Origin of the sequence: Caballeronia sp. AZ1_KS37 (assembly GCF_023631165.1) — a bacterium.
GTDB classification, from domain to species: Bacteria; Pseudomonadota; Gammaproteobacteria; order Burkholderiales; family Burkholderiaceae; genus Caballeronia; species Caballeronia zhejiangensis.
Genome location: NZ_JALQDP010000043.1, coordinates 230,209 through 286,101 on the forward strand (window position 1 = coordinate 230,209; position 55,893 = coordinate 286,101).

Annotated in this window: 60 protein-coding genes (2 of these 60 cut by a window edge); 24 read left to right on the forward strand and 36 right to left on the reverse strand. The window is 61.8% G+C overall.

From position 1 onward, the window contains the following. From NCS00_RS30155 to NCS00_RS30190, 8 genes are all read right to left on the reverse strand, one after another. Positions 1-393: the 5' portion of a DUF4286 family protein gene (locus tag NCS00_RS30155; protein WP_250441879.1), read on the reverse strand. Its footprint begins 207 nt before the window's first position; 393 of the gene's 600 nt are visible here — the first part of the coding sequence; the start codon lies at positions 391-393; its stop codon lies beyond the left edge, outside the window. Next, on the reverse strand, positions 390-1,211 hold the full coding sequence (locus NCS00_RS30160) for an alpha/beta fold hydrolase (RefSeq protein ID WP_250441880.1): 822 nt from the start codon (positions 1,209-1,211) through the stop codon (positions 390-392). Before NCS00_RS30160 ends, NCS00_RS30155 begins: the two co-directional genes overlap by 4 nt. A gap of 116 nt (positions 1,212-1,327) precedes the next feature. Next, a complete protein-coding gene (locus tag NCS00_RS30165) occupies positions 1,328-2,290 on the reverse strand; it encodes a LysR family transcriptional regulator (protein WP_250441881.1) in 963 nt (320 codons plus the stop codon). 106 nt (positions 2,291-2,396) lie between these two features. Continuing rightward, positions 2,397-3,629, reverse strand: coding sequence for an amidohydrolase family protein (locus tag NCS00_RS30170; protein ID WP_250441882.1), 1,233 nt, complete (start codon positions 3,627-3,629; stop codon positions 2,397-2,399). Between the two features lie 156 nt (positions 3,630-3,785). Then, the gene (locus NCS00_RS30175; protein WP_250441883.1) at positions 3,786-5,471 is read right to left on the reverse strand and encodes a GMC family oxidoreductase; all 1,686 of its coding nucleotides are present in this window, start codon (positions 5,469-5,471) and stop codon (positions 3,786-3,788) included. After that, the gene (locus tag NCS00_RS30180; protein WP_250441884.1) at positions 5,471-6,832 is read right to left on the reverse strand and encodes an FAD-binding oxidoreductase; all 1,362 of its coding nucleotides are present in this window, start codon (positions 6,830-6,832) and stop codon (positions 5,471-5,473) included. Before NCS00_RS30180 ends, NCS00_RS30175 begins: the two co-directional genes overlap by 1 nt. A gap of 47 nt (positions 6,833-6,879) precedes the next feature. Next, the gene (locus tag NCS00_RS30185; protein ID WP_250441885.1) at positions 6,880-8,160 is read right to left on the reverse strand and encodes an MFS transporter; all 1,281 of its coding nucleotides are present in this window, start codon (positions 8,158-8,160) and stop codon (positions 6,880-6,882) included. An 88-nt stretch (positions 8,161-8,248) separates the two neighbouring features. Beyond that, positions 8,249-9,019 (reverse strand): SDR family NAD(P)-dependent oxidoreductase, encoded by a 771-nt coding sequence (locus tag NCS00_RS30190; RefSeq protein WP_250441886.1) that lies wholly within the window; start codon positions 9,017-9,019, stop codon positions 8,249-8,251. Positions 9,020-9,333: 314 nt separating this feature from the next. On the opposite strand from NCS00_RS30190, the gene NCS00_RS30195 reads away from it, so the two are divergent. From NCS00_RS30195 to NCS00_RS30215, 5 genes are all read left to right on the forward strand, one after another. Continuing rightward, on the forward strand, positions 9,334-10,380 hold the full coding sequence (locus NCS00_RS30195; protein ID WP_250441887.1) for a porin: 1,047 nt from the start codon (positions 9,334-9,336) through the stop codon (positions 10,378-10,380). A 171-nt stretch (positions 10,381-10,551) separates the two neighbouring features. Further along, positions 10,552-11,346, forward strand: coding sequence for an SDR family NAD(P)-dependent oxidoreductase (locus NCS00_RS30200; RefSeq protein ID WP_250441888.1), 795 nt, complete (start codon positions 10,552-10,554; stop codon positions 11,344-11,346). 32 nt (positions 11,347-11,378) lie between these two features. After that, entirely contained in the window at positions 11,379-12,968 is a 1,590-nt protein-coding gene (locus tag NCS00_RS30205; protein WP_250441889.1) for a phytoene desaturase family protein, read from the forward strand. Positions 12,969-12,994: 26 nt separating this feature from the next. Next, positions 12,995-13,210, forward strand: a complete 216-nt coding sequence (locus NCS00_RS30210; protein WP_250441890.1) for a hypothetical protein — start codon at positions 12,995-12,997, stop codon at positions 13,208-13,210. Between the two features lie 267 nt (positions 13,211-13,477). After that, positions 13,478-13,936 carry a TetR family transcriptional regulator C-terminal domain-containing protein gene (locus NCS00_RS30215; RefSeq protein ID WP_250441891.1) on the forward strand — a complete coding sequence of 153 codons (459 nt, stop codon included), beginning with the start codon at positions 13,478-13,480 and terminating at the stop codon, positions 13,934-13,936. 392 nt (positions 13,937-14,328) lie between these two features. Here the strand turns inward: NCS00_RS30215 and NCS00_RS30220 are convergent, their stop codons facing one another. Beyond that, complete coding sequence (locus NCS00_RS30220; protein WP_250441892.1) at positions 14,329-14,676, reverse strand: hypothetical protein; 348 nt, start codon at positions 14,674-14,676, stop codon at positions 14,329-14,331. A gap of 344 nt (positions 14,677-15,020) precedes the next feature. Continuing rightward, positions 15,021-15,434: a hypothetical protein gene (locus NCS00_RS30225; protein ID WP_250441893.1), complete on the reverse strand. Its 414-nt coding sequence runs from the start codon at positions 15,432-15,434 to the stop codon at positions 15,021-15,023. Between the two features lie 366 nt (positions 15,435-15,800). On the opposite strand from NCS00_RS30225, the gene NCS00_RS30230 reads away from it, so the two are divergent. From NCS00_RS30230 to NCS00_RS30255, 6 genes are all read left to right on the forward strand, one after another. Continuing rightward, complete coding sequence (locus NCS00_RS30230; protein WP_250441894.1) at positions 15,801-16,913, forward strand: CAP domain-containing protein; 1,113 nt, start codon at positions 15,801-15,803, stop codon at positions 16,911-16,913. A 93-nt stretch (positions 16,914-17,006) separates the two neighbouring features. After that, on the forward strand, positions 17,007-17,507 hold the full coding sequence (locus NCS00_RS30235) for a DUF2726 domain-containing protein (RefSeq protein ID WP_250441896.1): 501 nt from the start codon (positions 17,007-17,009) through the stop codon (positions 17,505-17,507). 95 nt (positions 17,508-17,602) lie between these two features. After that, the gene (locus NCS00_RS30240; RefSeq protein WP_250441898.1) at positions 17,603-18,547 is read left to right on the forward strand and encodes a hypothetical protein; all 945 of its coding nucleotides are present in this window, start codon (positions 17,603-17,605) and stop codon (positions 18,545-18,547) included. Next, entirely contained in the window at positions 18,544-18,726 is a 183-nt protein-coding gene (locus NCS00_RS30245; RefSeq protein WP_244808741.1) for a hypothetical protein, read from the forward strand. Before NCS00_RS30240 ends, NCS00_RS30245 begins: the two co-directional genes overlap by 4 nt. Before the next feature lie 377 nt (positions 18,727-19,103). Beyond that, a complete protein-coding gene (locus tag NCS00_RS30250; RefSeq protein WP_250441899.1) occupies positions 19,104-19,925 on the forward strand; it encodes a CsgG/HfaB family protein in 822 nt (273 codons plus the stop codon). Between the two features lie 98 nt (positions 19,926-20,023). After that, complete coding sequence (locus NCS00_RS30255; RefSeq protein ID WP_035510755.1) at positions 20,024-20,218, forward strand: hypothetical protein; 195 nt, start codon at positions 20,024-20,026, stop codon at positions 20,216-20,218. 61 nt (positions 20,219-20,279) lie between these two features. Here NCS00_RS30255 and NCS00_RS30260 read toward each other — a convergent pair whose 3' ends face one another. Continuing rightward, positions 20,280-20,990 (reverse strand): SOS response-associated peptidase, encoded by a 711-nt coding sequence (locus NCS00_RS30260; RefSeq protein WP_244808857.1) that lies wholly within the window; start codon positions 20,988-20,990, stop codon positions 20,280-20,282. A 195-nt stretch (positions 20,991-21,185) separates the two neighbouring features. Between NCS00_RS30260 and ku the strand changes: the two genes are divergently transcribed. From ku to NCS00_RS30285, 5 genes are read left to right on the forward strand one after another with little or no spacing between them, the layout of a single operon-like run. Continuing rightward, positions 21,186-22,130, forward strand: a complete 945-nt coding sequence (gene ku / locus NCS00_RS30265) for a non-homologous end joining protein Ku (protein WP_250441901.1) — start codon at positions 21,186-21,188, stop codon at positions 22,128-22,130. Position 22,131: 1 nt separating this feature from the next. Next, positions 22,132-22,956: a tetratricopeptide repeat protein gene (locus NCS00_RS30270; protein WP_250441902.1), complete on the forward strand. Its 825-nt coding sequence runs from the start codon at positions 22,132-22,134 to the stop codon at positions 22,954-22,956. Positions 22,957-22,965: 9 nt separating this feature from the next. Continuing rightward, positions 22,966-24,270: a cation:proton antiporter gene (locus tag NCS00_RS30275; RefSeq protein ID WP_250441903.1), complete on the forward strand. Its 1,305-nt coding sequence runs from the start codon at positions 22,966-22,968 to the stop codon at positions 24,268-24,270. Positions 24,271-24,327: 57 nt separating this feature from the next. Continuing rightward, positions 24,328-24,537, forward strand: coding sequence for a hypothetical protein (locus NCS00_RS30280; RefSeq protein WP_008343290.1), 210 nt, complete (start codon positions 24,328-24,330; stop codon positions 24,535-24,537). 15 nt (positions 24,538-24,552) lie between these two features. After that, on the forward strand, positions 24,553-24,867 hold the full coding sequence (locus NCS00_RS30285; protein WP_250441904.1) for a DUF4148 domain-containing protein: 315 nt from the start codon (positions 24,553-24,555) through the stop codon (positions 24,865-24,867). Positions 24,868-25,471: 604 nt separating this feature from the next. Here NCS00_RS30285 and NCS00_RS30290 read toward each other — a convergent pair. Continuing rightward, on the reverse strand, positions 25,472-25,699 hold the full coding sequence (locus NCS00_RS30290) for a hypothetical protein (protein ID WP_250441905.1): 228 nt from the start codon (positions 25,697-25,699) through the stop codon (positions 25,472-25,474). 272 nt (positions 25,700-25,971) lie between these two features. On the opposite strand from NCS00_RS30290, the gene NCS00_RS30295 reads away from it, so the two are divergent. Beyond that, positions 25,972-26,241 carry a type II toxin-antitoxin system ParD family antitoxin gene (locus NCS00_RS30295; RefSeq protein ID WP_250441906.1) on the forward strand — a complete coding sequence of 90 codons (270 nt, stop codon included), beginning with the start codon at positions 25,972-25,974 and terminating at the stop codon, positions 26,239-26,241. Continuing rightward, positions 26,228-26,530 (forward strand): type II toxin-antitoxin system RelE/ParE family toxin, encoded by a 303-nt coding sequence (locus NCS00_RS30300; RefSeq protein ID WP_250441908.1) that lies wholly within the window; start codon positions 26,228-26,230, stop codon positions 26,528-26,530. The genes NCS00_RS30295 and NCS00_RS30300 overlap by 14 nt, the downstream gene beginning before the upstream one ends. Positions 26,531-26,563: 33 nt before the next feature. Here the strand turns inward: NCS00_RS30300 and ligD are convergent, their stop codons facing one another. From ligD to NCS00_RS30315, 3 genes are all read right to left on the reverse strand, one after another. Further along, positions 26,564-28,513, reverse strand: a complete 1,950-nt coding sequence (gene ligD, locus NCS00_RS30305) for a DNA ligase D (protein ID WP_250441909.1) — start codon at positions 28,511-28,513, stop codon at positions 26,564-26,566. Continuing rightward, a complete protein-coding gene (locus NCS00_RS30310; RefSeq protein ID WP_250441910.1) occupies positions 28,510-28,713 on the reverse strand; it encodes a hypothetical protein in 204 nt (67 codons plus the stop codon). Before NCS00_RS30310 ends, ligD begins: the two co-directional genes overlap by 4 nt. A 260-nt stretch (positions 28,714-28,973) precedes the next feature. After that, entirely contained in the window at positions 28,974-29,300 is a 327-nt protein-coding gene (locus NCS00_RS30315) for a hypothetical protein (protein WP_250441911.1), read from the reverse strand. 153 nt (positions 29,301-29,453) lie between these two features. On the opposite strand from NCS00_RS30315, the gene NCS00_RS30320 reads away from it, so the two are divergent. Beyond that, the gene (locus tag NCS00_RS30320) at positions 29,454-31,778 is read left to right on the forward strand and encodes a sensor domain-containing diguanylate cyclase (RefSeq protein ID WP_250441912.1); all 2,325 of its coding nucleotides are present in this window, start codon (positions 29,454-29,456) and stop codon (positions 31,776-31,778) included. Positions 31,779-32,005: 227 nt separating this feature from the next. Continuing rightward, positions 32,006-32,158 carry a hypothetical protein gene (locus NCS00_RS30325; protein WP_250441913.1) on the forward strand — a complete coding sequence of 51 codons (153 nt, stop codon included), beginning with the start codon at positions 32,006-32,008 and terminating at the stop codon, positions 32,156-32,158. 30 nt (positions 32,159-32,188) lie between these two features. On the opposite strand, the gene NCS00_RS30330 is transcribed toward NCS00_RS30325, so the two are convergent. From NCS00_RS30330 to NCS00_RS30380, 11 genes are all read right to left on the reverse strand, one after another. Next, positions 32,189-33,994 carry a phosphoadenosine phosphosulfate reductase domain-containing protein gene (locus tag NCS00_RS30330; protein WP_250441914.1) on the reverse strand — a complete coding sequence of 602 codons (1,806 nt, stop codon included), beginning with the start codon at positions 33,992-33,994 and terminating at the stop codon, positions 32,189-32,191. 64 nt (positions 33,995-34,058) lie between these two features. Next, positions 34,059-34,874: a hypothetical protein gene (locus NCS00_RS30335; RefSeq protein WP_250441916.1), complete on the reverse strand. Its 816-nt coding sequence runs from the start codon at positions 34,872-34,874 to the stop codon at positions 34,059-34,061. Continuing rightward, the gene (locus tag NCS00_RS30340; protein ID WP_250441917.1) at positions 34,871-35,056 is read right to left on the reverse strand and encodes a hypothetical protein; all 186 of its coding nucleotides are present in this window, start codon (positions 35,054-35,056) and stop codon (positions 34,871-34,873) included. The genes NCS00_RS30335 and NCS00_RS30340 overlap by 4 nt, the downstream gene beginning before the upstream one ends. 92 nt (positions 35,057-35,148) lie before the next feature. Beyond that, positions 35,149-35,535 (reverse strand): hypothetical protein, encoded by a 387-nt coding sequence (locus NCS00_RS30345; protein WP_250441918.1) that lies wholly within the window; start codon positions 35,533-35,535, stop codon positions 35,149-35,151. A 40-nt stretch (positions 35,536-35,575) separates the two neighbouring features. Continuing rightward, positions 35,576-35,755, reverse strand: coding sequence for a hypothetical protein (locus NCS00_RS30350; RefSeq protein WP_250441919.1), 180 nt, complete (start codon positions 35,753-35,755; stop codon positions 35,576-35,578). Positions 35,756-35,843: 88 nt separating this feature from the next. Continuing rightward, positions 35,844-38,165: a sbcc family protein gene (locus tag NCS00_RS30355; protein WP_250441920.1), complete on the reverse strand. Its 2,322-nt coding sequence runs from the start codon at positions 38,163-38,165 to the stop codon at positions 35,844-35,846. Beyond that, positions 38,153-38,701, reverse strand: coding sequence for a hypothetical protein (locus NCS00_RS30360; protein WP_250441921.1), 549 nt, complete (start codon positions 38,699-38,701; stop codon positions 38,153-38,155). The genes NCS00_RS30355 and NCS00_RS30360 overlap by 13 nt, the downstream gene beginning before the upstream one ends. A gap of 228 nt (positions 38,702-38,929) precedes the next feature. Then, positions 38,930-40,324 (reverse strand): metallophosphoesterase family protein, encoded by a 1,395-nt coding sequence (locus tag NCS00_RS30365; protein ID WP_250441922.1) that lies wholly within the window; start codon positions 40,322-40,324, stop codon positions 38,930-38,932. A gap of 69 nt (positions 40,325-40,393) precedes the next feature. Beyond that, a complete protein-coding gene (ybiA, locus tag NCS00_RS30370; protein ID WP_250441923.1) occupies positions 40,394-40,888 on the reverse strand; it encodes a riboflavin biosynthesis intermediates N-glycosidase in 495 nt (164 codons plus the stop codon). 166 nt (positions 40,889-41,054) lie between these two features. After that, the gene (locus tag NCS00_RS30375; RefSeq protein ID WP_250441924.1) at positions 41,055-42,383 is read right to left on the reverse strand and encodes a recombination directionality factor; all 1,329 of its coding nucleotides are present in this window, start codon (positions 42,381-42,383) and stop codon (positions 41,055-41,057) included. Continuing rightward, entirely contained in the window at positions 42,380-42,646 is a 267-nt protein-coding gene (locus tag NCS00_RS30380) for a DUF7696 family protein (protein WP_061168064.1), read from the reverse strand. Before NCS00_RS30380 ends, NCS00_RS30375 begins: the two co-directional genes overlap by 4 nt. 676 nt (positions 42,647-43,322) lie before the next feature. Here NCS00_RS30380 and NCS00_RS30385 point away from each other — a divergent pair. From NCS00_RS30385 to NCS00_RS30400, 4 genes are all read left to right on the forward strand, one after another. Next, positions 43,323-43,922, forward strand: coding sequence for a hypothetical protein (locus tag NCS00_RS30385; RefSeq protein WP_025495929.1), 600 nt, complete (start codon positions 43,323-43,325; stop codon positions 43,920-43,922). 86 nt (positions 43,923-44,008) lie between these two features. Continuing rightward, positions 44,009-44,827 carry a hypothetical protein gene (locus NCS00_RS30390; RefSeq protein ID WP_250441925.1) on the forward strand — a complete coding sequence of 273 codons (819 nt, stop codon included), beginning with the start codon at positions 44,009-44,011 and terminating at the stop codon, positions 44,825-44,827. A 12-nt stretch (positions 44,828-44,839) separates the two neighbouring features. Beyond that, on the forward strand, positions 44,840-45,292 hold the full coding sequence (locus tag NCS00_RS30395; RefSeq protein WP_250441926.1) for a bactofilin family protein: 453 nt from the start codon (positions 44,840-44,842) through the stop codon (positions 45,290-45,292). A 57-nt stretch (positions 45,293-45,349) separates the two neighbouring features. Then, the gene (locus NCS00_RS30400) at positions 45,350-45,559 is read left to right on the forward strand and encodes a hypothetical protein (protein ID WP_250441927.1); all 210 of its coding nucleotides are present in this window, start codon (positions 45,350-45,352) and stop codon (positions 45,557-45,559) included. A gap of 394 nt (positions 45,560-45,953) precedes the next feature. Here the strand turns inward: NCS00_RS30400 and NCS00_RS30405 are convergent, their stop codons facing one another. The 10 genes from NCS00_RS30405 to NCS00_RS30450 all read right to left on the reverse strand — a co-directional run. Then, positions 45,954-47,678 (reverse strand): ATP-dependent helicase, encoded by a 1,725-nt coding sequence (locus NCS00_RS30405; protein ID WP_250441928.1) that lies wholly within the window; start codon positions 47,676-47,678, stop codon positions 45,954-45,956. 10 nt (positions 47,679-47,688) lie between these two features. Then, positions 47,689-48,525, reverse strand: coding sequence for an ATPase (locus NCS00_RS30410; protein WP_250441929.1), 837 nt, complete (start codon positions 48,523-48,525; stop codon positions 47,689-47,691). A gap of 283 nt (positions 48,526-48,808) precedes the next feature. Further along, positions 48,809-49,423 (reverse strand): IncC plasmid conjugative DNA transfer DtrJ family protein, encoded by a 615-nt coding sequence (locus NCS00_RS30415; protein WP_250441930.1) that lies wholly within the window; start codon positions 49,421-49,423, stop codon positions 48,809-48,811. Beyond that, positions 49,416-49,670, reverse strand: coding sequence for a hypothetical protein (locus NCS00_RS30420; RefSeq protein ID WP_250441932.1), 255 nt, complete (start codon positions 49,668-49,670; stop codon positions 49,416-49,418). Before NCS00_RS30420 ends, NCS00_RS30415 begins: the two co-directional genes overlap by 8 nt. Further along, entirely contained in the window at positions 49,627-50,145 is a 519-nt protein-coding gene (locus NCS00_RS30425; protein ID WP_035967784.1) for a hypothetical protein, read from the reverse strand. The genes NCS00_RS30420 and NCS00_RS30425 overlap by 44 nt, the downstream gene beginning before the upstream one ends. A gap of 10 nt (positions 50,146-50,155) precedes the next feature. Beyond that, the gene (traD, locus tag NCS00_RS30430) at positions 50,156-52,027 is read right to left on the reverse strand and encodes a conjugative transfer system coupling protein TraD (protein WP_159838916.1); all 1,872 of its coding nucleotides are present in this window, start codon (positions 52,025-52,027) and stop codon (positions 50,156-50,158) included. Beyond that, positions 52,024-53,406 (reverse strand): TraI domain-containing protein, encoded by a 1,383-nt coding sequence (locus tag NCS00_RS30435; protein ID WP_250441934.1) that lies wholly within the window; start codon positions 53,404-53,406, stop codon positions 52,024-52,026. The genes traD and NCS00_RS30435 overlap by 4 nt, the downstream gene beginning before the upstream one ends. Continuing rightward, on the reverse strand, positions 53,403-54,425 hold the full coding sequence (locus NCS00_RS30440) for a type IV secretion system protein (RefSeq protein ID WP_250441935.1): 1,023 nt from the start codon (positions 54,423-54,425) through the stop codon (positions 53,403-53,405). The genes NCS00_RS30435 and NCS00_RS30440 overlap by 4 nt, the downstream gene beginning before the upstream one ends. Beyond that, entirely contained in the window at positions 54,422-55,189 is a 768-nt protein-coding gene (locus NCS00_RS30445; protein WP_250441936.1) for a TrbJ/VirB5 family protein, read from the reverse strand. Before NCS00_RS30445 ends, NCS00_RS30440 begins: the two co-directional genes overlap by 4 nt. A gap of 23 nt (positions 55,190-55,212) precedes the next feature. Beyond that, positions 55,213-55,893 carry the final stretch of a VirB4 family type IV secretion system protein gene (locus NCS00_RS30450; protein WP_502801611.1) on the reverse strand. The gene runs 1,782 nt beyond the window's last position, so the window shows 681 of its 2,463 coding nt (coding positions 1,783-2,463); its start codon lies beyond the right edge, outside the window; the stop codon is at positions 55,213-55,215.

Sequence of the window (55,893 nt, forward strand, 5' to 3'; positions counted from 1 at the left end):
GAGCAGCGCGTGCGACTCCTTCACGCGCGGATAACACGCGATGAGCAGACGGGATACCGGACGGTCATGGCGGTGCGGCGTATCTGCGCTCAAAGCCGTCGCGATGATCCTGCGACGTCCACATGTGCGCGGCAGCATGCGCTTGCTCCACGGCGTGGACTGCGCGCCGGATGCGGCGAGATAGGCGTCGCTGCGCAGCGCATCGGGCGATTCGAGATCGTAGAGCGCGCCATAGCGCGGCCAGCCATCCACGCACACCCAGCGCGATGCCGACTCGAAGCCCGGCATCGCGCGGCGCTGCGGAAAATGCTCGGTGTCGTACCAGTCGTTGAACTCTTCTTCGAGGGCCGCGGGCGGCTCCATCAAAACGAGCAAGAGAGCGTTTGACGTCATGCGTGTACTCCGGGATGCGCGCGGCAGTCACGCGTGAAGTCGAGAATGTGCCGGGTGAGTTCATCGGGCGCCTGGACCGGCATCACATGAGCGCAATCGAGTTCGGCGTAGCGCGCATCCGCGAAGAGCGGCACCAGCGACCGCACGTAGGAAGGCGGACGCAGCGGATCTCGCCTGCCCGCCAGCAGCAGACAAGGACAGTCGATCGATGAAAGCCGATCATCGAGTGTGAAGTCGATCAGCGCGCCATTGGCGAGACCATAGGACACGGGATCGTTGGCGAGCCAGCGCGCGCGATAGGTGTCGAAGCGGGTGTCCGCGCGTTGATCGGCGGGATAAGAACGGTCCAGCGATGCATCGGCGATGGCACGCATGCCGGATTGCTCCACTTGCTGCATGCGCGCTTCGAGATATGAACGGCGCGCGGCATCCGTCGAAAGCGCGGGCGCGCAGAGCACGATCCCCGCGACGCGATCCGCGAAGCGCGCGGCGAATGCCAGCGCGGCGGCGGCGCCCGCCGCGACGCCGACGAGCCACAGCTGCCCATCGAACGCGAGATGCCGCGCGAGCTGCATCGCATCGTTCGCATGATCCGTCATGCAGAAAGGACGGCGCACCTTTTCGGACAGGCCATGTCCGCGCTGATCGAAACGCAGCACGCGGAACTGCGCGCTCAACGCGTCGATGACGCCGTCCCAGCTATGCACGCTGCCGCCCAGTTCATGGAACAGCACCATCCCTGCCCCGCTGCCGCGCACGTCATAGCGCAGGCTCACTTCGCCGGTATCGTGAAAGCCGCTCGCTTCTGCCTGGTACAAGACTCGTCTCCCTTCGTGCATCGTTTAGAGAGACTGTATGCGAGCGTTTTGCGCCTGCCTACGCCACGCCCGGCAAAGCAGCTATGAGCAAACGGGAACGGCTGCCGATAAACCGCTCAATCGGCGTCGAGCGCGCCGTCTTCAGGCGCGAGATCGAGACCCTCGGCGGGAAAGGTCCAGCCCATCGCGGGAGCAAGCTCCTGCGCCGCTTCGCGGATGAGCCGCGATACATGGCGCACCGCGACCGTCGAAGGCCGCGTCGACGACGCGCTCAGGTAGATCGGCCGCTCCAGCACGGGCTCGACGATGCGCGCGGCGCTCAGGCGACCGCGCTGAATCTCTGGCAGCACCGATGCCATCGACAGCACCCCATAGCCGATGCCCGCGATGACCATTTCCTTCGTCAGCGCGACCGACTCCATCTCCGCGACCACGTTCCAGCTGAAGCCATGCTGACGCGCGGTGTGTTCCAGACTCAGGCGCATGGCATTCGGCGCGCCCGGCTGGAGCACCGGCACGCCTGCGAGCCGCGCGAGCGGAATCGTCTCGTCCTGCGTGAGCGGATCGCCGGGTGGCCCGACGAGGCAAAGCTGAATCTTCGCGACGGGTTGCTCGAACACGCAGCCCGCGCCCTTGCGCAGCACGAAGCCGAGATCACAGACGCCCGTCGCCAGCCATTGTTCGATGTTGCCGCTCAGGCCTTCCGACGCGTGAATGATCACATCGGGCAGCGCCTTTCTCGCCTCGCTGACGACCTTGGTCATCAACGAACTGGCGATGGACGGCAGGCACGCGATACGCACGGTGCCGCGCACCGTGCCCGCGCTTTCGCTGATTTCGGCTTCGAGCGACCTAGCGTCGTTGAGCAGCGCGCGCGCTTTCGGCAGGATGCGCTCGCCCAGCTCCGTGAGCGAGACGCCGCGCCCGGTGCGATGCAGCAGGCGTCCACGGCATTCCGTCTCCAGCGCGGACAACTGGCGGCTCAGCGCCGACGGCACGAGACCGTAACGCGCGGCGGCTTTCGACAGGCTGCCGAGCTCCGCGACGCAAACGAACGCCTCGAGTTTTGCGAGGTCCATCGATGTCTCCGGCCGTTCGGGCTCTCGTATTGGAGGGACGGACAGTATAGGCGCGGGCCGTGCGAAGTCTCCATTCGCAACAACCCGCGCGGGGCCGCCGATGCGCTTATGCCGCCGCTTCGCTGGTCTGTCGCGCGGGCGCGGGCACCTTGCGGAACGCGCCGTCCTTCATGATCGCGAGCAGCTTCGCGCGGTCCTGAAGAATCGTGACGTCGTCGAGCGGATTGCCATCGACGAGCAGCAGATCGGCAAGAAAGCCCTCCTTGATCTGCCCGAGTTCGGAACCCATGCCCATGAGATCCGCGCCCCATTGCGTCGCGGCGACGAGCACGTCCTTCGTGGACCACGAAAAGAGCTTGACGAACAGGTCGAGATCGCGAGCGTTCTCGCCGATCGGATTCCACGGAAAACCGTAGTCGCCGCCCGGCAGCACGCGAATGCCGCGTTTGCGCATGCGTGCATAGACCTCGATGTTGCGTTCGAGCGCATCGAAGTAGCCGTTTTTCTCCGCCACTTCGCGCGTGAAGCCGAACGCTTCGCCGAGATACGCCTTCGCATACACGATGCCGATGGCCGGCGCGGTGAAGACATCGTCGCGGCGCGCTTCGAGCAGATCGAGTGCTTCCTCGTCCGCGTGCGTGCAGTGATAGATCACGCGAAAGCCGTGACGCGCGGCCATCTTCACGGCCTCGGGCGCCTGCGCGTGCGCGGCGAGCCAGATGCCCTGCCCGCGCGCGGCGGCGCCTGCCGCGGCCACTTCCTCGTCGGTGTATTCGACATCGAGCGAGCCGCCCTTGCCGAACGCGTCGTCGCCGGACAAGAGCAGCTTGACCGACTGCACGCCATCCTGCGCGGCGTGCGCGATGAACTGCGCGAGCGCTTCGGGACCGCTGCGCGACTTGTCGGCATCGGCGGCGCGTTCGAACGTGGACGGCACGAGGCGCGGTCCCGGCAGATAGCCGCCGTCGATCTCCTTCTTCAGCGCCACTTCGAAGCGCGCGCCCTTCGAGCCCGCCGAATACGCGCTCGTGAAACCGCTGTCGAGCAGCACGGCCGCGTTGTGCGCCGTGATGAGCAGATGCTCTTCCACCGGCAGATTGCGCTCGCGAATGATGCGCCCCGTCGACGATGCGAACGACAGATGCGCGTGCGCCTCGATCATGCCGGGCATCAGCGTCGCGCCGTTGCCGTCGATCACGCGTGCATCGCCTTCGTCGACGGGCTGCGTGCCGCGCGTCACGCTCACGATGCGCTGCCCCTCGACGCGCACCGCACCGGCGAACGGCTCCGCGCCGCTGCCATCGAAAATATTCACGTTCCTGAACAAGACTGAAGTCATCTGGCCTGGCCTTTGAAGACGTTTGGAAAGACGCGCGGCGCATGCTTCCCGCGCCCGGTCGATGACACCAGTCTAACGAGCGATATCGCGTGTTTTAAGGGCTTCGCGCTGCAAACCAGTTGTGCTTCGGATGCACACGTGAAGACCTTCGTGCGCTCAATGCACGCGCTCACGCGACGGCTCTTTGCCCTCCGCGTCATGCGCGAGAACGGCGGGCGGCAGCGCGCGACCCAGCAGCAGATCGGCCGCCTTTTCCGCGACCATGATCGTTGGCGCATTCAGATTGCCGCTGACGACATTGGGCATCACGGAGGCATCGGCGATACGCAATCCTTCGATGCCGTGAACGCGCAAGTGCGGATCGACCACGGCATGACTGTCGATGCCGATCGCGCAGGTGCCGCACGGATGACACGCGGTGCGCGCGTTCTGCCGCAGAAAGGCCTGCAGATCGGCATCGCTTGACCGGGCCGGACCCGGCGCGACTTCATCGGCGACGAGCGCGCGCAGCGAGGGCATCGAGAACAACTCGCGCGTCTGGCGGATCGCGCGCACGAGCGCCTCGCGGTCCTCGGCATCGGCGAGCATGTTCGACACGACCTGCGGCGGCGCCGCCGGATCGCGCGACTGAAGCCGCAGCACGCCCCGGCTCTTCGGCCGCAACAGCGCATTGCGCGCCGTCACGATGTTGGAGGTCGGGCCGCGCACGCCGGGAAACCAGAGGCGCGCATCCATCGATACGGGGCTGAAGAAGAACTGCACGTCCGGCCGCTCGAGCGTCGGCAGCGTCTTGCGAAACGCCCAGCAGGACAGCGGAATCTGCGCGAACGCGCCGGTGCCGAAGAGCTTCCATTGCAGCACCGCCCGCGCCGCGCGATCGAAGCGCAAGAAGCGGTTGAAAGTCACGTCGCCGAGCGCGCGATACATCATCGCGACGACGACGTGATCCTGCAGATTGCGCCCGACGCCCGGAAGGTCCGCGACCGGATCGATGGCGAGCGCGCGCAGTTCGTCCGCCGGGCCGATGCCGGAAAGCATCAGCAATTGCGGCGAGTTGTACGCGCCGCCCGCGACGACGATCTCGCGCTCCGCGAACACGCTCGACACCGCACCGTCGCGTCGATACGCCACGCCCACGGCGCGCCGCCCGGAAAACAGGATGCGGCTCGCGAGCGCATTGCATTCGACGGTGAGATTGGGCCGTCGCATCGCGGGACGCAGATAGCGCTCCGCCGTGCTCGCCCGCCTGCCTCCGCCGATGGTGAACTCGACATTCGCGAAGCCTTCGAGCGACGGGCCGCAGTAGTCGTCGTTGATACGCTCGCCGAGTTGCGCGGCCGCCTGCATCATCGCGGGATGGAAGGGATCGTCGACGGGCTCGCCACGGCTCACCGCGAGCGGCCCGCTGCCGCCGTGCCAGGGCGTCTCGCCGCGCCAGCTCGACTCCGCGCGCCGGAAGTAAGGCAGCACGTTCGCGTAGTCCCAACCAGTCGCGCCGGTTGACACCCAGTCGTCGTAATCCTGGCGATCGCCGCGCGCGTAGGTCATGCCGTTGATCGCGCCCGTGCCGCCGAGCACCTTGCCGCGCTGAAGCGGCAGCGTGCGGTCGTCGGCATGCGGTTCGGCCGCGCTGCTATAGCCCCACATCAGCGACGGCTCCTTGAGCAGCGCGTAGAACGCGGCGGGCATCGGCATGTAGCGGTGACGGCGGTCCGGCCCGGCTTCGAGCAACAGCACGCGCACGGAGGGATCCTCGGAGAGCCGCGCGGCGAGCGCGCAGCCCGCCGAGCCGCCGCCCACGACGATGTAATCGAAGCGGCGCGATGCGGGCAGGCTGCTCATCAGCGCGTCTCCGCCGTCAGGAAGGACAGGAACACGCCGTTCGGATCGTGCTGCGCGCGCAGACGTTCGAGCTTGTCGCTGACTTCGTCGGAAAGATATTTGTCGGGGCGCGCGAGCATGTTCTCGTCGTTCATCTGACCGCCCGCCGAGAGGTCTTCCAGCTTGCGCATCTGCTCGACGGGCCACGCATCCATCGCGGCGTCCTCGGACGGATCGCTCCAGATCGAATACGCGCCCAGATAGATATCGCCCTGCACCGACAGCACCAGATCGCCGAGCGGCTTCACCGGTCCCCAGTTGAACCAGAACACATGCGAGCGCGGTGTCGGCAGCGATGTGAAAAGCTCACGCATGCGCGGAATCAGTTCGCTCGCCGGCGCGTTCGTGTAGAGGTTGTCGCAGGCGTAGCGATAGCCGACGGGATCGGCGGCCGTGCCGCTTACGTAACGCTCGGTCAGGTTCGTCGGCTGGAAGGTTTTGCGTTTGGTCGCGCGATCCACCACCGGGCAGCGCTCGAACATCGCGAGCGCTTTGTCGGCCTCTTCGTCCGTGTCGGTGATGGCGAGCGCGGAGAGCGTCAGGCGCACCGGCGCCCAGTTGCCGTCCGGATCGTGCGCCGTCGACGTAATCACCAGTTCGACGAACGGCGGCACGTCGTTCGCGATCTCGCGCGCCCAGGTGAGCAACGCTTCGAGCACGTCGGCGGGATAGACATAGACGCTGCTCTTCATCACGGCGGGTAGCGGATGCGCCGTCAGCCTGAAGCGCGTCACCACGCCGAAGTAACCCGCGCCCGAGCCACGCACGGCCCACCAGAAGTCGCGGTTCGTGTGCTCGTCGGCGTAGATGATCTCGCCTTGCGCCGTCACGACCTCGACACCCGCGATCTGCGCGCAGCCGTTGCCCCACAGACGCGAGTTCCAGCCGAACCCGCCGCACATCAGAAAGCCGCCGACCGCGACCGTCGAATGATGGCCCGTCGGCACGATCAGACCATGCGGCTTGAGCGCGTCGTTGACCTTCTCGCCCTTCGCGCCGGGACCGACCCAGACGTGGCGCGTTCCGGTGTCCACGTCGATGCCGTTGAGCCGCGACACGTCGATCAGCATCGCGCCGTCGCGCAAATGCGGCGAGGTCCAGCTATGTCCGCCCGAGCGCACGCCGACCTTCAGGCCATGCTTCGCGGCATGGCGCACGGCGATGGCGACTTCAGCGGCGCTTTCCGCCACGACGATCACCTTTGGATAGCGGTTCGGCTTGTTCGCGCGCCACACTGCGGCGCCGCGCGCGTCTTCGTATCCTTCATCGCCCTGCCAGAACACCTTGCCTTCGAGCGCATCCAGTTCATTGCTTTCGTTCACTGCGATATCCATCCGTCTTCTCCAAATCTCTCTCGTTGCGTGTCGCGTCAGGGATGCGCCGAGCCGGTTTCGAGCCGGCTATCGACCTTCATGAAAAGCGGCTCCTGTTCCGCGGGAAAGCGGCGAAAGAACATGAGCAGCGCGGCGGCGGCGAGCAGCACGACGACCAGCGTCCACAAAGCCGGGCCATAGCTCCCCGCGCCCTGCGCGATATGCGCCGTGGTGACCGGGCCGATGCCCGAGCCGAGCGCGAACAGCGAGAAGCACGCGCCGTAGATGCGGCTGTAATGCTTCAGCCCGAAGTAGCGGCTCGCCATGTACGCGAAAGTGTCGACTTCCGCGCCCGCCGCGAGACCGATCAGCATCGCCGCGACGAATGCCGACGAACCCGTCGCGCCGGTGGCGAACATCGCCGCGCCGATGACCGGCAACAGCAGGAACGCCATCGCGACGCGCGCCGCGAAGAAACGGTCGAGCAGCCAGCCGGTGATGATCCGCCCGAACACGAGCGCGCCCCAGAGCGACGCCTGGATGATGCCCGCGATGTTGGCCGGATCGCCCGCCTTCTTCACGATGGGCACGAGGTTGAACATGATGCTCTGCACGCCGAACGCGACGAGGAACGACACCGCGAGCAGCATCCAGAACTGGCGCGTGCGTGCGGCCTCGTGCAGGCTCATGCCCCAGTCGCGGTTGATTGCCGTGTCGCTGCCTGGCGCGCCGCCATCGACGCGCAGGCCCATCGAAGCGGGATCGTCGCGCAGGATCATGTACAGCATCGGCGCGGCGAACAGGCCGATGAAGGCCGCGAACCAGCCGAACGACGCGCGCCAGCCGATCGACGCGAACATCGTGCTGACCGCGAGCGACCACAGCACGCCGCCGAGCCCCGTGCCGGCGAGCGCCACGCCGAGCGCGAGGCCGCGCCTGCGATGGAACCAGCGCGAGATCATCGTCGTGAAGCCGATCGCGGTGCAGCCGCTGCACAAGAGCGCGAAGGCGGCGAAGCGCGCGTAGAACAGCACGAGCGAATCGCTCATGAAGCGAAACGATAGAATGATGAGCGCCTCGATGACGAACGAAGCGATGATGACCTGGCGCGCGCCGAGACGGTCGACGAGCGCGCCGATGAACGGCCCGACCAGCACGCCCGCCGTCGTCGTGAAGATGTTCGCGGCCATGACCTGCTGCACGGACCAGCCGAACTCACGGTTGAGCGGGCCCGCGAGCAGGCCGAGCGTCGCCGGAATCAGTACCGCGAAGCTGCAGGCGATGCCGAATCCCGACGCGAATGTAATGATCCAGCCGTAGAAAAAGCGTGACTTCATGAATGTCGATCCTCTGTGTCGTTCTGATTTGCCGATTTCGGTGCACATCGTGTCTCCTCTCTGCGCATCCGGCAGGGACGCGTTAGCTTCAGCCGGCCATCACACCTCCGTCAACGGGAAAATTGGCGCCGGTCACCCAGCCCGATTCGTCGGAAGCGAGATAGACCGCGCACCACGCGATGTCCTCCGGGCGGCCGAGCCGTTTCATCGGAATGCGCGCGAGCAGGCGCTCGCGCACTTCGCCGTGCGTCGCGCCCGCGTATTCCGTCGCAGGCGTGACGATGAGGCCGGGCGAGATGGTGTTGGCGCGGATCGTTGGGCCGCCTTCGAGGGCGAGCTGGCGCGTCATCGCAAGCACCGCCGCCTTGCCCGCGCAATGCGCGGCCATGCCGAAGCTCACCGACGCGCGAAACGCCGACACCGACGCGAAGTTGATGATCGAGGCCGCCGCGCTGCGCTGGAGATACGGCCACGCGAGCTTGCAGGCGAGAAACACCAGATCGACCTCGCCGACCATCGTCGGAGTCCACTGGCTCGCGTAGTCCATCTCGGCCACCGAAGCCATGTGGGGCGGGATCGCCGCCGCGTTGAGCAGCACGTCGATGCGTCCGTAACGCTCCCCCGCATGCTCGATGAAGCGCCGCACGTCTTCCGATTGGGTAAGATCGCACGGCGCCACGGCATCGATCGACAGACCGCGCTCGCGTGCCTCGTTGGCAGTCGCGGCGGCGGTGCGTACATCGATGTCGCAGCCGATCACGGTCGCACCTTCCTGCGCGAACAGCATCGCGCATCCCTTACCGATGCCGCCACCGATACCCGTCACCAGCGCCACCTTGCCGCTCAGTCTTCCTGCCATGTCTGGCTCCATGTTGTGGCGGCTCGCGCCGCCCGCGCATCACTCGCACAATCCGGCCGGTTTCGCCCGGTTTTCGGAAGACTGTAGGCGCGCCGCCCGCCCTTGCCTATCGCCAATCCGGCAAACCAGTTGTGCGTAGAGCGGAACGCGGCGCGTCGCCAATCCCGCACAACTGGTTTGCTCCGCCAGCAATGGTTTTCCGAGTCCCAGTCCATTAACTTTCGCTCGTGGCAACTCGACGAACTGGATTCACGGCGCCGCCCACTGCAGGCGCGCCATGTGAAGCGAATAAAACAACGATGTCTGGAGACTGGATGAGATCCCAACGACTCGCCGCCGTCGCGGCGCTTGGCACCTGCGTTTCCCTCGGCGCGCATGCGCAAAGTTCGGTTACGCTCGGCGGATATGTCGATAGCTATTTTCAACACGCCATCACCGGCCAGGGCACGGTCAACGGCCTCGGCAACGGCGCGCTCAATCAGAGCCGCTTCTTCTTCACGGGCGTGGAGGATCTGGGCGGCGGCACGACGGCGATCTTCGATCTCGAAGCGCCGTTCAATCCGAACACCGGCACGGGCGCGTCGTCGCTCTTTAGCCGCAATGCCTACCTGGCCCTGCATAACGACAAGTACGGCGAGCTGCGCATGGGCCGTGTCACGACGCTGCAGAACGACATTCTGTCGAGCTTCTGGATGGCGCGCTGGGGCGCGTCCGAAAACGCCTTCCTGTTCCAGGGCAACACCGTGATGAACACCAACAACACGGTGCGTTACGAATCGCCCTCGTTCTACGGCTTCGTGCTCGATGCCCAGTATTCGTTTGGCACCAACGGCGGCGCCGCGGGCAATCTGTGGGAAGTAAAGGGGCAATACGATTTCGGCGGATTGCGCGCGGCGGGCAGCTTCTATCGCTCGAAGTCTCCGCATGACGTGAATTTCCCCAACTCGATGCTCTCGATGGTCACCGCCGGCGCGAGCTACGCCTTCGCCTATGCCATTCCTTACGTGCTTTATCAGCGCGTCTTCACGACCGACGCCGCCGGCACCGCGGCCGTGAATCGCTACAACGTCGATTTCGCGCTCGCCATTCCGTTCGGCGCGACGTCCGTGCGCTTCGACTACGGCTTCACGCGCGATCAGGCCGTGGCCAACGCGAATGCCGATTCGGCGAGCGTGCGCGTGGACTACAGCCTCTCGAAACGAACGATCGTCTATGCGGGCCTGAGCAAGATCTGGAACGGCGAGAACGCCTACTATCAGGCCACCAGCGCGTCGGGCAGCACGCCCGTTTCCACGGTGACGGCCGCGTATCTCGGCAAGAACTCGACCTCGTTCATCGTCGGCATGCGCACGGCGTTCTGAGCGCACGGAACTCATCGCGCGCCGCCTTGCCGGCGCGCGATGAGCCAAAGATCGCAAGCGTGTTCGTGGTTCCACGGGTAAACCCCTGAGCGTGTCATCGTGTATTGAAAGGCCGATCGGCACGCGCTAAATTACCATCGATAGTAATAAAGAGCAAAGGAGTCAGACAGCATGGATTTCACCGGGAAGGTGGTGCTGATCACGGGCGCGGGACGCGGCATCGGCGAGGCGCTCGCGCAGCGGCTCGCACAGGAAGATGCGCAGATCGTCATCGCCGATATCGATGCGCAACGCGCGGGCGCGGTCGCCGCCGCGCTGTGCGAAAGCGGCGCGCAAGCGCTCGCCGTGACGTGCGATGTCGTCGATGCGGCATCGATCGAAGCGGCGCGCGGGCGCATCGTCGAACGGTTCGGATGCGTCGACGTGCTCATCAACAATGCTGCCGCACAGCAGTTCGGTCCCGGCGACGTACACACGATCGATCTCGATCGCTACCGGCAGTCGTTCGAGATCAACGTGCTCGGCGACGTCCGCATGGTCGAGGCGTTCCTGCCTGACATGATCGAAAGACGCAGCGGCTATATCGTCAATACAGCTTCGTCGCTCGTGATTCGGCCGAACCCGGTCGTGCAGCATTTGATGCCCTACGTGACATCGAAAGGCGCCGTGCTCGCCTGGACTTACGCCTTGTCCTGCGCGATGAAGCCGCACGGCATCGGCGTTTCGCTGTTCTGTCCCGGACTCACGGCCACGCGTCCCGACGGGCTCACCTATCCGCAACGCATGGGATGGTTCGATTGCACGCCTGCCGAGCTCGCGACGCCCGGCAGCGTGACGGATTGCGCGAACCGCCTGCTGCAAGGGCTGCGCGAAGAACGCTTCGCCATTTCCTCCGAGCCGGACTACGAAGCGGCGCTCGTCGACTTCGCACGCGCCGGGCTCGATCCAAACTTCTATTCCATTTGATACGGATTTACGATTAATAAAGGGGACATGCAATGCCGCAATTCGATGTCGTCGTCATGGGCGCGGGCCACAACGGGCTCGTCGCCGCCGCTTATCTCGCCAAGGCGGGCAAGAGCGTGCTCGTGCTGGAGCGCGCGCCCTTCTACGGCGGTGGCGTGGTCACGCGCGAGATCACCTTGCCCGGTTTTCATCACGACACGCACTCGTCGTCGCACGTCATGCTCGCCGGCAATCCGATGATGACGGAAGACGAACTCGGTCTTCTGTCGCGCTTCGGCCTGAAGTACGTGGCGATGGACAAGCCGCAGGCCACGCTCTTCGCCGATGGCAGTCATATCGTCACGCATCGCAACTCGGACCAGACGTGTGAGTCGATCGCGAAGTTCTCCGAGAAGGATGCGGAGACCTATCGCCGCTTCGCCGCGCAAAGCGAAAAGCTTTTGCCGATGTTCCTGCAGGGCATGTACGCGCCGCCCGCGCCCACCGGCCCGTTTCTCGCGATGCTCTCGCAGAGCCCCGAAGGCCGCGACATCTTCCAGATGATGACGCGCAGCCCGCTCGATTTCGTCGACGACATGTTCGAGAACGAGCAGGTGAAGATCCATATGCTGAAGCCTTCGGCGGAACTGCTGCACTTCCCCGACGAAGGCGGCACCGCGATGGGCCTGTTCCTGTTCCCCGCGTTGATGCACAAGTTCGGCTCGCCCAAGCCGATCGGCGGCAGCGGAAAGTTGTCGGATGCGCTCGTGCAATGCATCCGCCACTTCGGCGGTGAAGTGGTCTGCAATCGCGAAGTGCGCAAGGTGCTCACGAGCGGCGATCGCGCGGTCGGTCTCGAAACCACCGACGGCGAACAGTACATGGCGCGCGATGCGGTGATTGCGGCCATTCACCCGAAAGTGCTGGATCGTTTCGTCGATGGTCTCGCGCCGCCGCTCGTCAAACGCGCGAAGGCCGGCAAGTTCTCGTCGTTCAATGTGCTTCAAGTGCACATGGCGCTCGACAAACCGCTCGAATTCCGCGCGGGCAAGGCGCTCGAAAGCTGTCAGATGGTTCAGTACTGTCATACGGACCGGCTGTCCGAGTTCCTCAAGGAGTACGATCCGCTGCGGCACGGCGAGATTCCCGCGAACCAGATTCTGTCCGGTCAGGACCAGACGCGTATCGATGCGACGCGCGCGCCGGCCGGCAAGGGCATCGCGTTCACGCAGGCGTTCGTGCCTTATCGGCTCGCGGAAGGCGGCGCGGCGCGCTGGGACGAGGTGAAGCACGAAGTGGGCGAACGCGCGGTGGAAGGCGCCCGCAAGTTCGTGAGCAATCTCGATGACGGCAATATCCTCGCGCGCGAAGTGCAAAGCCCGCTGGATCATGAACGCGATTCGCCCAACAGCTTCGTCGAAGGCGACATTCACGGGCTGGGCGGCAACTTCTTTCAAAGCGGCGGCAATCGCCCGACGCCCGAACTCTCGGACTATCGCGTGCCGGGCGTGAAGCGTCTCTATCTCGTCGGTCCGTTCATGCATCCGGGCGGCAGCGTGTTCGGCGCGGGGCGCAATACAGTGATGAACGTTTTCTCAGACATCGGTCTCAACTTCGATCGCGTACGCAAGGCGGCTGTATGAAAATCTACTCCTCGGATGGTCAGGAAATGATGACCGTGACGTCGTTCGAACGCGAGGGGTCCAGCCTCGTCGTCAAAGGCATGATCTTCGGCGCCATGCCGATGTCGGCGGAGCTGAGACCGGAAGAGGCGCGCGCGGCGCTGAAGCTGCTCGACTTGAAAACGCTCTGGCTTTTGCTGACAATCGCCTTCCGGCGCAGCAAGTCGGACGCGCCCTCCGTCGCGGCCCAGGAAGGTCTGTAAAGCGCCGCTCTCTCACTTTCAGACGCGATGCCAAAACCACCCACAGTCACACCGCAAGCCGGAACGAAGCGCAAACCACGCGCGGTCAAACGGCCGAGCGGACGTCCGGGCGCCGATGCACCGGCAATCGGACGGGACACCATCGTCGAATGCGCGTGCGAACTGCTGCGCATGCTGCCTCCGGGCAAGATCACGCGCTCGGAGGTGGCGCGGCTCGCGGGTGTCGATCCTTCTCTCGCCCGCTATTACTTTCGCGATGGTCAAAGCATGCTGCTCGCCGTCGCCGAAAGGCTCACGGAGCAGTTCGCTCATCGCGTCGAACGCTTCGCCGCCGCGTCCGATGTAACGCCGAAGGAAGCGCTCAAGGCGCGCATCCGGTCGCTGATGGCACTGCAAGTCGAATACCCCTACTTTCACCAACTCATCGCCCAGGAGGTGATGGAGTCCGAGGATCCGACCGCGCGACGCCTGATGGAGAGGCTGACCGACAGCGGCATGCGCGCCTATCAGGCGATCATCGACTCCGGCGTCGCCGACCGGTCGATGCGCGCGGTGGATGGACAACAGCTTTTTCTTGCGGTCGTAGGGATGTGCGAGTCCTTCGTCACCGGCTTGCCCATGCTTCGCTTCGCGCGTGGCAAGACGATCGACGTGCTCGCCGAAAGCAGACGCTACGAAGAATTCATCTGCGAACTCGTTCTTCGTGGCGTCCTCGCGCGGTCATGAGAGTGCATGGTGGATGGCGAGGTCCACGCAATGTAATCATTTTCAGCCTGACCGTGTTAGCCGGTGGGCCCCATGCATTTGTGTTCCATGTCGTCATCACGTAAGGGCTCTGGTTGACCTTCACATATCTTCCGCGACGAGCAAAACACTCCTATGAACGACCGCTGCGACCCAAAATCGGTATGGCCGGTTAGGCGAGTTGAGCAGCCTATCGAGTGTTCAGCACCACACGATACCGAACGACCGGAAGTGGCCGAACACGGAAACTTTGGAAGCAGGTGCTTTTGGTACGGCTTCGTCTCCGGTGTCGGTACGACGAACGTGCGCGATACGACCGTTCGTGGCAACTTCTCCGCAGGGGAGGTCCTATCCCCCTCGGGGACGCTTCGCCGTCACATCGCTTCGTCGACCTCGGATCCCGGCGGCCAGAGCATCGTCACGATGAGCCGCGCAAGGGTTCCACGTAGCTTCGCCTCCGCTCGCGCGGAATCCCTTTCCGCCTCCAGTGCCAGCTCGAGAACGACGAGGATGCCATCGGTCGAGGTCGTTAGCGTATGCAGGGGGTTCGCCACCGTCGCCGGTCCGAAGGAGCTTGGCATGTCGGCGAGACCGGGGACAATGGGCTCGAGGTCGCTCGGCGAAAGGCAATCGCCCTCTTTCAGCGCGAACAGCGCCTCGGGGATGATCCTCGGGTCAGCCGCCTGCACGGTGAACAGGACCGAACTGTCCGCGATTTTCATGACGCGACGCTTCCGGCGCGCGTAAGCTTCCACTGCGCCAAGTCGGAGATACGTCGATCGTCGATGCGAGAAAGCCATAGAGTCGGATGCGCGGACCTTGGCGCGAAAGGTAGACGCGTCCAATTTTACCCACGCGAAACTATGTCGACGGTTCCTGAACTCGTCGCTGTACTTTCAAGCCGCCTTGGCTTTCTTACCTGCGTCGAAGCCGTCGGTAGCGTCCAACAGGGAACCGGAGATCTCGCCGATCAGTCTCGCCTGACACTCGGGCGTAAGGCGCTCGCGGCGCCTCCGTATGCATTTTTTCTCCGCGTGTCCCGTTGTTCGATCTTTTTCGGTCAGTTCTAGGCCGAGCCGTGTCCCGGCGCTCTCATCAGTAGACGAACCGCTTTTAACGACGCGGCCGACATCAGCAACAAGGACAAACCAAACGCCAGCATCGACCATAAAAAGAAGGGCCGCGAGGTTGCCGCTGAGTCGAGCATGCCCTGCACCTCCAGCTTCCGTGCCCCGACATTTTCTACAGCAGCCTTCGCCTCAGCGCTATCACCATGCTTTACCTGTCTAGTCGTCGCTGCAGTGAGCGTCGCCGCCAGCGTCGCATTCGAATTCGCAGAGAGCGACGCTAAGGCCGTCGCTGCGCTAATACCGGTTGCGCCGACAGCCACCATCAACGTAATTGCGACAACTTTGGGTCCAACCATTTTCATCTGCGTCATCTCGTTTTTTGCTTTTACACGCGGCCTGAACCACGACATGACGTGTCAGCTCCTACCGACCCTTCTATCGGTCGCTTGACGCCGGGCTTAGCGGTTCCGCGAGCGGCCACGCTCACCATTGCGAACGATACATCGCCGGCAACGTCAGCTACGGGCGAAAGGCGCTCGAAAAATCGTAGCTTTCGCCCGCTCATGAGCCGGCGTTCTGTTCACCATGCTCATGCTGGTCCGGGCTGGCATGACGATTCACAATAGTCGCAACCCGACCATGGGGTGGGCGCGACTCAACCGCCTTGACAAGCGCCTTTTCGGACAACACTGGTTTGTCAACGATCCGCGCGCTTGGGTCGGTGACGAGACTAAACAATCAGAGCGCCGCGCAGGCGTCCACGAATTTAACGAGGCTTGATTTTGAAAAGATTGTATTTTTTATTGCCGTCCGTCCGCGTTACTGCGGTGACCGCGCTGACCGTCGCCGTGCTCGCCGCCTGCGGCGGCGGGGGTTCTTCCGACTCGAACAGCGCGAAAAGCTCAAACAGCACAGGAGGCTCCAACGACACGGGGAGCCAGAGTGGCACCCCAGCCGCGTCGCAGAAAGTGAGCTTCCTGCCACCGGCGTCCACGGCGCAAAGCGTTGCGGCCACGGGAGACCCGATTGCCGACAGCGTCGCTTACCTGAACGCCATGCGGCATAACGTCGGTTACACGACGGCGCTCTCGATCGACAAGGGGCTGATGACGTCGTCGCAAAACCATGCTGTTTATCTTGCCGACAACTCGATTCTGAGCCACAACGAGACGGCTGGTCAGCCCGGATTCACCGGTGCAACCCCCGGGGTCCGCATCAACGCACAAGGCAGCTACACGGCTTGGGGCGAGGTAACGTCGGCCGGTGATGCGCGAGCATTTACCGACTCCCTGGTGGCCGTCAGGCTCCTGTTCGACGCGCCCTATCACCGTGTCATCATGCTCGACAACCTCGCCAGTATGGGCGTGGGCAGCGCCTCCAGCTCGACGTGGGGGGCGTTCAACATCGACTTCGGCAACATGACGTCCGCCCTCAGCGGCACGCAAGTCATCGCTTATCCGTACCCGAACGAGACGGACGTTCCGACGGATTGGTACGTCAATGAAATTCCGAGCCCGTTTGCGTCCGCGCCTCAGCACAACCAGACGTACACCGGGTACCCGATCACCATTCAGGGCAACATGATGTCCAAGTTGAGTTCGGTGAGCTATACGGTCACCGACAGCGGCGGGAATGCGGTGCCGTGTCAGCTTCAGACATCTGCCAACGATACGCAGCTCACGAACGCTGCGATGTGCGTTCCTTTCAAGCCGCTCAACGCAAGCGCCACGTACACGGTGCATGTCGTCGGAGTTCTGACCACATTCGGGGCGAATGGGACCCAGAACAGTCCGCTTGATCTCAGCTGGTCGTTCACCACCAAGGCTGCAAGCACAACGAAGGCGCAGGGGTTGAACCGTGGCGGCATTCGTCCACCCGCCGTCCTATAAGAGCCGTCTCGGCAAATGAAACGGCTTTCAGCGAGGCACACAGCGTCCGGCCTCCTGCTTGCCGTGCACGACCTATAACCGCATCGAGGCACCATGCAAAGCCACATCGCACCAGTTGTAGTCATCGCCCTATTGGTTGGCATCGTCGCGATCATTGCCAGCAAGGTCGCCGCGAAGCCCCGATATAGGGCTGTTCCCCTGCTGACCGCCAACGAGAAGGAGTTCTTCGAGCGGCTTCGTCGCGCGCTTCCCGAGGCGTTGATCTTTCCGCAAGTCGCGATGTCAGCGCTCATCCAGCCGATCTCCAACGGAAAGCAGCGCACCATCGACTTTCGACGAATCTCGCAAAAGCGGGTGGACTACGCGGTCTACGACAGACAGCTCACGCTCGTCGCCGTTGTCGAGCTCGATGACCGGACGCACGACGCCGCGCGTGACGCCGTGCGCGACGCATATCTCGCAAGCGCGGGTATTCGGACAGTCCGCTTTCAGTCGAAGGCGAAGCCGGATGAGAGCGGTATCCGGTCCGCGTTATTCCCCGCGGAGACGCGCGTCCAAGCAACGGAAGCTTCCTCTCTCTTCTCTCGGGTGTGAAGCGGCGGCAGGTTCCTTGACTTCCCGTTGGTGTCGATAGGCTGGTTTATGACGCGAACGGACTCGCGTCGCTATCGTCACCCAAGCGAGGTCCCATGGAACCCAACAAGAAAGAGCCCGTCGACGCGATGAAACTGATCAAGTCGGTCATCGACGTCATCCAAGCATCCTTCGCGACCGCGTGGAAAGCGGTCCTCCTCCTGGGCGGTGCTGTTTTGATCGCCTACTGCTATTTCGAAAGCATCGTGCCCGAGGGCTTGTCGCTCGGCGATGCCTTCTTCCTCGCCTCCGCCGCGTTCTCATTCACCTGCATTGCGCTGATTGGCATCTGCTTCGGTGCCTTCGCGGCGTTGTGGGCGCTCAAGCTTTTCGTCGTCGCAAACAACTTCCGCCTCAAGCGGCGCGGGAAGCCGCCGGCAGCGTTGCTGCATCGCGCAGTCGATAATGGGGCAACGGTCTTCATGTCATTGATCGTTACGCTCGCGTTTGGCTCCACGTTGGTTCTTCTGAAAGACCAAGCGCCCGATGCGCGCATGCACGCGACGTTGTTGTTTTTCGCGGCTGCCGGCCTAATCGGCGGAATCCTCCTGCTCATCGTACCCACCACCACGGCACAGCGACCCAGCATTCGCCTGACCGTGAGTTTTCTTGCGATGACGATCTTCGGTTTGCTCGTAGCAACGCGCCCCGCCTTGTTAAATCTGGCAATGGTCAATCTCGGCGTGCGCTCGGCTCCCGGCCAAGTCGTCCTCTTTTCCGACGCTGAGCACACGCAGTTGGCTGCGATCGCGACGGCGAGCGGAGTCAAAGTGCAGTTCTGCAAGCTTCCGACCACTGATAAGTGGGGGACGCGCGATGCCCGCGCCGTGTGGCATGGCGTGGGCGGCAGTTCCTACGTTCGGCTCTTCGACGAAACAAACGGGTCGCGAGACGTTCTCGTGCGGGCGAACCGCGCGGATGTCGAAGTAATCCGCGGGGAGCGGACCGGCTTCGACTGCCCTCCGAAGGTGGCCGCTGCTTCGATCGGAAAGTCGTCATGACGCGCATCTACGCGACGCTGAGAAAGCGCTACACCACTGAAGCGCTCAAAGGCATGGGGTTCGTGAAGGACGGCGGGCTGATGGTGAAACGGGGGGCGATGCGTCGTATCCGTGCGCAGGCATCAAGCCTTGATGGAGTGTGGTGGCGCGTGACCCCGCTTGAGCGCCGATGGCGTTAGGCGGTCAGCGATGAAAGAGCATCAAAAAGACGCCTCTTTTCGGTCCTGCCGTCGTTTCTTGGCCGGTAGCCTTGTTATCGCCCTGGGAGAGTTGACGCCGCGTCGCCAATGACCTCCCCGGCACGTAGCACCCCTGCCCCTTGACTCCCGGCTCCAGACGGCGGGCGACACCTCCCTAAACGCGCGCAGGACCCGGCTCGCTGGAGCGAGCCGGCGTAGTACCGAATTCGACGAGCGTTTGCACGCGGGCCGCTGCCCTGGCTGACTCACGACGCCAGACACGCTGAGCCGATGTCGCGAAGCAAGAAAGTGATTTTGATTAAAGGTCCGGGTTTGAAGCCAATACAAAGGACCATACGACACAACAACGAGGAAACATGAAACTCAAAATGATCGGCGTGGCCGCCCTGTCCGTTTTCGCCCTGTCCGCTTGCTCCGAAATGCAGATGGGCGCACCGTCCGCCAAGACGGCTGCGACCGGTTCCGCTGCTGGTGAAGCGTCGCAGAACGCCAACGCAGGCCTTCAGCACTGCACGGCGCCGCTCGGCACCGTCGCGATCGTCGAAGATACGGAAGCGCCGTGGTACGGCCTTCTCACCGGTCAATACCAGCTCGGCTCGACGGTGCCCGTTCTGAAGCTGCTCGTCCAGCAAAGCAACTGCTTTGTGATCGTCGATCGCGGCCGCGCGCTCGGCACTGCGATGGGAGAACGCTCGCTGAACGCATCGGGCGAACTGCGCAAGACCTCGAAGATGCACAAAGGCCAGATGGTCGCGGCCGACTACACGATCAGCCCGACCGTGACATTCAGCAACCGCGACGCTGGCGGCGGCGCAGCGGGTCTGCTCGCATTCGTGCCCGTGGTTGGCGGTGTGCTCGCCGGTGCCGCCGGCACGATGAAGGCGCAGGAAGCCTCGACCATGCTGACGCTCGTCGACAACCGCTCCAGCGTCCAGTTGGCGGCCGCCGAAGGATCAGCGCGTAACGTCGACTTTGGCATGCTCTCCGGGGTGTTTGCTGGCGGCTTCGGCGGTGCTGGCGCTGCAGGCGGCGGTGCCTACGCACGGACTGCGCAGGGCAAGGTCGTCGTCGCAGCATTCACCGACTCGCTCAACAACCTCGTCGGTGCAGTTCGCCAGTACCGGGCGCAGAACGTCAAGGGCGGCCTCGGCAACGGCGGCGCTCTGGTCGTCAATTAATCGAGCCGAGGGCGGAAGGCAGCACGCACTTCCGCTCCGTTAAGGATTTATCTAAGGGGCCGTTATCACGGTCTCGTCGAACCATTAAGGAACCCAACATGCGCCTCTTTCTCGCCATCATCATCCCGTGGCTCCAATTCTTCACGATCGGCCGTCCGATCGCCGGGATCATCTGCTTTCTGTTGCAGATCACGCTGATCGGCTGGATTCCAGCCGCTATCTGGTCCGTTTTCGCACTCGGCCAGTACAAGACGGATCGCAAGATCGAGCGCGCGCTCGGCAGCCGCGCCTGAGTCAACCTCTTATGGCCGCCGTCGGGGCAACAGCTTCGCGTCGGCCTTACTGTGCTCTCGATCATCCCCCCTCATCAGCAAGGAGCGATGCTTGCGCCAGATCGACGTTAGGGGTTGCCTTCGGTTTGGCGGTTCGGGGTGGCAGAGGAAACGGCTCCGCGTGCATTGCGTCGGCCGGATAAAGCTGCAGGAAAGACCGCGCTTCGTCCGTGCTTTTGCATGACAGCCAGTCTTCGTATTCCGTCTGCGGGATGATGACCACCGACCGTTTCTCCGATCCCGGCCTGTGGAAGCGCTTCATCAACGGGTGATCTTCGGCGTTGACCGTCAACATCGTCATCGACAGGCTCGTTGAACCGTCGGCGGGGTCTTTCCATGCGCGCCACAACCCAGCGATCGCGAGCGGCGCGCCATCGGCCATGCCGATGCGCCAGCGCACTGCCTTGCCAGTCTCGTAGTCTGGCTCGTAGAACCGGCGGCATGGAATCAGAGCGAGTTGCAGCTTGTTCCACGCAGTGCGAAAACTCGTCTTTTGCCCCACTGACTCGGATCGCGCGTTCATCGTATCGAAGGCTTTCACGCCCTGCGGGATGAACTTGCGCGGGACCATCCCGAACGTCGCTGCGTCAGTCAAATATTCACCATCGACGCGGCGGAAGATCGGCGCGGCATAGTCCTTGTAGATTTCCGGCTTGTATTCGAAGTTCGGCACCGGAAACAGACTGAAGACGTCGAACGCGTCTTTCGGATTAGACTCATAGCTCGTGCACACTGTTTTCGCCCTCCGTTGTCGAAAATATACACGGAGGCGGAGAGGGTCCCCGCCTTCTCCGTTGTTGCGGCTTGGGTTGGGAGGTGTGGCACCCGTTTTGCGCAAAACGCCCGTTGGCCTTGCCGCGTGACTGGGATGCGCCGCCAAGAGCGGCATCGACTGTGGCCGGCCAGATAACCTACGCGAGAGGTTTCTATGGCTGCGCGTTCTATCGCTTCAATGACGCTGAGTTTCGGTCTCGTATCCGTGCCGGTGAAGGTCTACACGGCCACGGAGAGCAAATCCGGCGTGGGTTTCAACCTCATGCACAAAGAGTGCGGCACCCGGCTCAAGCAGCAGTACGTCTGCCCGCACGACGGGAAAGTCGTCGAGCGCGCCGATATGGTCAAGGGTTACGAGTTCGAGAAAGAGAAGTACGTCATTTTCGAGAAGTCGGAATTGGACGCGCTGGAAGCGAGCGCGAGCCACACAATCGACATTGTGTCGTTTGTTCCGATCGATGCGATCGACCCAATTTACCTCGACAAGCCCTACTACCTCGCTCCCGACAAGCGCGGCGGAAAACCGTACCGGCTGCTCCAGGAAGCCATGAAAGACAGCGGCACGTGCGCCGTTGCCCGTTGGACGTGGAAGGGCAAGCAGCACATGGTGCAGGTGCGCGCCGGCAACGACGGCCTAATTCTCCAGACGCTGCTCTACGCCGATGAGGTTCGCTCGCAGGCCGATATTGGCATTGAAGAAACCGAAATCCAGCCTACGGAATTGCAGCTCGCCGAGCAACTGATCGATCAGTACCGCGTCGACAGCTACGACGCCGCCGCGTACAAGGACGAGGAGAAAGAGCGCATCCTCGCCGAGATCGACAAGAAGATCGCGGGCAACAAGATCACCGCCGCGCCCGCCGTCGAACAGCCCGGCGCGCAGGTGATCGATCTCGTCGAAGCACTCCGGGCAAGTTTGAAGAAGAAGCCATCTGCCGAACAGCCAGCAGCACCGCGAGCGGCGCGCAAAAGCGCGCGCACCGCCGCGCCCGCGGATGACGCGGCCGAAGCTGCTCCGGCGCCCAAGCGCCGTGCCGTGCGCCGTGCGGCCACTGAAGACCAACCGGCACCGGCGCGCAAGACTGGCACGAAACGGTGATATGCAAGACGACGGGTACAGCCTCCGCGATGTGCAACGCATGCTCGGTGTGTCGCGCAGCGTCGTTGACCGGTTGATCGCGGCGGGTTTCGTATCACCGCTAAGCGGCGAAAAAGGCGAGCGGCGCTTCACCTTCCAGGACATCGTCATGCTCAGGACCGCGCACGCGCTCCGAGTGGCGGGTGTCTCGCCCATGAAGATCGTCCGCGCACTCGATCACCTTCAAAAGAGCTGGGGCCGCGAAGGATCGCTCACTGGCGTGCGCATTGCTGCTGTTGGTGATCGCGTTGCGGTGCGGGATGGGGCGAGCCGCCAGTGGGATGCGGAAACCGGCCAACTGCTGCTGGATTTCGAGCAGGCACAGGCTTCGGGAAACGTCGCCTCCATGCAAGCGCCGCGCGAGCAGCGGGCGCGTGAAGAAGCTGTCAACCTGTTCCGGCAGGCGCGCGCGCTGGAGGAGGATGACCTCGACGCTGCGGAAGCGGCCTATCGGAAAGCGCTCGAACGCGCGCCCGACTATACCGACGCATCGCTGAACCTTGGGGGCATCCTCATGGACAGCGAGCGATTCGACGAGGCCATCGGGGTGTATCAAGACGCGCTGCGATACCGTGCAAACGACCCGGTGCTGCTGTTCAACATCGGCGTGGCGCTTGAAGATTCGGGCCGCTTCCGCGAGGCACTGCAGTTCTATGAGCGTTGCATTGAACAGGATCCCGACTTCGCTGATGCCCATTTCAACGCCGCGCGTATCCATGAAGAACTGGGCGAGGCAACGCTGGCCATTCGCCACTTCAACCAGTTCCGCAGACTGCAGAAGCTCTAGGAGACGCTGATGACGATCGAAGCCGTTTGGTTCTTGATCGTCGGGGCATTGATGGTGCTAATGGCGCTGGGCCGCAAACTGGTTGAGCGGCTGCCGATGACCGGCGCAATGGTGTACCTCATTGTCGGCTTCCTCCTCGGTCCAGCGGGCGCCGGACTGTTGACGATCGATGTCGAGCGCGACGTGCGCCTGCTTCGCACGCTTACCGAAGCGGGACTTGTGGTGTCTCTATTCGCCATCGGTATGTACCTGCGTGTCGAGCTTTCCAGGCCGCTTTGGCGACTGACGTTACGCCTCGCCGGGCCAGCCATGCTCTTGACCATCGCAGTAATGTTCGTCGCCGCGCGGTGGGGCCTCGGGCTCGCCGCAGGTCCGGCGTTGCTGCTGGCGTCTGCGCTCGCGCCGACCGATCCCGTATTGGCCAACGAATTGCGCGTCGAGGAAGCTGGCGACGATGAACCGCTGCGCTTCGCTCTGTCGTCGGAGGGAGGACTCAACGACGGCGCGGCGTCTCCGATGGTCTACATTGCTCTCGCGCTTTGCGGAGTCGGCAGTCTTGGCAGCGAAAACCCGTGGACGTTTGCCCTTGCCATCGCGTGGGGGCTGGCGAGCGCACTTTTCTTCGGCTGGGCGTTGGGCACCGGTGTCGTCGTGCTGGTGACCAAGCTGCGCACGAAGTACGACCATGCGCTGGGTCTCGAAGGTTTTCTTGCGCTTGGGCTTGTGGCCTTAGCCTACGGTGCGACTCTGATCGTCGATGGCTATGCGTTCATCGCAGTCTTCGCCGCCGGCGTCGCGCTTCGGCGGCAGGAAATGAAGGCGACGGGCGACAAGCCGCCGAGCGAGGTGTTGGAATCAGTCGAGCGGGGCCAGCGCGAGGAAGCCGCCAAAGATCCGGAACTGGCTCATGCGTATATCGCGGAAAACATGATGGGCTTCTCGGTCGAGGTCGAACGCTTTGTCGAACTGGGCCTGATGGTCGTCATCGGCAGCGTCGTATCCGCGCACTGGCGCGAGCTAATTCATTGGTCCGTTGTCTGGCCGGTGCTTTTCCTGTTTATTGTGGCCCGGCCGCTCGGCAGCACCCTCTCTCTGATTGGGTCGTCGATGGACCGCCAGCAGCGGTTTCTGTCTGGATGGTTGGGCTTGCGTGGCGTCGGCGCGTTCTACTACCTGCTCTTTTCCCTCGAACAGGCCGGGCAAGACCGCGTTGGGCCGCTCGTGCCGATCATCTTGGCGACCATCGTCCTGTCGGTGTTCGTGCACGGCGCCAGTGCCACGCCCCTCCTCAATCGCTATCTCAGCCGAAAGTAATCGGGCCGGAACAATCTTTGCTCTTTCCCAGCAATAACCGAAATCGCGGAGGAACTCATGGCAGAACAGCACAAGCCCGGCGAGAAAGTTCAGACCTCGGGCATCTACAAGGTCGTGAAGGAAGGCGATGGCGGCTCTGGCTTCGAGGTGACTTGCGTCGAGGGTGAGCACTTTCCGCCGACGCGAAGTGGCAAAGGCGCTCACTACGAGCTAGTCCATGCCGCTACGCATTCGCACAAGCACAGCGAACTAGGCAGCGGCGACTAATGGCAGGTGGCCAGCATGGACGCGACACGGAAACACTGGGGGATCGCCTATGCGTCGGCATTCTTGCTCGCCGGTTGCGTAGCGGTCGGCGAGATGCCACCGCCCGGCAGGTACCTTACGGACCGCGAATGCCACGACCTGACGGCGCTGAGGACGAATGCGAACCCCACGATGGCGGCGCACCAGTCAGAGTTGGCCGCGTTGCGAAAAGCGGGATACGACCCGTCGCCGTTTGGGTATGACCCCTACTATCCCGAGGACCTGCAGTACGCGCAGCGCCTCGTTGACTACTGGTACCGGAACGAATGCGCGCCAACACAAACTCAGTGAACAGGTGACCAACGTCGAGTCGACTTCAAGTACGGACGCTCGGCAATTGTCGATCCGTATAAGTAAGGCCCGCATCATCCCGGGCTCTCCAGGAAGGTCACGTTCGTCTTGCTAAATCAATCCCACTGCGATCTCGAGGTCGTCAGCGGCGCGTTTGAAATCAAGCGCACGTACATCGGCGCACGACACTCGCTGCCGAAAGCTGGGTGGGCTACGCCGTTACGGACGCGGTCAAACCGGGCACGTTACTGCCAGCGCGGGGCGAGCTATGGACGACGTTTGAGGCAGACACGCGCACGACATTCCACGGACGCGTTCCCGCGAGGGCACCGGCTCCAACTGAGCCGCACTACTACTTCGCTGGACGCCTTCTGTACCGCCGGACTCGCGGAGAACTGCTCGAAACGAGCTTATACCGACGGCTTGCCTATCCCGAACTGGAATGTTCGATTATTGAGCCGAGCGATGCCAGACTCAACAAGGAAGGCGCCGTCGTGTTTTCCGTCGCCTAATCCGGGTTCATACCCCCCGCGGCTTAGCGGCTTTTCAGCTACCGGTACAAGAATGAATGCAAGTCGCCTCGCCCAGGCTCCCGTGATGCCGCCTATGTGGACAGACGCACCGGTGACAGGGGCAACTCGTCGCCCTCAATGAAAGCGGTCGCTGACAGGAGCGCGAATCGCATCGCCGATTGCTCGTTGGCGAAGTATCCTAGTTCGCCGAGCGGCGTCGAACGACCGTCCTTCTCGAGAATCGAGGCGGTCGCTACAAAGACATTCCCACTACGCGTGACGTTCGGCTCGAACGCCGCGTCGCCGTGATAAACGATCATTTTGTTCTCTCAGGTTCCGTTAGCGATCGAGCCGTCGCTTAACTGCGACCAACATTACCGGGTCATATTTCGTCTGACCAGCAGTTTTCACGTTTTCTTTGCCGCATGTCAGAGATGGCGCAACAACTAGGACCGCTGTGTCGCTTTTTGGGCCTTTCCTTCCATCGCAGCGCGGCGAAACGGCGGTTGACAAGGGCGGCCTCGCTTCATGGCAAAGATTAGCGATGTTTGCTAATCTTTGTTTGGCAAAGGTAATGGCCAACGGAGCAACTATGAATGTGAATTTAACGCCCGCGCTAGAGACAATGGTCAAGGACAAGGTAGCGACCGGCCTCTACAACAATGCAAGCGAAGTCGTCAGGGAGGCGCTGCGGCTAATGGAGCTTCGTGATCGACACGAGCAGCTTCGCAGTGAAGCGGCCGGAGGCGCGGAGCAAGTACGCAACGGAAGGACGTCTCCGCTCGATGTTGAGGCATCCAAAAAACGAGCGATCGCGAACTCGCGGCAGGGCAAAAAGGTGAAACCTGTTGTCGCGCCGTAAGCTTCCTATCGTTCTTTCGGACCTCGCGCAGGAGGACTTTGCCGACATCTTGCAGTACACCCTCGAGATCTGGGGTGAAAAGCAGATGGACGCCTATGCTTCGAAATTAGAGAAGGGAATGCGCCTGCTCGAAACAAACCCCGCTTTGGGCATCGCGCGCGACGACTTGTTCGAAGGCTGCCGCGTCCTTCCGGTCGAGCACCATCTAGTGCTGTATGTTGCCGGCGAGGGGGCGATTGCTGTGGCGCGTATCCTCCACGAACGAATGAACGTAGAGGATCAGTTCTGAGCAAGGAGACGGCCGTGCCTGACGGCAGAGCCGTCAGCGCATGCCCACCGCCCTTCGCATTGCCACGGTTACGCCTTGCCGCGTGCGGTGAAATCCTTCCCATGGATCGGCTCGGAGCGCATGCATGCGCTGCGCGGCCGTCTTTATCGTCCACTGATCGGCGCGGCCGATGTCATTTAGCTCGTCCCACGCGATTGGCATCGACACCCCCATGCCGGATCGGGCACGCGCGGAGAACACCGCGACCGTGCTCGCCCCCTTGCTGTTGCGCAGGTAGTCGATGAAGATTTTTTTCACTCGGTTCTTGGGTCCAAGGACGGCGGAAAAGCGCTCGGGCATCAGTCGCGCCATGTAGCGGGCGACCGCCTGAGAGAAGTCTTTCACCTCGCCCCACTGCTGTCGGCGCGTGAGCGGCACAACGATATGGAAACCCTTGCCGCCGCTCGTCTTGATAAAGCTCTTAAGTCCGATCTCGTCGAGCAGCACCTTGGAGAGCGTCGCCGCATCGACCATCATCTGCCATGACAACTCTGGGTCTGGGTCGAGGTCGAGGATGAAGCGATCCGGATGATCGAGGTCCGGCTGCACGGCGTTCCAGCTATGCAGCTCGACGACGTTCATCTGAGCGAGGCCGATGAGCGCTTCGTGATGGTCGACGACCAGCAGCGGCGGGTGGCCAGGGTGCATCTCGACCGGCAACCGCGTGATACCGGGAATCTTCGAACGCTCCTCGTGCTTCTGGAAAAACAGCTCGCCGTGGATTCCCTCAGGCGCGCGGACCAGCGACACCGGTCTATCCTTTAGGTACGGCAACGCGAACTCCGCAATCTCGTCGTAGTAGCGCACGAGATCAATTTTCTTCATGCGCGTCACGTCATCAATGATGCGTTCCGCGTTGGACACTTTCACGCCCGCGATGACGAGCGTTCCCGCCCGGCCGGGTGACATCCGCGTGGTCCCCTTGGCCTGCGGCAGGCTCTCGGGTTCATCGACGTCGACGACAGTCTCTTCCGTCACGGCAGTGGCGGGCTTGTCGTCGCGCATGCCTTGGAAAACGGGGTGACGAACTTCGCCCGAAGGCGTCCATTCGAGGAACGACGCTTCAACGACGAGTTCAGGTTCCAGCCAAACGAAGTCGCGTTCTTTCTCGCGCGGGGGCGGGTTATAGAAAGGCGGATTGTCGCGAACGAGCTTCGCCGCCTTCTTCTCAAGTTCAGCGAGCGGGCGCGGCTTCAATTCCGCCTTCACAGTGCCGGCGAACCGCAAGCTGCCATCTCGCTCGTGCACGCCGAGCATCAGCGATCGCATCCCGCTCCTCGCGCCGGCTAGTCTTGTGTACCCGCCGACGACAAATTCTTGACGCCTTAGGCATTTGAGCTTGATCCAGTCCGTCGAGCGACCCGAGCGGTACGGTGCGTCGGCGCGCTTGCCGATGATTCCCTCGAGACGCATGCGGCATGCGGACGCGAGCAGCGATTCCGGGTCTTCGGCGAAGGACTCGCTGAAGCGAATGCGCTCGCTTGATGTTTTGGCAATCAACTCGCCCAGTAACTCCCTGCGCTGAGAGAGCGGCACTTCACGCAGATCGCGTCCGTTGAGGAACGGGATGTCGAACGCGAAAAAGGTCAGTTGCGCCGTGCTGCGGCGGTCAAATGCGTTCTGCAGGGCATTGAAGTCAGGCACGCCGCTCTCGGTAAGCACGACCACCTCACCGTCAAGCCACGCGTTGTCGACCGGCATTTCCTCGATGGCGGCCGCCAGCGTGCGCATCTTCTCAGTCCAGTCGTGGCCTCCGCGTGTGATGAGCTTGACGCGCCCGGTTTCCAGCCTGCACATCAGGCGATAGCCATCGAACTTTATCTCCCAGAGCCATGCGCCGCTCGCGGGCGGTCGGCGCGCGAGGGTGGCCAGTTGCGGAGCGATGGACTCGGGCAATGGCTCATCGGTGCTCCGCCCGCCACCGCGCGAGGAGCGCTTTTTCATGTGGCGGCAGAATCGTCAACGACCTTGATCCGCGCGTTGGGATAGAAGCGCGCGGCAAGTTCCAGTGCCGCTTGTCTGTCCGCCACAATCGTCACGAACACACCTTGCGGGCGATCCGGATCGGGAGCCTCGATGCGCCATCCTGCATGTTCGTCGGGACAAACGACTACCTCGCCCACAGATTCGTTGTCGCGGGTCATGGCGGGATTCCAGTAAGAAAGGTTCGCTGAGCCAGCGCAAAGTGCTTGCCAGACGCTTTCATCCGTCACCGTCCCCCTAGAAGTTCTCTTCTATCCATGCCTTCGCCCAAGCAATTGCCCGGTCATGCGCCGCGCGCTCAGTGTCGAAGTACCCAATGTCGGAGAAGTGGAAGATCTGTCCATCAGCTTCGTCCTCGGTCGGTTTGCGCTCGACCTCGCACCACGAGTGCCAGTGATGGCCGGTTCGTACCGGCCGTGAGTCAATGGTCCATTCCCGATACTCGGCTTTTCGCGCTGATTCGTCGTTGGGCTGGGGCGCGTGGGGCATCGTCGGCGTCCTTGTCATCGATGTAGGTGTTACTGATCAAACCATCGTAGTCGGCGCGTTCCGTGCTGACGATAGCCCGAAGCATTTGGGTGACGGAGTCGCGGCGATCCAGATTCTCAGCGATCACACGAGCAGTGCGCAGCGTGATCTCGTGGCGTCTAGGCAACCCCGAGCCGTCTTCGGCTTCGAAACGGAACCGATGAAGTTCCTCCGCCGATCCGAGCGGCGGAGGCTCGTGCGAAACAATGGTCACTTTCATGGTGATCGAACGAAGCTACCGTTGCCAAACGCCGATAGCAAGTGGCGAACCCACGATTCTTCAAGAACCGTGGCCCGCGGCCGTTATACGAGGGTTAATTTTCATGGCCGAGGGGCTACAGCGGCAGCGGTCGCGCTTACGCCTTCTCCTACGATGCAAACGACGCTCATTCACCTGCCATCCACGCCGCGCCATCGCGCGCTGGCCGTTGCTGCGGCTGCTTTGTCGATTATCGCTGCCGTCCTCGTCTGGCCGTACGCCAAGAACGCAGGCCCGGTCATTCCCGCCTTTTTGCCGGTATTTGCCACCTGGGTCACCCTCACCGAGGGGCTGACTGCGCTGCTGCTCTGGACACAGTTCGCCGTGTCGGGAAGGTTGCTCTTCGCCGCGCTAAGCGGCGCGTATGCGTTCACCAGCGTGATCGCCGCCATTCAGCTACTCGTCTTTCCGGGAATTTTCTCGCCAACAGGTTTGCTCGGCGCGGGGCCGCAAACGGCGGTCTGGATATGGGTTTTCTGGCACGGCGGCTTCCCCGCTCTCGTTACGGTCTCGTTGATTTCCCGCTCCGTTCCGTCGACCTTGACCCACCGGGCACGCGGCAGAGCGGTCGCCGTGGGTGCCGTCGCCATAGCGGTCGCCCTATGCGCGCTGGCAACGGCCGGCCAATCGCACCTTCCGCCGATTGTCGCGCAGTCCGGTTCATACGCGCAGCTATCAAGTAGCCCCGCTGGACTCCTTGTTGAAGCGCTGTGCCTCGCGGCGCTCGGACTCCACGTCTCGACGACTCGCTTGCGGTCGCTGATGGACCTGTGGCTGGGCGTTGCGCTGCTCGGCGCGCTCATTGACGTGACGCTGACCCTGTCGGCGAGCGCGCGCTACAGCGTGGGTTGGTACGCCGCCCGTGGAGCCTCGATGGTTTCATCGAGCGCCGTGCTCGGGATGCTCATTTATGAGACGACAGGCCTCTACCGCCGTCTGTCGGAAACGCACCGGACATTGGTCGAGACGTCGGCGCGTGACGGCCTGACGGGCGTCTTCAACCGTGCCTACTTCGATGAACGCTTTGCGCGCGAGTTTTCATTAGCCTCTGCCAGCAACCAGCCGTTGTGCGTCCTGCTGATCGACGTCGACCAGTTCAAGCAATACAACGACACGTTCGGCCATCTCACTGGTGACGACTGCCTGAAACAAGTGGCCGGTGCGCTTTCCACGACGCTGCGTCGGCAAAGCGATTTTGTCGCGCGCTATGGCGGCGAAGAATTCGTCGTGGTGCTGCCCGCCTGTGAACCTGCGGCCGGACAGCGCGTCGCGGAGTCGCTGAGAGCGGCAGTCGCGGGACTTGGTATCCAATCGGCATCGCCGAGCGGCGGGTCTATGACTATCTCCATCGGCGTGGCCTGCACGCTCCCGAATCCGCCGCAGTCGGCCTCCGCGCTGCTTGGCCGCGCCGACACCGCGCTATACCGTGCAAAAGCCGACGGCCGCAATCGGGTGGTCGATGGGCAGACGTTAGCGAGCCACAGACGAAGACGTCGCAGGCGGAAATCGCCCGGCATCGTTTCAGTCAGTAAGCTCTTAAGCGCTCCCCGCATGCGGCGCGCGGATCCTAAGCGGGCCAGTCTGAAATTGGAGTCCCGTCACGCGATGCACACGCCATCCGGGTCGCTCAGTTATCTGTGGCATGCTGGTCGTCTGTGCACCGCGAACTCCGAGTCGACAATGGGAAAAGCTAGCCGCAGCAAATCTTCTGCTCTTGACGAACGCACGCGCGAGGGCCTCGCTCTGGCCGGAGAGATGGTGCGACACCCTCAGGTCCTGCCTACATTCGCATCGATCGCCCGATTTTCGGATATGTCGAAGAAAGCGGGCGAATTATCGATGATCGGCCGGATTGCTGACGCCATAGGGGAGGATGAGCTCGCCCAAGCCCTAAGAGAGGCCCCGCTCGGCGCCGCACGAATGGCGAAACAATTGAAGGCGGTGCCGCCCCAAGCTTGGGCAGAGGGCATGCAGCAAGCATTCCGGAACCAGAAATTCGTGGACTTCATCGATCAGATGATCAGCATTGCTCATACGAAGTTTTGGTCAAGCGATCCGTATGTGGCGCTGCAGTTCAACCAGAATCAGCCGGCGCATCCGGACGACCCCATCGTTCTTGCAATTACGCGCGCGCATCGCAAGCTGACAGGCGACCCGCGACAACCCGGGTGGATAGCGCTGGCGCTCTTCTGTCTCGGACGAGTCATCGCCGTTACCTCGAGCAAAAGCTATGAAAGCGACGAGTGGACCGACGTTACCCTGATGTGGTTTAGCCTCGAAAAGCTGTTTCTCGAAGGCGATGGTCGCGACACCGCCAAGGCCGTACTAGAGCTCAAAAAGGAGCTATTGCCCAACCTCCCAGAGATAATCGGCTCGAGGATGATGCACGGGCTGGCAGAAGCCGCAATCAACGCAGGTGAAACGAGATTGTTTCAATGAAGGCCTGCCCCAACCTTTTCGGGCGTTTCCCCATCGCGTCGTTGCAAGCGCGAAGGACGTGAGGCATTCCTTCCGCCCGGCACGTTGGCTGCTTCTTACAGGGCATGCCGAGCTCAAGGGGCAGTTATGAATCCGATTTTTGATGAGAAGACGCGCGACGGCGAAATCGCTCGTGCCCTCAATCTGGCGCTGCACGCCTCAGCGTGTTCTCAGGCATAGAGGCCACGATGGAAGGCGAGACCCTCCGGCTTGACTTCGCTCGTGAAAGCGCGGCGATGATGCACGCCCTGCGGCTGCTCGGGGTGCAGCCGGGCGAAACACTACCCGCGCAGAATTTTGACGATTTCGACCTCGCAAAAAAAAACGTCCCGGGGTTTTAGCCTGGGACGTGCTCAAAAGGTTGGTTGCAGCTACGCCGCTTCTGCAAAGAGACTCAACTGCGTCGTGTCACAGCCCAACAGTGCCTGATGCGCTTCATCGCCGATCGCGTTCTCGATCAGGTGTGCATCGAGCTCGGACGGCGTCAGGTTGAGACGCTGAGCGAGTCGCGAGAAGTACTGCCCGCGCTTGGCCATATCCTGATACCGCTGCGCCATGCCGGTCGGCAGTTTCACGATACCTTCGTTCAGCCAGAAATGCGCAGAGTCGATCGCGTCACGATGCTGTGTGTCCAACATGAAAGCAGTGTCATACGTGCACGTCACAAACGCACAGGCGGCTTCCGCATCAACCTCAAACTGCGTGGCTTCTTCGAAGTAGACGGTCTGCTCGCCACCGGTCGTCCGTGCATAACGCCCGGGCCGACCCGGATGCCGATACGGATTCCACTGCTCAGCATCGAACGAGCGCAGCCCGACCGAAGGCGCATCGCGGTCATACTGCCCGACCGGATACCAGCCGTGCAGCACGATGTCAGTCTTCGGCAAACCGTCGATCTTCGGAACCGGATACCGGCGCCCAAGTACGTTCACGTCATGCCACACCGCCAGCGCCGGAAACGCATGCGGCGCGTAGTGATGCATCGACAGAAAGAAGTCGATGGCCACCAACTGCTGCGGCGTCACGAACTCGAACTGCGGCTCGCAAAGCATCCGGTTCTGCTCCGTATCAGCGATAGAACCAATAGCGAGGTCGGCCGAGTGCGCTTCAGCCCGGTCCCGCTCGGCCGCGTCGATACTGATCAGCATCTTCAGCAAACCGATACGGGTTGCATAGCTGTACGTGTCCGCCTGAATGCGCGTGTAGCCTGCATCGCTCAGCGACCGCCCTATCAGTTCGCGACGCGAAATATCCCACTGTATCGCGAGCAAATAGTTGCGAAAGTCGTTCAGCGGTCGAAGATGCCCGTACTGCTCCTCTTCTATCATCGCCTCAAGCGACTTGTCGCGGTCACCGGCGACGCAACAGAAGGAACAACCGAAACGCGAGCCGCACGCGGCGCGCGCACCCGATTCGCCCATCACGACACCGCATGTTCCACCGTTTCCTGCCCGGTAGATCTCGGACAGGCGGAGTATCGTGCGTGACATCAACGGCGATGGAAACAGCAGCGTTTGCGCATCCGCCAACAGCGCGAGCATCGTCCACACATCATCGGACGTCCATTCGCTCAATGGGCTGATGGTCAGCGCCCCGGTTCTGCTTCTGACCGCCGTTTCAGCGCTATCTCGCCTTTCTGCCATTGCCACCGCGCGCGAGGTACTTTCATCCCTGCGCAGCCCGAGCACCGTTATGACTTCGCGAGCACCGTCATCTGCCGCTCGTCGTTCAAGCAATGTTCGGAGACGGCCTCCCGGCCGTACCTTCCACTCGTCGGCGCACGCTCTCGTCCTTCTCCCATCACGCACGCCATTTTCAGGCGTGCGTACCAATGTGCCGCGCCCGATGGTAGACACTACGAACTGGCTTGCCAACGAAGGTGTAGTCACGTGAATGTGTACGGGCAACGCCGACGCTTCGATATACAACTGCAGCTCGTCCAACACTGAGTGCAAGAAGTTAGCTATTGTGGGATTTTCGATCGTCGTATCGACCGACTGAACATGGTGGGTGATCGTCGTGCCGCCGGCACGGCGAATCGCCTCAAGCATCAACACCAGAGTACACGTGCTGTCCTTGCCGCCCGAGTAGGCGCAGCTGAGGCTATGCCCAAGTTCAACGTATCGCTGCATGACGCTGATCGCAGCTTCCATCTTCGAGAGAATTTCCTGTTCCATCTTTTTCGCTCCGAAAAAAAAGGAGCGACCCTTTCGGGATGCGCTCCCGAAAGGGTTGATTGGTCTAAATCAAAAGGTCTGCCGTCGCTCTTTGCGCCTCTTCGAGGCCATCCTGCGCAGCCGCAAACATGTCGCCCTGCCGCGTCGCACGGTCCAGGCGTGGCAGCGTCTTCGCATACCGGCTCACGCTGGTTCCGTCGAAGCTGTCGGCACCGGCGGCCGCACAGATGCGGATGCGCCGCGCCGAGTTCACGCGACCGACGTGCAAGTAGCAGTGGCGGCGTCGCGCGAGCGAGCCCCACACGTGCGCCGTCTGCTCTTTCCACTCCGTTGAACCGCCAATGAAGATGCCAACAGCAGGCGACAGCAACGAGGCGAGGTCTTCGACCTGCATACCGTTCTGAACTGCGATCAGCATCCGGCACGGCATCCCGCGAAGTCGTTCCAGCCACTTCAACGAGTAGTCGAGCGAGGCCATCCCGCCCATGACGATGTCCGGAAGGACAAGCCACTCAGCCCGCTCGCCGAGTCGTTCGACGGCGACCGCAAACGCGTGCTCATCGAAGGGCTGACCCTGCTGGTACGCGGTCCAAGCGCCGTTATCCAACGCGTAGCGATCGAAGCCCTCGGTACGCAACTCGCCCTTGGCCGAGACCAACAAGCGCCAGTCGGCGCCCTTGAGTGCGGCCAGGTTGCGGCGGGTGCCCGTGCGGCTCGCGTAACCGATGAGCGGCTGCCGATGCATGGCGATCCGCTCTTCGATTTCCGGGTCATCGTCAGCAGATCCGTCGACTCCGTAGTACTCGGCGTACGACATGAACGCTTGCGCGTAGCCGGTCTTCTGGCCACTGGCGTATTGCTCCAGCCACGGCGGCGTCATTGGCGCACCCCGTTTTGGGGTTGCACTCTGCCACCGATGATCAGGAAGACCTTCGTTTCGACGTTCCGGACCCACGGACGAACTTCACCCGGGTGCGTCGCGGTGCCGGCGATGTAACCAATCGCCGCCTCGAGGTTGGCGAACTGCTCCGGCGATGCGCCAAGCTTCGCTGCTTCAAACATGAAAACACTCCACAGAAAGAACGCGGAGCGACCCCAGCGGGCCGCTTGCCCGCAAGGGTTGAGAAAAGAAATTGGACGGCGTCTTGCGCCGCTTAATCGATCAGCTTGACGCTTTGCCACCAGCGACCGCCCGAGGGCAGGTCTCTGACGAAAGAGAACGCGTCCGCTTCTTTGCGCGTGAGCTCGATCAGCCCACCCTTCAAGATGGCCGCCTGGAGATAGACGACATTCGCGAGGGCGAGCGCGCCATGCTGTTCGGCGATACCGGTGAGCGTCTCGACGGCATCGAGAAGTTCGGCATGGAACTGCTTGGCGTCAGCGGCGAGACGAAGCGATACATCCGCTTCGCCAATTGCGCCCAATACCGCATCGCACTGAGCTTGCGGGTCATCAGACCCGTACTGCTCGGGTTTGATCCAGCTTCGGATCACCATGTCGTTCAGTACGTCGTCCACGAAATCAGTACAGGAATAGGCCATGGAAGGCTCCAGTCAAGAAGTGAAAGAGAATGAGCCGGTGTCAGATGCGACGCAGACGGCCGTTATCGAACGCGGACGCGCGACGCAGGTCGGGCGGCCGCGGCGGTTGCGATTGCGCAGTGGCCGGTGCGGCTTGCTGCATTGGCGGCTGGTGACGCGCCGCGTTCGAATGAGACGGACTGCCGGCTGCCGCGAGCAGCAGCATCAAAAGGTTTGCCATAGTGAAAGCGCCGAAGGGCGCGAGAAATTGAAAGAGGAACGAGAAGCGCCCCTTGTGGGGGCGACTCCCCACAAGGGTAAATAGAAGATCAAGCGGCAAGCGCCTGTACGTCGATGACTGCGTCGGCCTCAGCGACAAGGTCGGGCGTCTGCGAGATGAAGAACTCCCTTTGATACCCGCCTTGGCGCAGCACTTCGCGTTTCATGCGCATGAACTGCACTTTGCGCTCGGGATCGAGCGGGCCGTCTGACTCGTCGCTGAACAAGGTCTGATACGGCTGACCGGTGTTCTGCGCGAGATAGAGCGCGATGCCCCGCGTGAGGCACTCGTTAATCCAGACCTTTTGACCGCCGGACATGACGGAGACCGACTTACTGCTGCCGGACTCGGCGTCGTGAACAAGGATCTCAAAGCCCTCGCGCAGTTCGCCGCTTGCGAGCGTGCGCTGCGTGCGGATCTCAACGGTGAACCGCATGCCGTAGCACGCGAGCAATAGCTCGTTGACGGTGTGCGTCAGCGCAGGACCCGCGTCATCGATGGTCAACGCGATCACGCCGTCGTTGCCAAAGCCCTTAGCCAGCAGCTTCCACCGCGCGATTTCATCGGAGAGGCGATCGGCACGAGACTGCGTGGCCGAGAACTTCTCCAACTCCAGCGCCAGGGCTTCCGCTTCGGCCTGCAACACACTCTGCGCGCGGATCGATTGCTCGATCCGACCATCCAATGCAGCGACGGTCTCGCGGTTCCCCGCGATGTCGCGATCGAGCTTCGCAATCGCTGCGGTAACGTCGACCGAAGCGAGTCGCCCGACCTCCTCGGTAATGCGCGCAAGCTCCGCTTCCATACGCGTCTTCTCAGACTGGTACTTGGCGGTACGTGCGGCACTTTCCTCGGCGATCGAACGCAACTCAGCTTGCGCCGCTTCAAGTCCCGACACGGCGGCATCCAGCAATGGCTTAGTGGCGGCAAGCTCTGCCGCCGCCTGCAAGGCGCGGCGCAACTGCGCGGCCGCATCGGTGATGGCGAGCATCTCAACACGCTTCGCCGCCAATTCAGCCGGCACCAGTGCCAAGGCTTCGGCCTGCGCTTTCTTCTCGCGATACTCCGCGCGAAGATTCGCCACCGAAACACGCTGCACCTCCGCTTGCTCCTTCGCTTGAAAGGCTTGCGCGAGCAGCGGACATTGCGCATGCATCGAATGACCGACGCACGGCACCTGCTCCGCCACCGCTGCCTGCTTGCTCAACGTGTCGAAGTGCGCGGCTTTCGTCGTGCCCTGGTTCATCAAGCTGGTAAGCGTTGCATCGAGCGTGGTCAACGTCGCGCGTTTGACCTCCAAAACGGCAATGTCGCGCTGCAGGGGAGCGAACCTCGCTTCCTCGCGCGCAATCGCCAACTCGGCCTCCTCGCGCTTCGCCGCCGCACCGAGGATCGCCTCGCGGCGAGCCAGCGTTGCCTGGTGCGTGGCCACGGTTCGACTCAGCACGGAAACGCGCTGCTGACAACGAACCGCCGCTGCTTGCTCGTCGTCGGCCGCGCTTTTCAGGGCACGCCCCAACTCGTCGCGGCGCACGCCCAGCTCTCGCAGGCGCGCTTCGGTCGTGGCCGATTCGCCCTGCTTGGCCGCAAGCGTCGCCCGCTCTTGAGTCAGCTTGCTCGCATGCTCCAGCGCGGCGTCGCGTTGCTCCCGAGCGGCACGCAAGGTGTTGCCCTGCGCGACGATCGACTGCTGAGCGTCTGCTTTACGTTGCCGCTTTCCGGCGAGCGCACCAAGCTCAGATTGGATGCCTTCGAGCGACTTGCCGAGCACCTTCGCGACCTCACCGGCTTTCGCCGACAATGCCTTCAGGTGGTCGATGCCAAGAAGTTCAGCCAGCAGCGTCTTGATCTCGCCCGCACCGTAGGACGCGAGCGGCCGCCGGTTCTGAGCCGAGAACACGCTCGTGAAGAACGTTTCCAACGAACCGTTGATCGCCTCGACGCAGCGGTTATACGACTCCGCCTTGCCGTCCGACACCGTTCCGTCCGGCAGCGACACCGGGCGCCACGTACCGTCGACGCCGCGATAGGCAAGGTAGTACTCCGCCTTGCCTGTCTTGCCGGGCTTGCGAAACGTGAAGGACGAGCGATAGCGAATGCCGTCGTGCTCCCATTCGAGTTCCTTCAACGCACTGGTGCCACAGATGTGATCCCAGTACGAGAAGGCGTCGACCGACAGCTTCGACGCGCGCGACGGCATGATCGGATACGGGTGCAAGTTGTCCATGATCGTTGTCTTGCCCGCCCCGTTAGGGCCGGTCAAAGCGATCAGGCCATCCGGCAACGTCTCCAGATCGAGCGTCACGCTGTCGCGTTTCATGCCATCGCGCACGCCAACGAAGCCTTCCAATGTCAGTTTCAGAGGCCGCATGACACGTCCTCCGACACGCTCATCGAAGCCGACATAGCGGCCATCTGCGCATAGAAAGCGTCGTCGTCCTCGTTGGGAAACGGCTCGTTCATCACGACCGACGGCATAGACTGCACCGCTGGTTTGGGCGCTTGAAGCGTCCCGTCTAGTGCGGCCGCCACGCTGTCGCAGACTCTGCCGAACTCGCGACGCGCGTTCGGCAAAAGCTCGGACCAACCGCTATGCCCGGTGAGGCTACGGATCTCAGCAGGCGACCACTGGCTTGCATACCCTTCCTGATACGACCACAGAAGGTGCTGCATTTCAACGGTCGGCGTAACGGCGATCTCGCGAGCGCCGGGGGTCGTAGCGACCAGCAACAGCGTATGACCGAACTGCGCCAGCACTGCGCCGCGGTACTGGCCGAACGGCTGATGCTGGATCGCAGCGGTAAAGCCGGCCAGATCGACCAACGACTTTTGAAGATCACGCGATGAGCAGTCGCCCAACGCAAAGGTGCGAACCCAGTTCGGGCCAGCAGGATAAAGACCAAACATGATGCACTCCGTTATGGTGGGCGGAATGCGGCCCCGGAAGGGATCGCTCCCCGCCAGGGTGAAAGAAGAAATGAAACTGCTAGAGAAAGGTCCTGCCACTACGAATCGATGCGTCAAAGACGCGGTGAAACCTCTGTTTCGATAGCGACGTTGATGGTTGGCTATCGGAACACGGCTTGCGTGTTCAAGCAAAGGAGCCGTACTGGCCTCCCCTGCATGCGCGGCCACCTACGCCGCAAACAAATCATCGTTGAGCCACGAAAGCTGATCTGCCGAAGCCGACTCGACGATTTCCACCGTCGCATCTGGCATGGGCAGTGCATCGTCGCAGACATCGCCATCCGGAACTACGTGGGCCGTCACCGGCGCAGGCTCGGATATGCTCGACAATGCGTCAGCGTCGCTCAGTCGCGCCAGCACGCCAGCGGCGATTGCCTCCGCGTCCCCCGTTTCCAGCAACTGCAGCCGGTCAAGCAAAGGCGCCGGATCAACATCAGCGTGCTCGCACCAACGCTCGAGCTTTCGGTCAATCGACGTTTCGAGGCTGATGCCTTGAGCGCGTGACCGGACGACGGGAAGAATGCGAGCTTCGACCTTCAGCTCCGCCGCGTTGCCGAACAGCGCCGCGATCGCGTCGCGGTCCACTGACTGTTTGTGCTCTTCGTCGACCTGCCAACGAATTCGCACGAACTTGTCGGTCGCATCGAGCGCGATTGCCGTCAGGCGCTGCATGTCGGGCGGTCCGTCAAAATCGACGCAGATGGTCTGCCGAGAAGGCGTAACGACCAGATCGGCTTGCGCGCTTCCCACCTCGACATTCCACATGAGAAAACCTTTGTCGCCTTCCTCACCGTAGTGGAAACGCCCGATCGAACCGGGATACGCCACAACGCGCCCCGCTCGCTCCCACTGCTGTGCTTTGTGGATGTGCCCAAGCATGAACGCATCGCATTCGGCCTCGAACAGACTACCAAGCGAAAACTCATGATCGAACCCGGCCATAGTCACGCTGTGCTCGGTCGTACAACCGTTGACCGTGCCGTGTGAAACCCCGACAGTCCGGATGCCTGCTGCACGAAGCTGCTGGTTGACGCGTCCTGCTGCGGCGAGATAGTCGCCCAGCACGGCTTCAAGGCCCGTCCCGGCTTCCTTGGCACCGACAGCGACCGCCAGCGCCCCCTTATTGACCGTGGGCAGACACGTGAACACGACATCAGCGCCGATTGCCAGAACCTCGCGCAGCTCCTCGTCCGAGAACACCGGACCGTCCGAGGGGTAGAACCGCCCCTCGTGAAGGCTCACCTGCTGCACGCGTTCCGCAACGTAGATCTGATGCGTGGTCGCCATCAGCTCAAAGTTGCGTAGCGTCCCCGGAGGCTCATGTGAGAACGTGCCCTGCAGCATCAGGACCGGCATGCTGCCGCTCAGCCCGTTGATGCGCTTTGCAAGGCGGTTCAACGACGGCGCGTGTGCGTCGAGACGATGGTCCGTCGCATCACCCGAGATGACTGCGACGTCGGCATGGGCGAGCACCGCATGGTCGATGCCGAAGCCGAAGCATCGATCCGACTCCTCGATGTTGCCCGGCGCGTAGTGCAGGTCAGAAAAATGTGCGATCTTCAAATCGCCTCCTATAAATGAAAAAGGCCACCCGAAGGTAGCCAGTAATTGCCGATGCGCCGTTCTGGCGCGCTAAGAAAGGGATGACGTTGACAGCGTGTCGCGGACTTTCATCAGTGCCTTGCCCAAGAGGTTCTGGCCACGCCACTTCGATTTGTCCGTGATGTCTGGATGATGCTCACCGAGACCCACGCCCCATATCGTGTCGTAAGGACTTGCTTCGACTAACTCGGCCGGCGCCGTCGCAAGCAACAGCGTTCGCAGGCCGGGATGCTGCGCGAACTTCTCGCGGCATCCGACATAGACGATCGACTCGCGTTTCGCCTTCCACATTTCTAGGTCAAAACCTTTGACCTTGCGGCCGAGGGCTTTTTGTTCCTTCGGGAGATGTGTGGCGAGCACAGCCTGGGCGATGTCCTCGTCGCCGAACAGCTTGGCTTTTGAAAACATCATGAACTGCTCTACCGACCGAAAATCGACGTCATGGTAAGTAAAGCGGCACGGGTGCCAGTTACTAAAAGCGTCCTCCGCGCCGAAGAACAGCGTGAAGTTGCCGACTCTACGCATTGGAAGCTCCTTCGCGTGAACAAGTAGATGGGCCGCCGAAGCGGACGAATTCGATGCGCAGTCACAGCGCGGTCGAAAACATTTGAGCAAGCGGTTCTTGCTGAAATGCTCTCATGCGCGAGCGTAGAAGAAAGGATGCCAGCCCCCGAAGGGGGACTGGCCAAGGTTAGACGTAAGCAGCTTGTGCAATCGCGTGCTGAATTTCGACGTCAAGCGAGGCGGGATCGTCGAGCGCCGCTTTGAGGCGCGCGTTCATCGCATCCACATCAGCGATGCGCTCGATCCAGCCACGACCGTACGTCTGGTGCGCGTATTTGCGAAAGCCGTTCTGTCGCTCCGGCTGACTAAGGCCCAGACGATGCAGCAGGTCGGACATACGGTGACGCTTGTCTTCCAGCGTCTCATCGGGGTCGGGCGAGTCGTCGTCATGACCAGCTGCGCCGTCGATGCCCGATGGCTCGCCATCGCCTGCCCGGTCGGCCTCAGATTGCTCCCGCTCAGGCTGAACGACCGGATCGCCAATCGACTGTAACGTCCCGCCTGACTCCAACAGGGCCACCGCACGACTGGCAGCATCGAGCGCCGGTTGAGCCTCGTCCGCGCCGTCCAACAGCGCGCCCAGGTCGATATCCGCATCGAGCACCGTCAGCATCTGCTTCTGACGTACGGCCTGGCCGTTGTCGTCAATCCGCGTGATGTCAAACTCTTTCTTCGAGAGCCAAAAGCGCGTGCCGGTGAGCCTGCCACGCGCCAACGCCACGGTTTGCATCGCCGAATACGCTTTCTGCAGCACGTAGATGGAGTTGGTCGGCAACTCGATCAGCCCAAGTCCCTTCACGTCCGGAACTGCAAACAAGAAGTTTGCGGTCAGGTTGCACTTGCGGTCCTGATACTGTGGACAGACGTGAGGATCACAGACGCCATCGGGAATGTCGTCGTCTTGCCGGTGAACTACCAGTCGCCCACCGAAGGATCGCCGCGCCCGCTGTGCGCGTGCGTTACGCTCGACCGGTGCATACGTCTTGCAATAGCGTTTGCCGTCGCGGTCGTACTCCGAGAAGTACTGTCGCCCGGTTGTCGTGTACGCGGCCATCTGATTCGGCACATTGCGCAGCCAGTCGTCGAACGCGAACATGATCGGGAAACGATACAGCCGCAAGCCTTGCCCGCGATCCTCACCATACAGCCGCAGGATCTCGTCGGCTGTGTCCGGATTGGAAAAGTCGGACCGTCTACAGACGAAGTAATCGACGTTTCTGGGAATCAGCGCGTTCCGAAGCTTCAGCGACGTTTCGAGCAGCTTGCCGATGGCTTCGAACGACTCGCCCGCAGCGACCATGTCGTTGTAGAGCTTGACCGCTTTTTCGTTGGCTTGGTGCGCCCGCGTGAGTACCTTGATACCGGGTCGAATCTTGCCGATCGTGGGCGGGCGAATAGCTCGTTCTTCAACGAGGCTACGCGGCGCGTGATCGAACATCTGAACGACTGCGTTCATGAGGGTTTCCTTGCAAGAAAGAAGATGGCGTTGGTCCGCAGTGATTCGGCCTGAGATTGCATCTCTCGGGCTGCCGCACTGCCGCGACGTTCGCTGACATGGGAAATGAAGACAGAGCGCTCTGCGTCGCTGAACATCGCGACTCGAGCTACTTCGCACCGCTCCCGCCAAACGGGGGACGTGGTGTCCGCCTGCTCGCGCTCGGTATTGATTTGATGCGTGATGGCCTCGGCGATACGTTGATTGAGGCGGTCGGGCAACAACATAGAACAGCACCTCCGTTGAGAAAGGTCCGGCCGCAAGAAGCGACAGACGAAAAAAAAGCCCGCTCCGGTGAGGGAGCGAGCTTCTTGAAATCGATATAGAGACCTACGCGCCACGTCCCTTCCGGGGACGTGGCGTGCAGGGAGCGGCCGGCAATGCCGGTGTCGCTCGATCAGAGAACGTAAAGTCGTTCTCGCGCAGCATGGTCACGCCGCGCAACAGCCCTTTTCGGAATTACTTCCGCCGCAGGAATCACGGATCAGCCAACTTCGATCGTTCTACCCAGATCAGGCTCTGGAGAGAGAACACCCGAAAACCCGGGTTCGAACGATGTACCGGCGCAAATGAATGCAGCACAGGGTACGAGTATCACGGCTGAAATTGGGGAGTGTGTAGCGAGCACACTCAGCACAAGAAAGATTTCCACACCGGTAGCTATCCGGTCGGCGCATGCCAACGCACGAGGCGGGCACGACTTGCAGAGAAAAGATGGACTCCGGGCGTGGAGTCGTGGTCGATGCGTCGGTGACGCGGGGAATGGAGTTGAGTATCCGGGTTAATGACGTACGCGTGCGCTCGAAAGCTCACGAAATTCATATAGCTTTCGCCCGTTCGACTCTTGCCTAATCAATGAAAATTATATGTGAGAGAGAACACAGACACACCGAAAATCCCATGGCCGTTACTGACCTAGAAGCGCCTGACGAAGACCCTAAGCAAACCGCTGCGCTCGGCAACGAGAGCGGTGCGCCAAGCGGGCTGCGTCCGTTGAACCGCCTGACGAACGACAGTCGTCTCGCTCGCATCAACGGCGACACGCTGGCAAAAACGGAACTGCCGTACTACTCATTGTTCGCGCGTGAATTTCTCCGCGCCGACTTCAACTTCGCCGCCGCAAAGATGACCGTTGCGCGCGGCGGCAAGCTGATCGCAATCGAGTCGGAGTTTCGAACTGCCGAGGCGTTCATGAAGAAGGCGCTCGCATGGGCAGGTAAGTTTCCAGGTCGACGTGCACCGACTCCGCCCGAGATGGTCACGCTTGAAATTAAGCACGCCATGTCCGGTCGTCTTGTGCGACTCCTCTCGATGTATGACCAGCTTTTCCTGAAGACGATGGAAGCGCTGATGGCGAGAACCATGACGGCTCAAGTGCGCCAATCCGCACTGGAGGCTGCCGAGGCACGCATCAATCAAATCCCTTTCTTGTGCATGCCGGACAACGACCGCTTTGCGCCAGAAGGTGTGCTGCTTCCGGACTCGGATCGTACTCACTGACATCGTGTATGAACTGCCCTGCGTTTTGCGTTTGCCGCGCCGTGGGGCTGGACATGCTCGACCTAACAACGACGGGAGGACCCCGCATGGACTTACGCGAAATTCAACGACTGCATGCGCAGTTCGCACCTGACTCGATGACCATCGATCTGCCGCGGCAGATCGCTGCGCTCCCGGCGCCGGCCGACCTGACGGCAGACGCCAAGACACCCACGCTCAGGCTGCGGCTTCCGAAGGCGGCGCCTGTCGCTCGACGAAGCGTTGTCGCAGTTGCTATCGCCGCTGTCGTGGCTATGGCGGGAATGGGAGCCGCGTCGTTGTACAAGTCGGTGGGCGCGCCCTCCGCGCACGAAGTAAAGAAGACCGCCTCGCAGCCCCAATCCAACGGAAGCGAAAGGCCAGCAACGGAAGAACCGGCGACGCGCCCAATCGACGCAGAGCCGCCTCATCCGGTAGCGCTCGCTCCGATGCTGACGGGAAAAGACGTTGCTGCGGCTTCTCCAATCGGTCTGACGGCTGACCAGTTCAAGAATTCGCTGGGTACAACGAGCGGCCCAGCAGCGAGCGCAGCAAGCACGGCCGCCATCAAGGCCGTTCCTCCTGTCTCGAACAGTGTGCAACGCGCGGCTGCCTCGCCTATTCATCAAGCCCGTCGCGAGGCAGAGGTGGCCAGCCAGGCTCCCACTCAACCCGTGGCGTCAGTGCCGCCCGCGCAAGCGGTGACGCAGCCTGCCGCCGACGAACAAGCGTCGCAACAACACGCGGCACCGGCCCGTACGCACAGCTACCGTCATCGCTCGCATTCGCGGGATGAGCAGGTAAGCGATGGCGACACGGGGTCTGCTGCAAGCAAGAAGTCAGCGCCTGCGAACCGCGGCGGGGCGAACGAAGTACAAATGTTTTAAGGAATCGACACCATGAAAACCGAACTCAATATCACGCTTATTGCGCGCGGCTGCGCGATCACCGGCGACATGGTCGTGGATCACGGCATTTCGTTCTTCGGCCTACTCGACGGCGGCATCATCTCGACGCAGGGTCTGCTGCACATCGGCGAAGGCGGACTCGTAAAGGGCTCCGCGCAGGGCGAGCACGTTCGCATTGACGGGCGCGTCGACGGCGATGTGCACGCTCGGGGCTCGCTGGAAATCAACGGCCAAGTCTCGGGCGACATCTTCTACTCCGGCACGATCCGCCTTGGGCCGCGTGCGTCCTTGAACGGCACCCTCAAGCGCGTTGCCAGAATGCTGACGATTGAGGCCGATTCCACGCCGGACGAAGGGCCTATCGCCGGTCCGCGCCTGGACGACGTCAAAGGCCACGAACGCGGGGAATCAAATGTGACAGAGCTCTCCCGCGCAATGGCCTGAGTCTCTATAAGCCCCATGATTTGCCGATAACGGGTCAAAGTCTCGAAGAACCCCGATATGAAACCCATCGAACCGATCTTCGATTTCCTCACCGTGACGTGGGACGCGGCAGCGCAAGAAGCCGCGTTCGAGGGACATTGTTTCTGCATGCTCGACACCGGCCGGCTTGTGAACAGTCAGGCGATGACGCTCGGCACGCCGCATTGGAACCGTCCCGCGTACAAGTCCGTCGTGACGTACAAGTTGGCTATGCGTCAGAAGCCATAGGGTTTATACTGACCACGTCTCCTCCATGTCTCGACCGATATGGATTGCCGCCCGCCTTGAGCGGGCTTTTTTTTTGTCAGCGTAAAGGTTAGCCGTCAGCGGTTCGTCTGCCGTTCAGCGACTATGCAGATGTGCGCACCAGCCTGGGTCGGCGTTCAAAGGGACGCTCTCCGGAGAGCGTCCCATTCCGCTCGGGCACTTGGTCAGGTGCCTGATTTTAAATAGAAAGAGGCCTGTTACAAAACGTGCCGAATATTCACACCCCCCTTATTCGGCACGCTTTTCATAACGTGAAGGCTTGTGAGGGCTAGCTTTGCGCGCCTTAAGCGCAGCTACCCGTCGTTCGATTGGTCGAAGGTTCGCCTACCGAGCGTTGTTCTGCAGATCGGTGGACTTAGCTCGCGACAGCGCCCTGGACGACCTGCGCCTCAACGACAAATCGCGACTCGAAATTTCTCGACGTCCCCGACACCATTAGCGATTCGCGAGCGCGGGTCATGGCGACATAGAACAGCCGCCGCTCTTCTGGCTCGGTCGATTTCGGGTCTGGGACGATCGTCTCCTCGCTGCGGGCGATCCAGACGTGATCCCATTCGAGCCCTTTCGAACTGTGCATGGTCGTGAGAATGAGAGCGCCCGGCGTCGGCTCGTTGTTGTCTTGGCGCAGGAAAAGCAGCCGTTCAGCGAAGCTACCTGACAGGCGCGACAAAACGTCGTTGGTGGCTTGAATCGCGCGGATTGCAGAATCCTTTTTCGCGTACTTCAACATCCACTCGGCGACGCCCGAGAGCGTCAGCGTATAGAATTTTCGATCGCACAGGCTTTGCCATTCGGCGAGCCGCTTCATGAACTCGCGATAGTTCGTCGCCACTTCCTCGGGCAGCCCGAGTTCGACCAACTCCGCCCGCCCCTTCTGCGTCAGTTCCGCACCCATATCCGCGTGGAGCGCGCGTAGCTGCTGGGCGGTAAGCCCGAGGTGCGCCAAGACTGCATCGAGGCCGGTGTCTTTGATTCGCTCCACGATTTCGAGCAGATTGCACATCAGCGCGCCCTCCGGGCGGCTCAGGACGGACGCGCCCGACGCTCGGTAGTACTTGATGCCATGCGAGCGGCAAACGGACTCAAGGGGGTCCAGTATGCGGTTGGTACGCGCCAGGATCGCGCACGACTGCCCTTTCGCGAGCAATGGCCCGAGCACCTCAACCGCCGCGGTTGCCTCCTCATATTCATCCGGATGGCGGGATGTTTGCACGGTACCGCCCGAGCCCTTTTCCGCACGCAGCACCTTTGCGATGCGGTCGGCGTTATTGCGGATCACGCGGTCGGCCGCACCGAGGATTTCCGCGCGGCAACGATAGTTGCTGCCGAGCACCACCGGCTTTGCTTGGAACGACTCGATGAACGATTCCATGCCGCGATAGCCGAGGGCCTCGCGGAATGCGTAGATGCTCTGGTCGTCGTCGCCCACTACCGTCACGATGGAACCAGCCTTTGCATGAAGCTCGATCCACCGGTACTGGAGCGGGTCGGTGTCTTGAAACTCGTCAACGAGCAGATAGGTGAACGCGTACGGGGCGATGGTGCCTTGTTCCATCCCCTCGACGGCCAAGCGCAGCATGTCCTGAAAGTCGATCTTGCCATTACGCGCAAGCGCGTCCTGATAGGCGCGGTACAGCTCGCCGTCGTCCGTGTTTGGATCGCACCGGCCAAAGTTCGTCTTGATTTTTTCGATCGTGGGGATGGCATCTTCCGCTTTGCCCTCGCGGCCCAGTTCCTGCATCACGCGGATCAGCAAGCCAAGGCGGTCACCGTCCGAGGCAATATCAAGCGCGCGAGCGCCGGGGCGCTTCAGTTGCTTGAAGGCGAGTGAATGGAAGGTACCGGCGATCAGGCGTTTCTTCACCGACTCGCCGGCGGCAGCGAGGATGCGCTCGCGTAATTCCAGCGCGGCGTCCTTCGAGAATGTGACGGCGCCGACCGTCGCTGCGCTGTCTTGTAGCAGCAGGGCTGCTTTCGTGGCGATGGTTTTCGTCTTGCCTGCGCCCGGACAGGCGATTGCCACGCAATGCTGGCGCAACTGGGCGACTTCCCGTTGCTGGGGATTGAGTTCGTCCAGCATCGCGCCCTCCTTAATTGCCGCGGACCGTCGTCATCAGCTTCAGGTGCGTCATGTACCCGCGAATGCCAAGCGGGTTAAAGCGTTTAAGGAAGTTGACGGCTTCGTCGTCCACGTCGGACTGATCGCGAATGCCGTTCCACACCATGAAGTCGAAGTGATCCATCGCCCGGTCGAACTTCATGATGACGCCCAGCACGCGCATCGAAAAGCGCGAATACGCTTCGACTTCGATGTCCATCGCGGGCATCGGGATCGTCGGCTCGAACACGAATTCCTTGTTGGCCCGAAGCTCCGCTTCCTTTTGCTGGCGGAAGCCTTCGGCCACGCGCAGTTGCTCGTCAACGTAGCTCTCGATACCCCCGAGCAGCTTTTCGAGCGCGCTGTTGACCACGTCCTTGTCGTTCTCGCCGAAGGTCGAGCGGCCGAAACGCTGCATGTTGATGCTCATGCGGTTGATGTACGGCCACCATTGTTCGAACAGCGGCTTCAGGCGCGTATGGTTCAGACGCACGCGGGCGGTCACGACGGCCGCGCCCGAAAGCTGGCGGTCAAGCAACTGACGCCCGATTTCACGGCGGCGCTTGATGATTGAGATACGCTCAGCGGCAGGCAGATCGCGGAACAGCTTGCGCGTCTTGGCGACTTCCGCACGCTTCATGTCGGCGTCGTCGGTGGAAATCACGCCTTCCTTCTGGAGGCGGTCCGCATCGGCCTCCATCTGCGTTAACTCGCGCTCAAGCTCGCCGTCGTCCGCGCCGTCGGTCGTGAGCGGCGCCTCGGCCGTACCTTGTTCAAGTGCGCTCAGCGCGACCTTCTCTTCACTGCCGGGTTCGACAACCGTGCTCATTCGCCGTTTCTCCTGTCTGGACCGCATCGGTCCCGTTTCATCGTTGGGGATCAGGCAAGCAAAGCGCGTTGCCCATATTCAACATTGTTGCGGCGGTGGCAGCGTGCGAAAGCTCGAAACGGTGGCTATTTAGAGCGCCTTTCACGGAATTATCGGCGCGCTCTAGGCTGGAAGCGAAGACGAAGGCGGAAAAGACAAAGGCAACGCTATCCGGGTAGCGTTGCCTGAGGGGAACAGAGCAATTTTTTTGTCGAACAGCTAACGAGTCGCGCGACGTTTTTCCCTATCTCGACGACTGGAAGGACTCGGCAGCTTTCCACAGGAGACCTCCGAGGAGCGCAGCGACGGCGACCCAGTAGCCAGCCAGGACCGGCAATGGAACCACCAGCACCGCGAACAGCGTTCCAGTGACAAGCAGCAGTCCATGGCCTGCCAGATGGAAAGACAAGGGACTCACAAAGCCCGCAGCCGACGCTTTGATCTTTCTGCGCGCCGCACCGTCGACGAACATGCCGACGGCAAAAAAAAGTGTTCCAACGATCCACATTTTCATCACCATCGCACGGAAGAGCATGCGGTACACCAGCAGCCAGAAGTTCTCGGTCCAGGTATGGGCGAACGATGAGAACCCGCCGTCGTCCAAGCCGCCTACCTTTCCAGAGGCATTCAGCGTACGGTGCAGCAGCCCGCTATCGACAAACGCACGGCGGAACTCGTCGTTGGCACTGCGCATCGCGCGGTCGACCCTGTCCTGCCCGACTGACTCAACGAGAGAATGGGTTTCCGCTTCCGGCACTTCAAACAGCTTGCGCTCCGGGATCGCCGGCATGACAGCGATGGCTAGCACTGGCACGAGCAGAAACCACACCTTGATATGCGAACCAAAACGACTAGCCATGCAGCACCTTGGCCAGCATGAGGGCGGGAACCGCGACGAGCGCCAAAAGTCCGCCCCAAAACAGGGCCGGGCGAAATTCGGCAATCGTCGCCAACGCGTAGCAGCGGGCACCCGCGCCGTACGTGAATTCCTCGGGCACGGCTGCGTTCACATCGCCGTCGAACGCGGCGGCAGTGTCGCGCGCCCGCTGAGCCGTGCGCGGCTCAACTCCCGACAGCTTCGCTATGATCGTAACGGTGAGCGACATCGTATTCCTCGAAGTAACGGCGGAAAGCTTCTCCTTGAAGCACGCGTGCGGCGAGCTGGAACGCGGCGGTGCGCTCAGTGATCTCGTCCGGGCAACGCTCATCGACCATCTCGAACTGGTACTCGAGATGACGCGCCTCGAACGCGGTGATCGACTCGACCATCGGGCACCACACGGAGACCTTGTCACCGAAGCGCGCGACAAGACGCCGGGCGTACAGCGCTTTCGACGGCTCGAACAGACCTTGCATGAACGCGATATGCTGGTCGCCCGTGCGCTTCGCGCGCCGGAAGCCATCGAGCGCCGACTCGATCATCTCCGCAGCCAGCGGCCCTTTGTCTCCCCTAAACCGCTCCCCGATGAAGTCGGCCACACGCGAGCACGCGAGCTCCAGCTCCGGTGCGACGTTGAAGACCGCAACCAACCTGTGCGAGAGCTTGTGATCGCGGATGATGTTTTTATATGCAGCGGACATAACTGTGTTTTTAGCCTTCGATGATAGGAATGCGACCCTGATACACGGCACCGCCAGAGATGCGCATGAAGTACTGCAGATTAGGCAAACTGTGAAGCAGCTTCACGGGAATGAGCGGCACCTTTTCCAGCTGAATGGAGCGGGACTGCGAGCCACTGAATTCGAGCGCATGCGCCTCGGTCGTGGTATTCGTGCTGTTTGACACGTTCACCACGCGGATCGCAGTCTCTCCGACCTTGTCCGAGAACCACTTTGCTGTATCTGAGTCCTCTAGTCTAAGCACCACCTGATTGTTGAGGTTACCCAAAACCTGCAGCATTTTCGCTGCGTTTCCCAGTTTCGCCTCGAGGTCGGCACGCGCCTGGAATGCGACGAACGCCTTGAACCCTGCTCCGCGTCCCTTGTTCAGGATTTGGATTACTTGCTCATTGATGGCCTCAGCGATCTCGTCGATGATGAGCACGACATCAGGCTTCTCTGCGTAGAAGTTGTAGATCGCGCCGCAGACGGCGGCGACGTCCGACAACGCCATGGACGCGATTGCCTTCTGGACGATGTTGTTCGACAGCGAGTCGAGTCCCATGTACAAGACCGCCTTTTGCTTGATGATCTTGTCGATGTCCCATATCTCACGCTCATCCTCGAAGTCGTCCGCTTTCGGCGCGAGCATGAGGCCGGTTTCCCCGGTCGCCAGCATTTGTAGCAGCGGCAACGCGGACGCGATGATCTTCATGTAATGCTCGCGGTCGTGGGTGTGCGTGGCGATCAATCCATCGATCGTCTCGTGCCCCCGGTCGTGAGCGGCGAATCGGTCGAGATACAGCTTGACCATCCCGTCAATCAACGAAACGTCGTTGCGGCGCTGCGCGTCTTTTACTGTCGCGGTGACGGTCAGTTCTTCCCAATCGGTCAGGCCGTTCTCGATGAAGAATCGTCGCAGCCCACGGTCGAGCAGATTTCCAATGCCTGACTGTGCGTATTTGAGGATCGAGCGCAAGTTGGGCTTGTCGCCGACATACAGTTCGCCTTTCACCGCGCGGTCGATGAAGAGGAACGCGAAGTCACGGAACTGGCCTTCTTCCATTAACTGCGCGATGCGCGACGGGATTTCCGACGGCTGCGACCAGTTCTCAAGCGGGTTCAGGCGGATCGACTCATGGGGCTTCGCCTGATTGAAGTACAGGAACTTGCGCCCGGTGCGCGCGCACTCCTTTTCTACGCGCTTCTTCCACTCGTCGTCGTTCTTGGGATCGACGATGATCAGGACGTCCTTCGGGTTGTGGATCACCTGCGTGGAGATGACTTCGTAGGTGCGGGTCTTGCCCGCGCCAGTCGTGCCCGCCACCAGCGTGTGACCGCCCATCGCCTTATAGTGAAACGGCACCTCGACCTTCTTCTGCTCCATACCGTGGATCCAGGACGATCCCTGCGGCATGCGATCGCGAATGCTGTCGCGCGGACCGAATAGCCGCTCGATGCGTTCCTCAACGGTCCGGCCAATCTCGGTTTTCGGCAACCACTTCGGCAACGACGGAATGTCGGTTACGGGCATCCGCAGGATTTCGTGGGCAATCTGCGTATGCTTTTGCGTCCACTCGTACCCGATGCCCAGATACATCGAGTCCGCTCTTTTCCGCATCGCGTTCTGCGTCGCAAGAAGCTTTTCGATGCGAATCTTGCTCAGCCATTTCGTTGAGATGGCCATGCGAAAGCTCAGTGCCTTCCATATCTGGAGCGCACGAATTGCGAGCAGCGCCGCGCCGACTAGCGCGAATGCCCATCCGTACGGCATTCCAGAGATCAGAATGCCAACGATGACGATGGGCCAAACGAGAAACGGACGAAACTCGTAGATCGGACGGAAGTGATTGACGTAGTTCATGCGGTGGGTCGCTCCACGATGAGACGGCCGGCGCGCTCGACAATGCAGATGTCATTGCCGTGTGCGCGCATGAGCAGGCTGCGCTTCTTGAGTTGTTCGACGAGGGTATCGCTCGTGATGCCGTATCCGCCGACGAGCCGCTTCTTGACCGCTAGCCCCTTCTCTTCCCACGTCACTTCCGCCTTTCCGGCTGCCACGTCGCCAGCAAGGGCTTTGAAAAACTCTTTCAGCATTGCAGCGCCGGGGCCGAGGAGCTCCGTCAGTTCTTCGTCAGACGGCCCGACCCTGTTTGCATTCGACCTCGAAGGACGCGCTGTGGCGGGGTCGACCGGCGCCGGACGCGACGCAGGCGCGCTCGGGCCGGTCGAGGGCTCAGTCGCAGCCGCACCAGCGGCCTGTGCTTCGCCGCGCTCCAACGCATCGAGCAACGACTGAGAGAACTTCGGCGCGGAGGCGCTCGCCTGCTGCTGCGACGCGACCGTTGCTCCAACAACGGCAGGTTGCGGCTCGGCAGTATTCGTCACCGACGCCGGAGCCACTCCCAGGTCTGGCGCACCGGAATTCGCCGGCGGCTGCCCCGGGGGCACGACCGAATCGGCGGTCGCGGGGGCCGGCGCCGCGACGAACTGCGGCTCAAGCGCGAGCGCGACGTGCACGGCTGAGGGTACGTCGTACTTCACTGGCGCAAAGACGGCGCGTTGCGCCTTGCGCTCAAAGTCCACCGCAACGTCCATGGCCTGCCGCACCACCTTGTGGACGAGGGGTTCGAACCCCTGCGGGCTGCGCTCTGGATTGATTGCGTTGAAGAGGTCGTCGAGCACCGTTGTGTCGAACCCAGAGAGCAGCTCGGGCGTGATGACGGTCTGGGCAAACATGGCAGCGCGCATGCGCTCATTCTTCAGTGGCGTCACACGCCGCTCAACGGCGAACTGACCCGTTCCTATCCACGTGCCGAACGCCCCGTGCGCCGCCGGATTCCACTTCGTGCGGTCCGAGAGCCGCACCATCTCAAAGTGACGAAACGGCTCATCAAGAAGCGAGCATGCGGCGGCCAGGAAGACGGCGTAGTTGTATTGCGGCTCCAGCCTCCGGCGCTTATCTGACGTGAGGTCAGCCGCGAACTTCTGCCCGCCCGCGAGCCGCATCGCATAAAAGGTCGACTCAATCGTCGCGCGAAATGCACCGCCCGGCTCGCAATGCAGCTCGGGCGTGAGCGGCATAGACGAAAACCAGTTAGCACAGCGACGCAGCACAGACACCCACTTGCGTGCGAACTCCGTTTCCGTGCTTTCATTGGCGCACTGTCGGACTAGTTCGACTCGCTTTTGGTGCGTGGCGAACAGGTCCTCGACGGCGATTGCAAGGTGAGCGGTCGTCATGGGATAAATTTGGCCGCCAGCTTCATAGCACCGGTACCGGTTGCTGTCGCTCCGCCGCCGAAGATCGTTGCGAGCTTCGGGACCTCGAACGAGAGCAGTAGCACGAATATCGCTAGATCCAAGACATACGCTCCGTTGACAGTAGTCGACCCGCCGACTTCGGTCGCCTTTTTCACTGCGTCTGTGATCGATGAGCCGACAAGCTTGATCAGGACGGCAACTACGACCGTGTACATCCCCGCACTAATCATCCAATCAAGCCACTTTTTGAAATAGCTCCGCGTGTACGACGAGAAGCCAAGCGCAATCGCGATCGGGCCGAGGACGATACCGATCGCTGCCTGGATTTGGCCTATGGCCGTGTAGTAGACGAAGATGATCGAGGCGAGGGCCATCACAAGCGCGGAGACGGCGAGGACGACAACGTCAGTCAGCAGTGCAGGGATGTCCCACAACTTGACCGTTTTCAGCTTGGTGGTCAGCGCGTCGATGATGGTCCCCGCGAGCGAGGCCATCTGGGAACCGACTGAGCCGTTGTCCGACTGGCTGATATGCGCCGCCAACTGCTCGAACCATGTCCAGAAACCGGCCGCTGACGTGGTATATCCAAGGTACAAGGCGACGAAGATGCCCAGGATTGCCACTTCTTCGAATAGATCGACCCACGCCGAAATAGGATGATGAGTTCCGGCGAAACGAACGCCCACGAGAACCAGGGATATCACGCCCAGGCCCCATGCGAACTTGTTCGCCTCACTCATAACCCCCGAACTCGCAGCGACAGCCGCGTCGACGACGTTGGAAAGCAGAACGTGGATCTGCTGCGCCGCACTCGTCGCGCCTTTGGCAAAATCGCCTGGCTTGCTCGCGAGCAACGCCGCAGAGCTTGTTGCCGCCGAAGCCGGCGCGTCGGCCGCTGCTTGCGCCATGGCCCGGTTGGAGGTGATAGCAAAGCAGCCGATCGCTGCGGCAAGCACAAGCAGCGTTCTGATGAACATCATGACAGACGGCAGCATCATTGCCCCAGCACCTTCGAAGAGCCGATCTGTGCGTCGAACGCAGCACGCTCTCTATCCTGTTGCGCCTTAATCGCCGCCTGACTGGCATTGTTCGCCTGCTGGTCCGCGACCGTCGCCGAATCCTTGACCGCGTCGCTGCGCTGCTTTGCCGCCATCATCGTCAGGAGGTCGCTGTTCTGGCTGGAGATGATGTCAAGCATATGCGTGGTCAGCTGAGCCGTTGCTTGCATCGTCGGCGACATGTTCAGTTGGTCCTGGATTTCCTGCCGGCGCTTCGCGAGCGTGCTGACGTGCGAGATGACGTCGTTGCCTTGCTGGAAAAGTTGCTTCGCCGTCTTGTCGTTGTTCTGAAGTAGCGTGTTTTGGTCCGTGAACCACTGGTCGGCGGTCTTCCCCGATTGCGTAATCAGCGCCTGTACCTTGTTTGCGTACTCAGCGTTGCTCTGCAGGCCGCCGTACAGGTCCTTCAGCGCATCCGTGTATTTCGACAAGCTCGTAATGTCGCTGGTGATGCTGTTGAACTGCGCCAACATCGCTGCAGGATTCAGGTTGGTCGCCTGCTTCAACTGGTTGAGCATCATCTGGTACTGATAGACGAGGTTCGAATCCTGATAGACCTCACCCTTCACGGCGGCCGCCGCGGTCATCGTGTTCTGAATGAAGTTAGACGCGTCGAACACCGGCATGTTCGCGTTGGCGTGTTGCACGAATGCCAGTGTCAGAACACCGGTGGCTGCGAGGCAGCGGAGCAGTTTTTTCATCATGGCGATACCTTTGTCTAAAGCGTTCAAGCGTTGACGAGCACGTCGCGCACGTAGTCCTCCCGCCAGTGCGGGCTTCCTGACTTGACGTGCTTGTCGAGGAGCGCCTGCGCGCGACCGTCCGAGCGCAAGTAGGCAAGTGCCTCCTTCGGGAACTGCGCCTGCAGCATCCGGCTCTGCTTGGCCGTCACCCACAGGTAGTCGCGGTTGGGCACCGCATCGGAAATCATCTTGATCTGGTGCTGCGTCAAACCGAATACGTCGCTGTACAGCCCTTGGTTGTTGATCGCGTCGCTGTTCGGCAGGTAGATGATGTTCGGGATGTTCTCTTTCAGAATCTCGAAATTCGGCACGCGAGCCACCTGGCCAAGCGACTGCGTGGCCATGAGCAGCGTTGCGTTGAGCTTCCGGATCGTCACCGCCCAGATTTCGAGGCGCGCATAGAACTTCGGGTAGGTGAAGAAGAACCCTGCCTCTTCGATCTCAATCACCGTGTAGCGCTTGCCGTCGAGGATCTGCGCGATCCGATAGAAGGCGTAGTCCATGAACAAGGCTGCGGCCACTGGAAAATTCTGAAACAGGTCGCCCATCTCGATTGACAGGTCATCCGAGATAGCGAAGCCGTCTTCCGCGTGGTCGAAGAATTTGCCGTTCTTGTTGCCCTCGGTCCAGACCTGAAGGCGCTCGCGCAAATCGGCCGGCAGCAG

Bases quoted from the DNA above. Each gene is read 5' to 3' on its own strand.
- NCS00_RS30425 (WP_035967784.1), bottom strand. From the start codon at position 50,145: ATGTCCGCTGCATATAAAAACATCATCCGCGATCACAAGCTCTCGCAC.
- NCS00_RS30325 (WP_250441913.1), top strand. From the start codon at position 32,006: ATGGAAGGCGAGACCCTCCGGCTTGACTTCGCTCGTGAAAGCGCGGCG.
- NCS00_RS30285 (WP_250441904.1), top strand. From the start codon at position 24,553: ATGGACGCGACACGGAAACACTGGGGGATCGCCTATGCGTCGGCATTC.
- NCS00_RS30340 (WP_250441917.1), bottom strand. From the start codon at position 35,056: ATGTTTGAAGCAGCGAAGCTTGGCGCATCGCCGGAGCAGTTCGCCAAC.
- NCS00_RS30360 (WP_250441921.1), bottom strand. From the start codon at position 38,701: ATGTTTGGTCTTTATCCTGCTGGCCCGAACTGGGTTCGCACCTTTGCG.
- NCS00_RS30335 (WP_250441916.1), bottom strand. From the start codon at position 34,874: ATGACGCCGCCGTGGCTGGAGCAATACGCCAGTGGCCAGAAGACCGGC.
- NCS00_RS30385 (WP_025495929.1), top strand. From the start codon at position 43,323: ATGGCCGTTACTGACCTAGAAGCGCCTGACGAAGACCCTAAGCAAACC.
- NCS00_RS30175 (WP_250441883.1), bottom strand. From the start codon at position 5,471: ATGAGCAGCCTGCCCGCATCGCGCCGCTTCGATTACATCGTCGTGGGC.
- NCS00_RS30185 (WP_250441885.1), bottom strand. From the start codon at position 8,160: ATGAAGTCACGCTTTTTCTACGGCTGGATCATTACATTCGCGTCGGGA.
- ligD (WP_250441909.1), bottom strand. From the start codon at position 28,513: ATGAAAAAGCGCTCCTCGCGCGGTGGCGGGCGGAGCACCGATGAGCCA.
- NCS00_RS30375 (WP_250441924.1), bottom strand. From the start codon at position 42,383: ATGAACGCAGTCGTTCAGATGTTCGATCACGCGCCGCGTAGCCTCGTT.
- NCS00_RS30225 (WP_250441893.1), bottom strand. From the start codon at position 15,434: ATGTCGTGGTTCAGGCCGCGTGTAAAAGCAAAAAACGAGATGACGCAG.
- NCS00_RS30415 (WP_250441930.1), bottom strand. From the start codon at position 49,423: ATGGCTAGTCGTTTTGGTTCGCATATCAAGGTGTGGTTTCTGCTCGTG.
- NCS00_RS30320 (WP_250441912.1), top strand. From the start codon at position 29,454: ATGCAAACGACGCTCATTCACCTGCCATCCACGCCGCGCCATCGCGCG.
- NCS00_RS30345 (WP_250441918.1), bottom strand. From the start codon at position 35,535: ATGGCCTATTCCTGTACTGATTTCGTGGACGACGTACTGAACGACATG.
- NCS00_RS30435 (WP_250441934.1), bottom strand. From the start codon at position 53,406: ATGACGACCGCTCACCTTGCAATCGCCGTCGAGGACCTGTTCGCCACG.
- NCS00_RS30250 (WP_250441899.1), top strand. From the start codon at position 19,104: ATGAAACTCAAAATGATCGGCGTGGCCGCCCTGTCCGTTTTCGCCCTG.
- NCS00_RS30235 (WP_250441896.1), top strand. From the start codon at position 17,007: ATGCAAAGCCACATCGCACCAGTTGTAGTCATCGCCCTATTGGTTGGC.
- NCS00_RS30420 (WP_250441932.1), bottom strand. From the start codon at position 49,670: ATGTCGCTCACCGTTACGATCATAGCGAAGCTGTCGGGAGTTGAGCCG.
- NCS00_RS30270 (WP_250441902.1), top strand. From the start codon at position 22,132: ATGCAAGACGACGGGTACAGCCTCCGCGATGTGCAACGCATGCTCGGT.
- NCS00_RS30400 (WP_250441927.1), top strand. From the start codon at position 45,350: ATGAAACCCATCGAACCGATCTTCGATTTCCTCACCGTGACGTGGGAC.
- NCS00_RS30330 (WP_250441914.1), bottom strand. From the start codon at position 33,994: ATGGAACAGGAAATTCTCTCGAAGATGGAAGCTGCGATCAGCGTCATG.
- ku (WP_250441901.1), top strand. From the start codon at position 21,186: ATGGCTGCGCGTTCTATCGCTTCAATGACGCTGAGTTTCGGTCTCGTA.
- NCS00_RS30295 (WP_250441906.1), top strand. From the start codon at position 25,972: ATGAATGTGAATTTAACGCCCGCGCTAGAGACAATGGTCAAGGACAAG.
- NCS00_RS30315 (WP_250441911.1), bottom strand. From the start codon at position 29,300: ATGAAAGTGACCATTGTTTCGCACGAGCCTCCGCCGCTCGGATCGGCG.
- NCS00_RS30440 (WP_250441935.1), bottom strand. From the start codon at position 54,425: ATGATGCTGCCGTCTGTCATGATGTTCATCAGAACGCTGCTTGTGCTT.
- NCS00_RS30310 (WP_250441910.1), bottom strand. From the start codon at position 28,713: ATGACCCGCGACAACGAATCTGTGGGCGAGGTAGTCGTTTGTCCCGAC.
- NCS00_RS30245 (WP_244808741.1), top strand. From the start codon at position 18,544: ATGACGCGCATCTACGCGACGCTGAGAAAGCGCTACACCACTGAAGCG.
- NCS00_RS30205 (WP_250441889.1), top strand. From the start codon at position 11,379: ATGCCGCAATTCGATGTCGTCGTCATGGGCGCGGGCCACAACGGGCTC.
- NCS00_RS30410 (WP_250441929.1), bottom strand. From the start codon at position 48,525: ATGAGCACGGTTGTCGAACCCGGCAGTGAAGAGAAGGTCGCGCTGAGC.
- NCS00_RS30405 (WP_250441928.1), bottom strand. From the start codon at position 47,678: ATGCTGGACGAACTCAATCCCCAGCAACGGGAAGTCGCCCAGTTGCGC.
- traD (WP_159838916.1), bottom strand. From the start codon at position 52,027: ATGAACTACGTCAATCACTTCCGTCCGATCTACGAGTTTCGTCCGTTT.
- NCS00_RS30355 (WP_250441920.1), bottom strand. From the start codon at position 38,165: ATGCGGCCTCTGAAACTGACATTGGAAGGCTTCGTTGGCGTGCGCGAT.
- NCS00_RS30170 (WP_250441882.1), bottom strand. From the start codon at position 3,629: ATGACTTCAGTCTTGTTCAGGAACGTGAATATTTTCGATGGCAGCGGC.
- NCS00_RS30165 (WP_250441881.1), bottom strand. From the start codon at position 2,290: ATGGACCTCGCAAAACTCGAGGCGTTCGTTTGCGTCGCGGAGCTCGGC.
- ybiA (WP_250441923.1), bottom strand. From the start codon at position 40,888: ATGCGTAGAGTCGGCAACTTCACGCTGTTCTTCGGCGCGGAGGACGCT.
- NCS00_RS30240 (WP_250441898.1), top strand. From the start codon at position 17,603: ATGGAACCCAACAAGAAAGAGCCCGTCGACGCGATGAAACTGATCAAG.
- NCS00_RS30220 (WP_250441892.1), bottom strand. From the start codon at position 14,676: ATGAAAATCGCGGACAGTTCGGTCCTGTTCACCGTGCAGGCGGCTGAC.
- NCS00_RS30215 (WP_250441891.1), top strand. From the start codon at position 13,478: ATGCTGCTCGCCGTCGCCGAAAGGCTCACGGAGCAGTTCGCTCATCGC.
- NCS00_RS30195 (WP_250441887.1), top strand. From the start codon at position 9,334: ATGAGATCCCAACGACTCGCCGCCGTCGCGGCGCTTGGCACCTGCGTT.
- NCS00_RS30255 (WP_035510755.1), top strand. From the start codon at position 20,024: ATGCGCCTCTTTCTCGCCATCATCATCCCGTGGCTCCAATTCTTCACG.
- NCS00_RS30190 (WP_250441886.1), bottom strand. From the start codon at position 9,019: ATGGCAGGAAGACTGAGCGGCAAGGTGGCGCTGGTGACGGGTATCGGT.
- NCS00_RS30200 (WP_250441888.1), top strand. From the start codon at position 10,552: ATGGATTTCACCGGGAAGGTGGTGCTGATCACGGGCGCGGGACGCGGC.
- NCS00_RS30350 (WP_250441919.1), bottom strand. From the start codon at position 35,755: ATGGCAAACCTTTTGATGCTGCTGCTCGCGGCAGCCGGCAGTCCGTCT.
- NCS00_RS30280 (WP_008343290.1), top strand. From the start codon at position 24,328: ATGGCAGAACAGCACAAGCCCGGCGAGAAAGTTCAGACCTCGGGCATC.
- NCS00_RS30275 (WP_250441903.1), top strand. From the start codon at position 22,966: ATGACGATCGAAGCCGTTTGGTTCTTGATCGTCGGGGCATTGATGGTG.
- NCS00_RS30390 (WP_250441925.1), top strand. From the start codon at position 44,009: ATGGACTTACGCGAAATTCAACGACTGCATGCGCAGTTCGCACCTGAC.
- NCS00_RS30210 (WP_250441890.1), top strand. From the start codon at position 12,995: ATGATGACCGTGACGTCGTTCGAACGCGAGGGGTCCAGCCTCGTCGTC.
- NCS00_RS30290 (WP_250441905.1), bottom strand. From the start codon at position 25,699: ATGATCGTTTATCACGGCGACGCGGCGTTCGAGCCGAACGTCACGCGT.
- NCS00_RS30445 (WP_250441936.1), bottom strand. From the start codon at position 55,189: ATGATGAAAAAACTGCTCCGCTGCCTCGCAGCCACCGGTGTTCTGACA.
- NCS00_RS30395 (WP_250441926.1), top strand. From the start codon at position 44,840: ATGAAAACCGAACTCAATATCACGCTTATTGCGCGCGGCTGCGCGATC.